The sequence below is a fragment of the Virgibacillus salarius genome (genome assembly GCF_039521925.1).
GTDB classification, from domain to species: domain Bacteria; phylum Bacillota; class Bacilli; order Bacillales; family Amphibacillaceae; genus Virgibacillus; species Virgibacillus salarius.
Window position 1 is genome coordinate 1 of record NZ_BAAACY010000174.1, and the last position, 45,319, is coordinate 45,319.

The 45,319-nt window shown below is 36.8% G+C and carries 40 protein-coding genes; 39 read left to right on the plus strand and 1 reads right to left on the minus strand.

All coding sequences use genetic code 11. The annotated features are described in order from the left end of the window. The first annotated feature begins 276 nt into the window (after positions 1 to 276). The 39 genes from dpaA (at position 277) to ABDZ84_RS21190 (ending at position 44,108) form a co-directional block, all read left to right on the plus strand. Positions 277 to 1,152 (plus strand): dipicolinic acid synthetase subunit A, encoded by an 876-nt coding sequence (gene dpaA, locus ABDZ84_RS21000; protein WP_026680943.1) that lies wholly within the window; start codon positions 277 to 279, stop codon positions 1,150 to 1,152. Positions 1,153 to 1,179: 27 nt separating this feature from the next. Further along, positions 1,180 to 1,770, plus strand: a complete 591-nt coding sequence (gene dpaB, locus ABDZ84_RS21005; RefSeq protein ID WP_205388596.1) for a dipicolinate synthase subunit B — start codon at positions 1,180 to 1,182, stop codon at positions 1,768 to 1,770. 64 nt (positions 1,771 to 1,834) lie between these two features. Then, positions 1,835 to 2,887: an aspartate-semialdehyde dehydrogenase gene (asd, locus tag ABDZ84_RS21010; RefSeq protein WP_026680945.1), complete on the plus strand. Its 1,053-nt coding sequence runs from the start codon at positions 1,835 to 1,837 to the stop codon at positions 2,885 to 2,887. A gap of 10 nt (positions 2,888 to 2,897) precedes the next feature. After that, positions 2,898 to 4,121 (plus strand): aspartate kinase, encoded by a 1,224-nt coding sequence (dapG, locus tag ABDZ84_RS21015; RefSeq protein WP_121605213.1) that lies wholly within the window; start codon positions 2,898 to 2,900, stop codon positions 4,119 to 4,121. A gap of 22 nt (positions 4,122 to 4,143) precedes the next feature. Continuing rightward, on the plus strand, positions 4,144 to 5,016 hold the full coding sequence (gene dapA / locus ABDZ84_RS21020; protein WP_026680947.1) for a 4-hydroxy-tetrahydrodipicolinate synthase: 873 nt from the start codon (positions 4,144 to 4,146) through the stop codon (positions 5,014 to 5,016). Positions 5,017 to 5,238: 222 nt separating this feature from the next. After that, complete coding sequence (locus ABDZ84_RS21025) at positions 5,239 to 5,967, plus strand: ClpP family protease (protein WP_026680948.1); 729 nt, start codon at positions 5,239 to 5,241, stop codon at positions 5,965 to 5,967. Further along, positions 5,964 to 6,191, plus strand: a complete 228-nt coding sequence (locus tag ABDZ84_RS21030) for a YlzJ-like family protein (RefSeq protein WP_026680949.1) — start codon at positions 5,964 to 5,966, stop codon at positions 6,189 to 6,191. The genes ABDZ84_RS21025 and ABDZ84_RS21030 overlap by 4 nt, the downstream gene beginning before the upstream one ends. 168 nt (positions 6,192 to 6,359) lie before the next feature. Further along, entirely contained in the window at positions 6,360 to 8,639 is a 2,280-nt protein-coding gene (locus tag ABDZ84_RS21035; protein ID WP_121605212.1) for an FtsK/SpoIIIE family DNA translocase, read from the plus strand. A 238-nt stretch (positions 8,640 to 8,877) separates the two neighbouring features. Further along, complete coding sequence (locus ABDZ84_RS21040; protein ID WP_121605211.1) at positions 8,878 to 9,603, plus strand: GntR family transcriptional regulator; 726 nt, start codon at positions 8,878 to 8,880, stop codon at positions 9,601 to 9,603. 189 nt (positions 9,604 to 9,792) lie between these two features. Next, positions 9,793 to 10,884, plus strand: a complete 1,092-nt coding sequence (locus ABDZ84_RS21045) for a BMP family lipoprotein (RefSeq protein ID WP_026680952.1) — start codon at positions 9,793 to 9,795, stop codon at positions 10,882 to 10,884. A gap of 153 nt (positions 10,885 to 11,037) precedes the next feature. After that, the gene (locus ABDZ84_RS21050; protein ID WP_026680953.1) at positions 11,038 to 12,567 is read left to right on the plus strand and encodes an ABC transporter ATP-binding protein; all 1,530 of its coding nucleotides are present in this window, start codon (positions 11,038 to 11,040) and stop codon (positions 12,565 to 12,567) included. Next, on the plus strand, positions 12,564 to 13,610 hold the full coding sequence (locus ABDZ84_RS21055) for an ABC transporter permease (RefSeq protein WP_121605210.1): 1,047 nt from the start codon (positions 12,564 to 12,566) through the stop codon (positions 13,608 to 13,610). The genes ABDZ84_RS21050 and ABDZ84_RS21055 overlap by 4 nt, the downstream gene beginning before the upstream one ends. Continuing rightward, complete coding sequence (locus tag ABDZ84_RS21060) at positions 13,611 to 14,570, plus strand: ABC transporter permease (protein WP_026680955.1); 960 nt, start codon at positions 13,611 to 13,613, stop codon at positions 14,568 to 14,570. A gap of 127 nt (positions 14,571 to 14,697) precedes the next feature. Continuing rightward, positions 14,698 to 15,999 (plus strand): EF-P 5-aminopentanol modification-associated protein YfmF, encoded by a 1,302-nt coding sequence (yfmF, locus tag ABDZ84_RS21065; RefSeq protein ID WP_121605209.1) that lies wholly within the window; start codon positions 14,698 to 14,700, stop codon positions 15,997 to 15,999. Next, complete coding sequence (gene yfmH, locus ABDZ84_RS21070) at positions 15,992 to 17,275, plus strand: EF-P 5-aminopentanol modification-associated protein YfmH (protein WP_205388594.1); 1,284 nt, start codon at positions 15,992 to 15,994, stop codon at positions 17,273 to 17,275. The genes yfmF and yfmH overlap by 8 nt, the downstream gene beginning before the upstream one ends. Before the next feature lie 5 nt (positions 17,276 to 17,280). After that, positions 17,281 to 17,994, plus strand: a complete 714-nt coding sequence (gene ymfI, locus ABDZ84_RS21075; RefSeq protein WP_121605207.1) for an elongation factor P 5-aminopentanone reductase — start codon at positions 17,281 to 17,283, stop codon at positions 17,992 to 17,994. Positions 17,995 to 18,099: 105 nt separating this feature from the next. After that, a complete protein-coding gene (locus tag ABDZ84_RS21080) occupies positions 18,100 to 18,360 on the plus strand; it encodes a DUF3243 domain-containing protein (RefSeq protein WP_026680959.1) in 261 nt (86 codons plus the stop codon). 174 nt (positions 18,361 to 18,534) lie between these two features. Further along, positions 18,535 to 19,326, plus strand: a complete 792-nt coding sequence (locus ABDZ84_RS21085; RefSeq protein WP_026680960.1) for a YmfK family protein — start codon at positions 18,535 to 18,537, stop codon at positions 19,324 to 19,326. Between the two features lie 17 nt (positions 19,327 to 19,343). Next, positions 19,344 to 20,243: a helix-turn-helix domain-containing protein gene (locus ABDZ84_RS21090; protein ID WP_121605205.1), complete on the plus strand. Its 900-nt coding sequence runs from the start codon at positions 19,344 to 19,346 to the stop codon at positions 20,241 to 20,243. A gap of 73 nt (positions 20,244 to 20,316) precedes the next feature. Continuing rightward, entirely contained in the window at positions 20,317 to 20,895 is a 579-nt protein-coding gene (gene pgsA, locus ABDZ84_RS21095) for a CDP-diacylglycerol--glycerol-3-phosphate 3-phosphatidyltransferase (protein WP_026680962.1), read from the plus strand. Then, positions 20,892 to 22,139, plus strand: coding sequence for a competence/damage-inducible protein A (locus ABDZ84_RS21100; protein ID WP_121605204.1), 1,248 nt, complete (start codon positions 20,892 to 20,894; stop codon positions 22,137 to 22,139). Before pgsA ends, ABDZ84_RS21100 begins: the two co-directional genes overlap by 4 nt. Before the next feature lie 175 nt (positions 22,140 to 22,314). Next, a complete protein-coding gene (recA, locus tag ABDZ84_RS21105) occupies positions 22,315 to 23,352 on the plus strand; it encodes a recombinase RecA (RefSeq protein ID WP_121605203.1) in 1,038 nt (345 codons plus the stop codon). A 462-nt stretch (positions 23,353 to 23,814) separates the two neighbouring features. Then, complete coding sequence (gene rny / locus ABDZ84_RS21110; RefSeq protein WP_026680965.1) at positions 23,815 to 25,377, plus strand: ribonuclease Y; 1,563 nt, start codon at positions 23,815 to 23,817, stop codon at positions 25,375 to 25,377. A gap of 141 nt (positions 25,378 to 25,518) precedes the next feature. Next, positions 25,519 to 26,316 carry a TIGR00282 family metallophosphoesterase gene (locus ABDZ84_RS21115; protein WP_121605202.1) on the plus strand — a complete coding sequence of 266 codons (798 nt, stop codon included), beginning with the start codon at positions 25,519 to 25,521 and terminating at the stop codon, positions 26,314 to 26,316. Between the two features lie 106 nt (positions 26,317 to 26,422). Then, positions 26,423 to 26,683, plus strand: a complete 261-nt coding sequence (locus ABDZ84_RS21120; RefSeq protein WP_021291504.1) for a stage V sporulation protein S — start codon at positions 26,423 to 26,425, stop codon at positions 26,681 to 26,683. A 727-nt stretch (positions 26,684 to 27,410) separates the two neighbouring features. Next, positions 27,411 to 28,979 (plus strand): tRNA (N6-isopentenyl adenosine(37)-C2)-methylthiotransferase MiaB, encoded by a 1,569-nt coding sequence (gene miaB / locus ABDZ84_RS21125; RefSeq protein WP_281949071.1) that lies wholly within the window; start codon positions 27,411 to 27,413, stop codon positions 28,977 to 28,979. 1 nt (position 28,980) lies between these two features. Continuing rightward, complete coding sequence (locus ABDZ84_RS21130) at positions 28,981 to 29,409, plus strand: YlbF/YmcA family competence regulator (protein ID WP_026680967.1); 429 nt, start codon at positions 28,981 to 28,983, stop codon at positions 29,407 to 29,409. Positions 29,410 to 29,554: 145 nt separating this feature from the next. Then, positions 29,555 to 30,121 (plus strand): outer spore coat protein CotE, encoded by a 567-nt coding sequence (locus ABDZ84_RS21135; RefSeq protein ID WP_026680968.1) that lies wholly within the window; start codon positions 29,555 to 29,557, stop codon positions 30,119 to 30,121. Between the two features lie 149 nt (positions 30,122 to 30,270). Continuing rightward, on the plus strand, positions 30,271 to 32,862 hold the full coding sequence (gene mutS, locus ABDZ84_RS21140) for a DNA mismatch repair protein MutS (RefSeq protein WP_026680969.1): 2,592 nt from the start codon (positions 30,271 to 30,273) through the stop codon (positions 32,860 to 32,862). Positions 32,863 to 32,881: 19 nt separating this feature from the next. Continuing rightward, complete coding sequence (gene mutL / locus ABDZ84_RS21145) at positions 32,882 to 34,741, plus strand: DNA mismatch repair endonuclease MutL (protein WP_026680970.1); 1,860 nt, start codon at positions 32,882 to 32,884, stop codon at positions 34,739 to 34,741. Positions 34,742 to 34,801: 60 nt separating this feature from the next. Continuing rightward, entirely contained in the window at positions 34,802 to 35,251 is a 450-nt protein-coding gene (locus ABDZ84_RS21150; RefSeq protein WP_026680971.1) for a Dps family protein, read from the plus strand. Between the two features lie 24 nt (positions 35,252 to 35,275). Continuing rightward, positions 35,276 to 36,211, plus strand: a complete 936-nt coding sequence (gene miaA / locus ABDZ84_RS21155) for a tRNA (adenosine(37)-N6)-dimethylallyltransferase MiaA (RefSeq protein WP_026680972.1) — start codon at positions 35,276 to 35,278, stop codon at positions 36,209 to 36,211. A gap of 38 nt (positions 36,212 to 36,249) precedes the next feature. Further along, the gene (gene hfq / locus ABDZ84_RS21160; RefSeq protein WP_026680973.1) at positions 36,250 to 36,474 is read left to right on the plus strand and encodes an RNA chaperone Hfq; all 225 of its coding nucleotides are present in this window, start codon (positions 36,250 to 36,252) and stop codon (positions 36,472 to 36,474) included. 532 nt (positions 36,475 to 37,006) lie between these two features. Further along, complete coding sequence (locus tag ABDZ84_RS21165) at positions 37,007 to 37,930, plus strand: AAA family ATPase (protein WP_026680974.1); 924 nt, start codon at positions 37,007 to 37,009, stop codon at positions 37,928 to 37,930. A gap of 92 nt (positions 37,931 to 38,022) precedes the next feature. Continuing rightward, entirely contained in the window at positions 38,023 to 39,258 is a 1,236-nt protein-coding gene (gene hflX, locus ABDZ84_RS21170; protein WP_026680975.1) for a GTPase HflX, read from the plus strand. 9 nt (positions 39,259 to 39,267) lie between these two features. Further along, positions 39,268 to 40,512 (plus strand): methionine gamma-lyase family protein, encoded by a 1,245-nt coding sequence (locus tag ABDZ84_RS21175; protein WP_026680976.1) that lies wholly within the window; start codon positions 39,268 to 39,270, stop codon positions 40,510 to 40,512. 151 nt (positions 40,513 to 40,663) lie between these two features. Continuing rightward, entirely contained in the window at positions 40,664 to 41,041 is a 378-nt protein-coding gene (locus ABDZ84_RS21180) for a MerR family transcriptional regulator (RefSeq protein ID WP_121605904.1), read from the plus strand. Between the two features lie 86 nt (positions 41,042 to 41,127). Beyond that, the gene (glnA, locus tag ABDZ84_RS21185; protein WP_026680978.1) at positions 41,128 to 42,465 is read left to right on the plus strand and encodes a type I glutamate--ammonia ligase; all 1,338 of its coding nucleotides are present in this window, start codon (positions 41,128 to 41,130) and stop codon (positions 42,463 to 42,465) included. 1,190 nt (positions 42,466 to 43,655) lie between these two features. Continuing rightward, positions 43,656 to 44,108, plus strand: a complete 453-nt coding sequence (locus ABDZ84_RS21190) for a hypothetical protein (RefSeq protein WP_034678906.1) — start codon at positions 43,656 to 43,658, stop codon at positions 44,106 to 44,108. Positions 44,109 to 44,400: 292 nt separating this feature from the next. Here ABDZ84_RS21190 and ABDZ84_RS21195 read toward each other — a convergent pair whose 3' ends face one another. Next, positions 44,401 to 45,087, minus strand: a complete 687-nt coding sequence (locus ABDZ84_RS21195; RefSeq protein ID WP_281949066.1) for a DUF4386 domain-containing protein — start codon at positions 45,085 to 45,087, stop codon at positions 44,401 to 44,403. Between the last annotated feature and the right edge of the window lie 232 nt (positions 45,088 to 45,319).

Genomic DNA, 45,319 nt, shown 5'->3' on the forward strand with positions numbered 1-45,319 from the left:
GGAGTGGTGGTCAAGCAAGCAGTAGCTATTATTCCATAATAGCTACTAGAGGAAGCGTAAATCGGAGCATGTAGTGATAAGGACTGAGCGAATTTTGCTCCGTTTTTCTTACTCACGATACAAAATCAAATAACTTTTTTATAGGCTGGTGTCTCGGGTGAGATATCAGCCTTTTTTCCTGTCCTTTTTGCTAACTCCCAATCACTAACACGCTCGAGGCACATAAGCTATAAAGGAATACTAAACAAATTGTACGTTTGGAGGGAGTCAACAAGAATGAGTCAAACAATTGCAGTTATCGGTGGAGATGCCCGTTATCTGGAATTAATTCGGCAGCTTCAATCCTTGACTGATACTACCATTGTCCTTGTTGGATTTGACAAATTAGAGCAAGGATTTACGGGTTTAAAACAATTAGATGTACATGAATTAATCCCAGGTCAATTAGATGCTGTTATATTACCTATAACGGGCATAGATAACGAAGGCCGTGTCGAAGCGGTATTTTCGGAAAAACCGATTTATCTAACAGCAGAATGGTTTAAAGAGCTTCCCAGCTCCTCAATCGTATTTACTGGAATTACAAACGATTATTTAAGAGATGTTATAAAGCAAGCAAATATAAAACTTGTACCATTATTAGATAGAGATGATGTAGCAATTTATAATTCCATTCCTACTGCAGAAGGCACCATTATGATGGCAATTGAACATACGGACTTTACCATTCATTCCTCTCGAGTCATGGTAGTAGGTTTTGGAAGGGTTGGCAATACAGTAGCTAATAAGTTCTCATCACTTGGTGCAAAGGTCTCTGTAAGCGCAACAAGAATTAAAGACTTAGCACGAATAACAGAAATGGGGTTATCTGCTGTTCCTCTTGAAGAATTGTCTACGAAGATGCATAACTGTGACTTACTAATAAACACAATACCTGCTCCCGTAATCGAAAAAGAGGCAATTAAACATTTACCTTCACATGCAGTGATTATTGACTTAGCCTCCAAGCCAGGAGGTACTGATTTTAAATATGCAGAACAGCGTGGAATCAAGGCAATACTTGCTCGGAGTTTGCCAGGAATTGTAGCGCCTAAAACTGCTGGGAAAATTTTGGCAGATGTGGTGAAGCAATTCGTTCAAAAAACGAAATAAGTATTAATTTACTGGGAGGTTATACAAATGGATTTATCGGGTAAAAGAATAGGGTTTGGCTTGACGGGTTCGCATTGCACATATGATCAAGTATTCCCTCAAATAGAACGATTAATTGAATTAAATGCTGATGTAATACCGATCGTAACTTATACAGTAAGGACAACTGATACAAAGTTTGGGAAAGCGGAGGACCATATTGGAAAAATAGAATCCATAACAGGAAAGCAAGTTATTTCTACGATGCCAGAGGCAGAACCATTAGGACCGAAAATGCCTCTGGATTGTATGGTCATTGCACCGTTAACTGGTAATTCCTTAAGTAAGCTGGCAAACGCATTAACGGATTCTCCAGTTTTAATGGCAGCAAAAGCAACCATGCGAAACCAGCAACCAGTTGTATTAGGTGTTTCAACAAATGATGCGCTAGGTTTAAATGGCGTAAATTTGATGCGCTTGATGGCGAGTAAATTTATCTATTTCATTCCTTATGGACAGGATGATCCATATAAAAAACCAAATTCACTTGTGGCTAAGATGGACCTATTGCCCGAAACGATAGAATCTGCATTAGAATTTAAGCAACTTCAGCCGGTTATTGTTCCTCATAACAGCTGAACTATGATAAAATGATAAGCTAGAAGTCTATTAAACTTGTTTTATGAAGGGAGCAATAGGAAAAATGCCACAAAAAACAGCATATGATGTAGCTGTCGTAGGAGCAACAGGTGCAGTTGGGCAAAAAATAATCCAATTACTAGAAGAAAAGGATTTTCCAATAAATGAGTTAAAGCTGTTGTCTTCCAAAAGATCAGCGGGATCGAAACAACGATTTAAAGAAAAAGAATTAACAGTAGAAGAAGCAACTCCCGAAAGTTTTTCTGGGGTCGATATTGCTTTGTTTTCCGCTGGAGGTTCCGTTTCTAAAGCATTGGCTCCAGAAGCAGTAAAACGAGGAGCTGTTGTTGTTGATAATACGAGTGCTTTTCGTATGGATGAAAATGTACCGCTGGTAGTACCAGAAGTAAATAAAGCTGATCTACAGAATCATGAAGGTATTATCGCTAATCCGAACTGTTCAACTATTCAGATGGTAGCAGCTCTAAAACCACTTAAAGATGCTTTTGGCTTAGAGAGAGTTATTGTTTCAACATATCAAGCAGTTTCAGGCGCAGGTAATCAAGCTAATATGGAATTGGAACAGCAATCGAAGGATTATTTGGATAATAAAGAAATGGAAGCAAGTCTTCTTCCGGTAAAAGGAGATAAGAAGCACTTCCCAATTGCTTTTAATGCACTGCCTCAAATAGATGTATTTCAGGATAATGGGTATACGTTTGAGGAAATGAAAATGATCAATGAAACGAAAAAAATTATGCATGCACCGGAATTGTCAGTAGCGGCTACTTGTGTCCGTTTGCCTTTCTTTACATCACATGCAGAAAGTGTATATATCGAGGTTAATAAAGAAGGGGTAACGGTAGCGGATTTATGGAATGAATTAAAGCATGCAGAAGGTGTTATCTTAGAAGATGATCCATCTGCACAGCTATATCCAACTCCATTGAGTGCGTCCAATAAAGAAGCGGTGTTTGTTGGTCGAGTAAGAAAAGATCCGGATAAAGAGAATGGTTTTCATCTTTGGGTTGTATCCGACAACCTAATGAAGGGTGCTGCATGGAATACAGTACAAATAGCACAATCATTAATAGAAAATAACTGGCTGCAGCGATAGAGGTGTTACCATGAATATACTCGTTCAAAAATTTGGCGGTACTTCTGTACAGTCTGAAGAAAACAGGGAACATGTAATTAAACATATAAAAGATGCATTAGTGCAAGACTATAAACTGGTCGTTGTTGTTTCGGCATTGGGAAGAAAACCAGATCCATATGCAACGGATACGCTACTAGGTTTAGTTGATTTTCCAGCGAACAAGAATTCTTCTCGCGAATTAGATATGCTTATGTCATGTGGGGAAATTATCTCCTCCGTTGTATTATCAAATGAACTACAGAAGCATCATATTACTGCTACAGCGTTAACAGGTGCACATGCGGGCTTTGTAACATCTGATGATTTTACTCAAGCAAAAATCAAGGAAGTACAACCTGAGCGAATTTTACAGGAATTAAAAACCTATGATGTTGTAGTAGTAGCAGGCTTTCAAGGAATAACTCCTAGTGGAGATATAACTACAATTGGAAGAGGTGGAAGCGATACGACTGCTGCTGCTTTAGGAGTTGCATTAAATGCTGAGCGAATAGAGATATTTACTGATGTAAATGGAATCATGACTGCTGATCCACGTGTAGTTGAAAAAGCCAGGCCACTAGACGTTGTTACGTATTCAGAGATCTGTAATTTAGCATATCAAGGTGCAAAGGTGATTCATCCTAGAGCTGTAGAAATAGCAATGCAGGCTAAAATTCCTATGAGAGTAAGGTCGACATATTCACAAGAAGGAGGAACACTTGTTACTTCTTCAAGAGTGGAAGGAATGGATGTAGCTGATAGATTGATTACTGGTATTGCTCATATTGCCAACATTACACAAATACGTGTTCAAACAAAAGAAGAAGCTTATCGAATGCAGTCTGATGTATTTAAGGCTATGGCTGAGGCAGGAATTTCTGTAGATTTTATTACAATATCACCAACTGGAGTTATTTACACTGTACCAAATGCTTTTGCAGACAAAGCAGTTCATATATTAGAAACATTAGGTTTTCATCCGGAAATTACGGGGAACTGTGCAAAGGTATCAGCAGTAGGTGCAGGTATGACTGGTGTGCCAGGAGTAGCAGCAAAAATAGTGCAGGCATTAACTGATGCAGATGTGCAAATTCTACAGTCTGCTGATAGTCATACAACCATATGGGTGCTTGTGCATGACAGAGATTTAAAAACTGCAGTCAATGCGCTGCACGATGTGTTTGAATTAAGCGATGCAGGCAGTCCTGCTTAATCAACAGAAAAAGGTGATAAGAATGAATTTTGGTCAGGTACTAACAGCAATGGTTACGCCATTCGATGCCAAAGGGAATATTGATTTTAATCAGACAGAAATACTCATTGAGTATTTACTTGATAATGGCACGGATGGTTTAGTAGTTGCAGGTACAACAGGAGAATCCCCAACTTTAACAACCGAAGAAAAAATTAGCCTGTTTAACCATGTCGTAAAAACAGTTAATAATCGTGTACCTGTTATTGCCGGGACTGGAAGTAATAATACGCAGGCTTCTATTGCGTTAACAAAAGAGGCTGAACGTTGTGGTGTAGATGCTATAATGCTTGTAGCACCGTACTATAATAAACCGAATCAACAAGGTTTATATGAACATTTTAAAACAATTGCTATGGAAACATCCTTACCTGTAATGCTTTACAATATTCCAGGTCGGTCTATTGTAAATATAACTGCAGAAACAACAATTGCGTTAAGTAAAATAGACAACATTGTTTCAATAAAAGAAGCTAGTGGAGATTTAGATCAAGTATCAGAAATAATTGAAGCTACTAACGATACGTTTAGTGTTTACAGTGGAGATGATAGTATGACATTACCGTTACTTTCTATCGGAGGGGCGGGGGTTATTTCTGTTGCTTCTCATATAATTGGTCAAGAAATGCAGCAAATGGTTAATTTATACAATCAAGGTGATACGAAAGGAGCTGCAAAGCTACATCGTAAACTTTTACCTGTTATGAAGGGACTATTTACAGCTCCATCGCCATCCCCTGTAAAAGCAGCATTACGTATGAAAGGAATAGATTCTGGAGCATTACGATTACCACTTGTCAGTATTTCAGAAACAGAAGAACGAAACCTTAAAAATATTATAGAGCGTATTAATTAAAGCCTGTAGGCTGTCGAGAAAAGTCTCGACAGCCTTTATTAATGGCTTAGAAAACCCCTGGCTATGCTGGGGGCTAGAGAGTTTATAGCATGGTAAATAAAAAAAACTCATTTCATAGTAGGATATAGTTGGTTTGGATTGAAGTTTCACTTTATTCTTATGCATGAGGAAATCATTTACGTTCATACTAAGAGAAGTTATAACAATAAGGAGTGTACGTAAATGAATAAAGAACCGGAAAAGAAAGATGATCAGAATCAAGAGGCTAATCCATCTGCATTGGTTCAAAAAATTCAGCAGTTAGGTCAATCAAATGTACCACAAGCTCCAGATTCTAATATTCATGTACTATCAATCATTGGACAAGTAGAAGGTCATGTGCAATTACCGCCGCAGAATAAGACGACAAAGTATGAACATTTGCTTCCGCAATTAATAGCTATAGAACAAAATCCTAAAATAGAAGGTGTAATTCTTTTACTTAATACAGTTGGTGGCGATGTAGAGGCAGGGCTTGCCCTCTCTGAAATGATTGCATCCTTGTCGAAGCCGACTGTTTCGATTGTACTTGGGGGTGGACATTCAATTGGTGTACCGATTGCTGTAGCAACTAATTACTCATTTATTGCTCCCACTGCAACAATGACGATTCATCCAGTTCGCTTAACCGGACTTGTCATTGGTGTACCACAAACATTTGAATACCTTGATGAAATGCAGAATCGCGTTGTTAATTTCGTTGTTCATCACTCAAATATAAAAGAGGAGAAGTTTAAAGATCTTATGTTCGCTAAAGGAAACCTAACAAGGGATATTGGTACGAATGTTGTAGGGAAAGATGCAGTAGACTATGGACTAATTGATGATGTTGGTGGTGTGAAAGAGGCGATGGAGAAAGTCACTGAGCTGATTAAGAATAGACAGAATGCGGAAAATCAGGTGATACAATGATTTTATATACGCCGCTTTCAAAAGAAGATATCTTTCCTCCATCCCCATCTGAGCATACGAATAGACATATGATCTCGTTCGAAGGTAGATACATGTATTGTCAACAAAAAACAGATGGTTCTTTGGAAGTCTTACAGTTACTTTCCTCAGATCCGCAAGATTTTTTAAATGAAAACTATGCACCTGGAACCATCTTGCCTAATACAAACATCAAAGACAATTAATTCCTCGTTGCTTTTTTTCATTAAATTTGCATCGATTCGTTACTGTTATTATTAAATTGGTGTTTTATGGTATAATTGAAATAAATGCATCGTGAAAAAACCCTTGTCATTTTTTCGACAGGGGTTTATTCTTCATGTATACTTGCCAAGATCGATTGGGGTGAAATAATGGCAAAGAAACGAAAAAAACGAAAGAGTAAGTTTAAAAAACAACTCAAATTTGAGTTACTCGGTCTCTTGTTTATATTTTTAGGGATATTTGGTAGTGGTGCAAGTGCTATTAGTGACGGAGCTATTCCGGGAGGATTAGAGCACTTATTTCGCTTCTTTTTAGGTATATGGTACTTTGCTGCGTCTGTATTGTTGTTAATTACAGGAATGATTTTAGTAGCAAAGCGAAGATTTCCGGATTTTGCAAACAAAAAACTTGTAGGGTTTTATATTGTTTTTTGCGGCATATTGTTACTCACACACATTCAGATGTTCGATCAGGTAATAGCTTCAGATAGTCAGCTTTCTATTATTGGTACAACATGGGAAAATTACGCTGCATATCTTGAAAATCAATTGTCATCTGGCTATTTGGGTGGTGGAATGGCAGGTGCTCTATTACTCACCTTCACGTACTATTTATTCTCCTTAGCAGGTGCTAAAATCGTTGCTGTTTTTTCCATTGTTATTGGGATCATATTTATGACGGAATTGTCAATAGGTGATATCTTTTCAAAGCTTTGGAAGAAAGTTGGCGGTTCTTTTGCTAGATATAAAGCCGCTTGGAAGGAAAAGCGTGCAAATAAGCAACTTCCAGAAGTGAACCATCCAGTTGATACAGATGCTGATGAACCTGAAGTTGATGAGGTGGTATATCATACGGAGGAAGAGCCAGTCATTCAAGACTTTACAGATGTTGCATATACCCCTCATACTCCGCAAGCTGATCAAGGCAAAAAAACTGTACAGCCAGAAGCAGACAACGGGGAAGAGGATACACTTGAAAATATGCCAATGACTGAAACGGAAAACTATGAATATGTATTACCTTCCATGCAACTATTAGCAGAGCCAGCACATAATTCCCAACAACAGGAAAAGTCACAGATTCAAGCTACTGTTCGAAAATTAGAGCGTACGTTTAATAGTTTTGGGGTGAAGGCTAGGGTAACAAAGGTTCATGTTGGACCAGCAGTAACGAAATATGAAGTATATCCAGAAGCAGGCGTGAAAGTAAGTAAGATTGTTAGTTTGCATGATGATCTGGCCCTGGCATTGGCTGCAAAGGATATTCGAATCGAAGCACCAATTCCAGGTAAATCCGCCGTAGGTATTGAAGTACCCAATCAGGAAGTAGCCATGGTATCTTTACGAGAGGTACTAGATAGTATGGTTAATAAACAAGCTTCTAAACTGCTTTTTGCTTTAGGTAGAGATATATCTGGAGACGCCGTAGTTTCAGAGTTAAATAAGATGCCACATTTACTAATAGCAGGTGCAACAGGAAGTGGTAAAAGTGTCTGCGTGAACGGAATCATTACTACGATCTTGATGCGAACCAAACCACATGAAGTGAAAATGATGATGATTGACCCGAAGAAAGTGGAATTAAATGTGTATAATGGCATCCCACATTTGCTAGCTCCAGTTGTGACTGATCCGAAAAAGGCTTCTAGAGCATTGAAAAAGGTTGTATCCGAAATGGAACGACGCTATGAACTATTCTCTGATACAGGAACTAGAAATATTGAAGGATATAATGAATACATAAGGAAGCATAATCTACATGCTGATGAAACACAGCCGAACCTTCCTTATATAGTAGTTTTAGTAGATGAATTAGCCGATTTAATGATGGTTGCTTCAAATGATGTGGAAGATTCCATTACGCGCTTAGCGCAAATGGCTAGAGCAGCAGGTATTCATTTAATTATTGCCACACAAAGACCTTCTGTTGATGTTATAACAGGTGTTATCAAAGCGAATATCCCTTCTCGTATTGCCTTTAGTGTTTCTTCTACAACTGATTCAAGAACAATTCTGGATTCAGGGGGAGCAGAAAAGCTACTTGGCAGAGGGGATATGTTGTTCTTACCAGTAGGAGCATCAAAGCCGACACGTGTACAAGGTGCATTTTTATCTGATGAAGAAGTAGAACGAATTGTTGATCATTGTATTGATCAGCAAAAGGCTTCATACCAAGAGGAAATGATTCCAGAAGAAACGAATGAAGTTGTAGATGAAGTGGACGATGAACTATATGATGATGCCGTTCAACTCATAACGGAAATGCAAAGCGCAAGTGTTTCGATGCTACAGCGAAGATTTAGAATTGGCTATACAAGAGCGGCAAGATTGATTGATGCTATGGAGCAACGTGGAATTGTTGGGCCTTATGAAGGGAGTAAACCGCGAACTGTATTAATCAGTCAATCAGCAGAGGAGCAATCTTCATAGGTTTTATTGAACCGTATAAAGTCTGTGCAAACAGCTTTATACGGTTTTTTGTAATGAGCAAAACAATCAGTGGAAAAATGTCTATTAATGTCGAAATAGGAAGATTATTTTTAAGAAATATGTCCTATAGCTATTTATTTATCTTAAGATTAATGGTATGATTTATGACGAACAAACGAGTCATACGTCAGATGTCGGATTTCTTGATGTTTGTAAATATTGGATGGGGGGATATAGCTTGTCGATTAAAACCGATGCAAGACATTTGTATTTACAAGTAATTGATGAAATTAAACGAGATATTGAAAAGGGGAAATATAAGGAAAAGGAGAAGCTACCTTCGGAATTTCAATTATCTAAGCTTCTTGGTGTTTCTCGTGCGACACTTAGAGAAGCATTGCGCATCCTTGAAGAAGATAATATCGTAACGCGAAGACATGGTGTAGGTACATTTGTTAACCCTAAACCTATTTTTTCATCAGGTATCGAACAATTAACAAGTGTGACATCAATGATCGAGAAATCTGGAAAGATTGCGGGTTCGCAATACTTATCTACAGATGTGCAAGATGCTACAGACGATGAAAAGAGTAGATTTGCTCCGAAATCAGTAAAGCGTTTAGCGAAGATTGAACGGGTTCGAACAGCGGATTGTAAACCTGTCGTTTTCTGTATCGATAAGATTCCAGAAGATTTAATACCACTTAATCGTGTACATAAAGAAGATTCCATCTTTAAACTTATGGAGGAATACGCGAATAAACGAGTAGCTTATGCAGTGACTTATATTGAACCGATTGGATATCATGATCGAATTTATAACATTTTAGACTGTCATCCAGAACAAACCTTATTACTCCTAAAACAAATGCACTATACAGAAGAGGATGAGGCAGTATTATATTCAGCAAACTATTTTCGATCTGATATGTTCAGCTTTCACGTGTTAAGAAAGCGTTTGTAAAATGTAGTTGAATGAATGTATGAAAGTAGTACATGATAAAAAATGAAGCGTATCCATTTGTGAAACGGCTTTCATTTTTTATGCTGAATTTTCCCGCTTTTGTGAATTATATCGAGGGGGTGGTTATAGCGTAGTTATTGAAGTAGGAAGTACTTATGATGTTTATAAAAATAATAGGGGGTTTAATCAATGAAGAAGCGTAAGTTTTTATTATTCTTTGCTGTTATTGCTAGTTTTAGTATGGTGTTAGCAGCTTGTGGAACTTCAAATGATAAGGAAGCAGACAAGGGAAGTGAAAAAGGCGAGTCAACGGATTATTCAGCAGCTATTGTTACCGATGAGGGTGGAGTAGATGATAAATCCTTTAACCAATCTTCATGGGAAGGGTTAAAGGCTTGGGGAGAGGAGCATGGACTTTCAAAAGGAAATGGGTTCGACTATGCGCAATCCTCAGATGAATCTGATTATCTTCCAAACTTAACAAGAATGACAAAAGAAGGCTATGATTTAATCTTTGGAGTTGGCTTTTTGCTTCAAGATTCGATAACTAAAGTGGCAAAACAAAATCCTGAAACGAATTATGCGATCGTTGACACAGTTGTTGAAGCACCCAATGTTGCTAGTTTAACCTTTGCCGAACACGAGGGATCATTCTTGGCTGGCGTTGCAGCAGCTATGAAAACAAAAACAAATAAATTAGGATTTATTGGTGGCGTTGATTCTGATTTAATTAATAAATTTGAAGCTGGATTTGTAGCTGGTGCTAAATCAGTAAATCCAGCAATCGAAATTGACATTCAATACGTAGGGAATTTCAGTTCTGCTGCAGACGGAAAGCTGATTGCTACGCGTATGTATAATGATGATGCCGACATTATTTATCATGCTGCTGGTGCTGCAGGAAATGGTGTATTTGCTCAAGCTAAAGATATTAAACAAAATGATCCAGAACGTGATATTTGGGTTATTGGTGTGGATCGCGATCAACACGAAGAGGGGAAAATTGGCGATCATAATGTAACATTTACATCAATGGTCAAGCGTGTAGATTTATCCGTACAAAAAGTAAGTAACATGGGACTAGAAGGAGATTTCCCAGGTGGAAAAATTCTTGAATTTGGGTTATCTGATGATGGCGTATTCTTAGCTAAAACAAATGAAGATGCAATAACAGACGAAATCGTTTCAGCTGTGGACGACTGGAAAGAAAAAATTATTAAGGGCGATGTAGATGTTCCACAAACAAGAGATGAACTGAAGACATTCGAGGAATCTTTATAGAACAATAATGAAGAGGCTGGTTGAACAGCCTCTTTGCATGTAATGTAAGCTGGAAGAAAGGTTAGCAACGGAAGCGAAATTCCAGCCCTCTTCCGTTGCTAGTTTTTCTGATAGCATGTAATGATTACTTGAATATTAAAGGAGTGAAGTCCCATGGATTATGTAATAGAAATGCTGAATATTCGGAAAGAATTCCCGGGGATAGTGGCTAATGATGACATTACTGTTCAACTTAAAAAGGGAGAAATACATGCTCTGCTAGGAGAAAATGGTGCTGGAAAGTCAACGTTAATGAATGTACTGTTCGGATTGTATCAGCCTGAGCTAGGTGAAATACGTGTCAAAGGAAAAAAGGTAAATATTGCAGATCCAAATGTTGCCAATCAATTAGGTATCGGTATGGTTCATCAACATTTTATGCTAGTAGAACCGTTTACGGTAACGCAAAATATTATTCTCGGTAGTGAGCCTACGAAGCACGGTAAGATTAATATAAAAAAAGCAGAACGAGAAGTTCAGGAGTTATCTGATCGTTATGGCTTACAGGTTGATGCTACAGCAAAGATAAGCGATATTTCGGTAGGTATGCAGCAACGGGTAGAAATCTTAAAGACACTATATCGTGGTGCTGATGTTTTAATCTTTGATGAACCAACTGCTGTACTTACTCCTCAAGAAATTAAAGAGTTGATGGAGATAATGAAAGCATTAATAGCAGAAGGCAAATCTATCATTCTAATAACACATAAACTAAAAGAGATTATGCAAATTTGTGACCGTTGTACAGTTATTCGTAAAGGAAAAGGAATTGGTACTGTAAATGTAGCGGAAACAAATGTAACCGAATTGGCCGCGCTTATGGTTGGAAGAGATGTCTCTTTTAAAACGGAAAAGAAAACCGCTGAACCTACTAATACAGTCTTAGAAATTAAAGATTTATTCGTAAAAGATTCAAGAAAGGTAAACATGGTTAAGGGCTTGAATCTAGACGTACGTGCCGGAGAAATTGTAGGGATAGCAGGGGTAGATGGCAATGGACAGTCAGAATTGATTGAAGCAATCACTGGATTAAAAAAAACAAACGCTGGAAGTATTCGGTTAAATGAAAAGGAAATTTCTAATTTATCCCCACGTAAAGTAACAGAAAGTGGAGTTGGTCATATACCTCAGGACCGACACAAGTTTGGGCTAGTATTGGATTTTCCTATTGGCGAAAATATTGTGTTACAGACTTATTACAAAAACCCCTATTCTAAATATAAGATTCTTAATTATAAAGAAATCTATCAAAAGGCAGAAAGTCTAATTTCCGAATATGATGTTCGAACTCCTAGTGCTTATACAAAAGCAAGGGCGCTGTCTGGTGGAAATCAGCAAAAGGCGATTATTGCAAGGGAAGTTGACCGTTCTCCAGCTTTGTTAATTGCTGCACAGCCAACTAGAGGACTTGATGTAGGAGCGATAGAGTTTATTCATCGCAAACTGATTGAAGAACGTGATAAAGGAAAGGCAATCTTACTCGTATCTTTCGAATTAGATGAGATATTAGATGTCAGTGATCGAATCGCCGTCATTTTTGATGGGAAAATTGTAGCAAATGTGTCACCAGAAAATACGAATGAACAGGAATTAGGGTTATTAATGGCTGGCAGTAACCAAGAAAAGGCAGGTGATAATCAATGAATTCGAACAAGTGGTTCAATATTCTAGTTCCTATTATTTCTGTTTTTATTGGTATACTTGCAGGAGCAATCATTATGCTTGGATTCGGGTATAATCCGATTCAAGGTTATGTCGCCCTGTTTAATGGAGCATTTGGAGACCCTTATTTCTTTGGTGAAACAATTCGACAGACAACTCCTTATATATTAACTGGACTCGCTATCGCATTTGCTTTTAGGACGGGGTTATTCAATATAGGAGCAGAGGGCCAGGTTATTGTTGGATGGCTAGCTGCTGTGTGGATAGGTACAACGGTAGAGGCACCTATGATCATTCATATACCATTAGCGCTTATCGTCGCTGCATTAGCTGGAGCTATTTGGGGGTTTATTCCTGGGGTATTAAAGGCGAGGCTTGGTGTTCATGAAGTAATTGTTACCATCATGATGAATTATATTGCCCTTTATAGTGCAAATGCAATTATCCGTAACGTACTAACTAATAATGCTGATAAAACAGAGATGATCGCACCAAGTGCATCTTTAGCTTCTGAATGGTTAGAAGGATTAACGTATTTTTCAAGGATGCATTATGGGATTTTAATTGCTCTATTTGCTGCAATGATCATGTGGTTTATCATTGAGCGAACGAATATTGGTTATGAGCTTAAATCGGTAGGTTATAATCAACATGCATCGAAATATGCCGGAATGAGCGTTAAACGCAACATCGTTTTGGCAATGGTTATTTCTGGAGCCTTTGCAGGACTAGCTGGTTCTATGGAAGGACTAGGAACCTATGGGAATATGACCGTTAGCTCTGGATTTTCGAATATTGGTTTTGATGGCATAGCAGTTGCGTTGTTGGGAGCTAATAGTGCAATTGGAGTAGTTCTTGCAGCATTTTTATTTGGTGCATTAAAGGTAGGGGCGCTAAATATGCCGACACAGGCGGGCGTTCCAAATGAACTTGTTGATATTATTATTGCATTAATCATTTTCTTTGTTGCATCTAGCTATATTATTCGTTGGATTATACTTCGCTTCAAAAAGGAGGGCAAATAAATGGGGTTTATTGAATTATTACAATCGATCATCCCAACTGCATTATTTTATTCAGCGCCTTTAATATTTACGGCATTGGGCGGAGTGTTTAGTGAGCGATCCGGCGTTGTTAATATTGGTTTGGAAGGGCTTATGGTAATGGGAGCTTTTGTTGGAATTGTCTTCAACTTAACCTTCGCTGATGTCTTCGGTGCATGGACACCATGGTTATCTATCGTCGTCGCAATGGTGATTTCTGCATTATTTTCGGTTATTCATGCAGTTGCTTCCGTATCATTTCGCGCTGACCAAGTTGTTAGTGGGGTTGCAATTAATTTTTTAGCGTTAGGGTTAGGTGTTTTCTTAACGAAGCAGTGGTATGATAAAGGGCAAACAGATATGGTTAGTCAGCCATTCTATACGACAGATGTTCCATTATTAGCGGATATACCTATCATCGGTCCAATTTTCTTTCAAGGGATTTATATTACTTCATATGTAGCTATCGTATTAGCGCTTATTGCATGGTACATTCTATATAAAACACCATTTGGTTTACGACTTCGCGCAGTCGGAGAACATCCGATGGCTGCAGATACAAATGGGATTAATGTATATAAATTACGTTATGTAGCAGTAATTATATCTGGGGCCATGGGTGGATTAGGTGGAGCTGTTTTTGCATTAACTATCGCGCTTAATTTCTCGCATGCTACAATTGTTGGGCAAGGGTTTATGGCTTTGGCAGCAGTTATTTTTGGGAAATGGCATCCACTTGGTGCGATGGGTGCGGCATTATTCTTCGGTTTTGCCCAGAGTCTCAGTGTAATTGGTGCAGGTATTCCTTTCTTGGCTGATGTACCACAGGTATTCCTGTTAATTGCACCATATGTATTAACGATTCTCGCTTTAGCAGGGTTTATTGGTAGAGCTGAAGCTCCAAGAGCAAACGGAGATCCATATATAAAAGGTAGCAGATAGATAACTATTTCAATCGGATTGCGTCTTATAGTCGCAACCCGGTTTTTTTTGTTTTATAATGGATGACAAATGGAAAATATGTGAAGAATAAAGTTGATAAATCTTAGAGAAATTCAGGAGGATGTTTATGCGCGAAATTTTAGAAACAACGAAAGATGTAAACGGACTACATCTTCATTTTATTCCAAATAAAAAATATAAGACAATTACATTGGTATTGAAATTAAAAGCTCCTTTAAGCAGGGACACGATAACAAAAAGAGCTTTAATTCCTTACATTTTAAAGCAAGGAACCAAAAAGTACCCTTCTAAGCAAAAGCTACAAATGAAATTAGATGATCTCTATGGTGCTTCTATTTCCATCGATGGTGCTAAAAAAGGAGAAAATCATATTATTAGTCTACGTCTTGAAATAGCGAATCAGAAATTTCTCGAGGATACAACGACGATTCTTGATGAAGGAATTAATTTATTGCACGAAATATTATTTGATCCGAATGTAACAAATCAACAATTTGAACAAGCCATTTTTAACAGAGAAAAAGAAACATTAAGACAAAAAATCAATGCATTAAAAGATGACAAAATGAGTTATGCTAATATGCGGTTAATTGATGAAATGTGTAATGGCGAACCATATCAATTACATGTACATGGTTACGAGGAAGATCTTAATAAACTTAATGAACAGAATTTATTTACTTACTATCAACAGATGCTTAAGGAAGATAGTATTGATCTCTATATACAAGGTGATTTGGACGAAGCGGTTATGGAGAGAAAATTATCCGCTGTATTTCATCGAGACGATCTTGAAGCAGAAAGAATGCAAATTACCAAAAACCCGAAGCCGGCTTCTGTTGAGAAAACCAAGCCTAGAGAAGTTATTGAAACAGATAAAATTCAACAGGCTAAACTGCATATCGGTTATCGAACAAATATTACATTTCAAGATGATGCCTATTATGCATTACATGTATTTAATGGCTTATTCGGAGGTTTTCCTAGCTCTAAATTATTTATAAATGTCAGAGAAAAAAATAGTTTAGCTTACTATGCTGCATCTAGAATGGAAAGTCATAAAGGTCTATTACTCGTATTTAGTGGTATTGCACCAGATGATTTTGAAAAAGCAAGAGATATCATAAGAGAGCAGATGACTGCAATGAAGCAGGGTGACTTTACAGAAAATGAATTAGATGAAACAAAAGCGTTAATATCCAATCAGTTACTAGAAACATTAGATCACCCTCAAGGAACCATAGAATTTTTGTATCAGCAAGTTTTATCTAATAAAAAAGTTGAACCTCTAGCGTTTATTGAACAGATTAAGCGCGTAACGAAAGAGGAAGTCGTTGCTGTTGCGAACAAGCTTGAAGAAGATACTCTCTATTTATTAACAGCAGAGAAAGGAGATTCTAATGAATAAGCATACGTATGAAGAGATCGGTGAAACGATTTACACAAAAAAATTGGAAAATGGCTTGGATGTTATCTTGTTGCCGAAAACAGAAATGGCAAAGACTCATGGATTATTTACGACAAATTATGGTTCGATTGATTTAGAATTTGTTCCTATCGGTAAGGACGAACTCGTAACTGTTCCAGAAGGAGTTGCCCACTTTTTAGAACATAAACTATTCGAAAGTGAGAAGGGTGATGTATTTGCTGACTTCTCCAAACAAGGTGCATCCGCCAATGCTTATACATCGTTTACGAAAACTGCCTATTTATTTACAGCCACCGATCAAATTGAGAAGAATGTAGAAACATTGATCGACTTTGTTCAAGATCCATATTTTACAGAACAATCAGTGGAAAAGGAAAAGGGAATTATTGCACAAGAAATAAACATGTATGATGACCAGCCCGATTGGCAATCTTTTATGGGTACAATAAAAGCAATGTTTAAGCACCATCCAGTTAACGTGGATATTGCAGGTACGGTGGAATCGATTAATAAGATTACAAAAGATGATCTATATACATGCTATAACACGTTTTATCATCCGGAGAATATGACGTTGTTTATTACTGGAAATTTTGATCCCAATCAAATGATGCAGCTAGTTGAACGAAATCAAAACCGCAAAGATTTTAAGGAAATGAAAGAGTTACGTAGGAATTTCCCAGTAGAACCTCAAGAAGTTGCGACAAAAGAGAAAAAAATAACAATGCCTGTTTCCATTACTAAATGTACAGTTGGTATCAAAGAAGCAAACCTAGACATTTCAAATGAAGCATTTCTGAAAAAGGATCTGCTACAAGGCATGATATTGGACCATTATTTTTCTAAGGGTGGCGAATTTTATCAGCTATTATATGAAGAGCAGTTAATTGATGATAGCTTCTTTTTTGAGACGAATTTAGATCGCAACTTTGGTTATACTTTAATAGGTAGTAATAGTGAGCGGCCTACTGAATTTGCTGATACATTAAAAGAAATGTTACTTCGGATAACGAACGCAAAGCTTACTAGCGAAACATTCGAACGGATAAAAAGAAAAAAAATTGGAAAGTTGCTCCGGAGTATGAATAACTTAGAGACAATGGCTAATTTATATACACATTACCATATTTTGGATTTGGACTTTTTCTCCATATTATCAACAGTGAGAGCTTTAACATTCGAAGATGCTCAGCAATTTATGCAGAACTGGATTAGTGAAGAGCGTTTATCTGTTTGTACAATCGCTGCGGAGTAAATACAATGGGGAAGAATGTTTTAATTGTTGGTGCGAGTGGCGATATTGGTGTGGCAATTGCTAAACAATTGGCAGAGCAAAATTATCAGCTTATTCTTCATTACAATCATAACAAACAGGCACTTGAAGCTTTCCGTAAAAGTATCGAACCGGAAAAAATTCTTTCTATGCTACAAGCAGATTTAAGTAATGCAACTGCTTGCAAGGCCTTTGTTAAGCAGCTCGTTTTCCCTATTGATGCAGTTGTTTTTGCAAGTGGCAAAGCACACTTTGGTTTGTTTCAAGATACACCCGAAGATGTAATGGATGAGATGCTCCAGCTTCACATAAAATCGCCTTGGATGATCGTAAAAGAATTATTACCGTCCATGATTCATACAGGCGGGCAAGTTATTTTTATTACATCTATTTGGGGTGAACAAGGTGCCAGTAATGAAGTCATTTATTCATCTGTAAAAGGTGCACAAAATAGCTTTGTAAAGGCCTTAGCTAAAGAAGTGGGACCGTCGGGCGTTTCGGTAAATGCAATTAGTCCGGGCTATATCGAAACCAAAATGAACCAACATCTTTTAGATGAAGAGAAAGCAGAAATTATAGCTGATATTCCGCTAAATCGAGCTGGGAAGCCAGAAGAAATTGCACATATGACTAGTTTTTTACTTTCCGGGAATAGTAGCTATATTCAAGGAGAAATAATCAATGTTACCGGTGGCTGGTAATCTAGCCAACAGTTTTGATATGTTCACTTTTGTTCCTTCATGCATGTATAAACAAGGAAATAATTCAAATACTATGCATGTAAAAATATTGAAGGAGGAGAAAGTATGTCAGTTCTTGATAACTTTGATTCGTGGAAAAGTTTCCTTGCAAATAAGCTTAATCAAGCACAAGAGCAAGGGATGAGTGAACAAACGATACAAAATATGGCACAAGAGGTCGGCGACTATCTTGCACAAAATGTCGACGCAAAGAATAATGAAGAGGCAATTTTACGTGATTTATGGAATGCCGCTTCAGAGGATGAGCAACAAGCTATTGCAAATACAATGGTGAAATTTGTGCAAAATCAAGGCAATACAAAATAGGGACTATTTTGTATTCATTTACGAAGTTGTTTATTTTTAAATAAACAGCTTCTTTTTTTTATTTCTTATGATAATCTCTTTTCACTTGGAGTAAAATCCTTTATTATATAGTTATATCGTTAAAATTAAATTGAAGAAGGTCTGTAAAAAAGTTGTCACTTAAAGGAGCTTTTTATGGAGAAGACAGAATGGTATCTTGAATATGAAATTCAAATTAACCGACCTGGTTTACTTGGTGATATTTCGTCGTTATTAGGTATGTTATCCATAAATATTATTACAATTAATGGTGTGGAAAATGCACGTAGAGGTATGCTATTATTGTCGCAATTTGATGAAAATATAACACGCCTAAAATCAATTTTAGAAACAATGGACATGATCAACGTTACTAAACTTCGAAAGCCTAAACTCAGAGATAAAATGGCAGTGCGACATGGAAGATATATACATAGAGATGTTGACGATCGTAAGACCATTCGATTTGTCCGTGATGACCTAGGGCTATTGGTTGATTTTATGGCGGAGTTATATAAAAAAGAAGGTCATAAATTAATTGGGATTCGCGGAATGCCAAGAGTTGGCAAGACGGAGTCAGTTGTAGCAGCTAGTGTTTGTGCAAATAAGCGATGGCTGTTTGTATCCAGTACGTTATTGAAGCAGACAGTTCGTAGTCAATTAATCGAGGGAGAATACAACCCAGATAACATTTATATCATTGATGGAATGGTTTCGACAAGACGTGCTAATGAAAAGCACTGGCAGCTAATTCGAGAGGTTATGCAGCTACCTGCTATAAAGGTAGTTGAACATCCGGATATATTTGTACAATCAACAGAGTATAAAATGGATGACTTTGATTACATTATTGAACTAAGAAGTTATGAGAATGAAGAAATTACGTATGAACCTATTGAAAGACAACAATTTAGTCAAGAAGATGGATTCTCTACGTTCGATTTTTAAAATGGATGGTGTTTGAAATGGAAATTGGAGCAAGGCTAAAGGAAGCAAGGGAGGCAAAGAACCTCTCATTAGAAAGTTTGCAGGAAACAACAAAGATTCAAAAAAGGTATTTACTTGCCATAGAAGAAGGTAATTTACATATTCTACCAGGAAAATTCTATGCAAGAGCATTTATTAAGGAATATGCAAATGCAGTAGGACTTGATCCGGATGAATTGATGGAAGAATTTAAAGAAGAAGTACCGAAAACGGAAGAACCTGATGGAGAGCAGCTAAGTAGGATTCAACGGACTCGTAAGGAGACGAATGCCGAAAAGACTCCTTCAAGCTTTTCGATCTTCCCTACGATCATCGTCGTGTTACTAATTATTGGTATTATCGTAGTTGCCTTGATCTTTATTAATCAAAATATGTCGGGAAATGCTAATAATGAAGAAGTGAAAGAAGACGATAGTGTTGTGATTAATGATGATAAACGTTCAAAACAACCAGCAGAAGAAGATACAAAGAGTGATGAAGAAAATAAAACTGATGAAAGTGATGAAGCTCAGAACGATAAAAATGATGAATCAGAAGCAGCTTTTTCTGTCATAGAGAAAGGTGAAGGAAGTACTCCGGAATCGATTGTTGCCTTCAATTATTCTGGTGAGGAAGTGGAGGCAACTCTTGAAGCTGAAGGGGATACATGGCTTGGTGTTAAAACGGAAGATGGGGAAACGTTCTTTGAAGAGGCTATGTTTAATGAGGAAAAATCACCTTTAGAACTGAAGCTTACAGGGAAAGATCGTGTGTTCTTCAAAATCGGTAATGCATCTGTACTTACGATTACCATTAATGGAGTGGAAATGGAATATCCAGTTGACCCACAAACCGTAAGACAAAATATATGGATAGAATTAAATCAAGAAGCTGAATAACTGATAAGCCCTTCCTTTCAACTTGTTGGGAAGGGTTTTAATTTATAGATGCTTACACGAGGAGGATGTATAAATGAATGTACCAAATAAAATAACGTTATCTCGAATACTTTTAATACCAGTTTTTATTATTTTAATGAGTGTGCCATTTGATTGGGGATCGTGGGACATTGGTGAAGCTCAATTACCTCTGACTCATTTTGTTGCTGGATTATTATTTATTGTCGCCGCCGCTACTGATTGGATTGACGGCCACTATGCAAGAAAATACAATTTGGTAACAAATTTAGGTAAGTTTTTAGATCCGCTTGCAGATAAGTTACTTGTTTCAGCAGCATTAATCATACTGGTAGAAATGGGGGTAGCTCCAGCATGGGTAGTTATCATTATTATCAGTAGAGAATTTGCAGTCACAGGTCTTAGACTTGTTGCTGCTGGTGAAGGAATTGTTTTAGCAGCTGGGAGTATGGGTAAATTGAAAACGGCAACGCAGATGATTGCTATAGCAGTATTACTACTGCATAATTTTCCGTTTGCCTATATAGGATTTCCATTTGGACAATGGATGCTGTATATTAGCCTGTTCTTTACTATTTTATCTGGGGTTGATTATTTCATGAAAAACTGGCATGTAATGAGGGATTCAAAATGACCAAAAAAGTGAAAGCTGAGATTATTGCTGTAGGAACAGAATTACTGCTCGGTCAGATTGCAAATACGAATGCGCAATGGCTATCGCAGCAACTTGCTCAGTATGGAGTTAACATATATAACCATGTTGTCGTCGGTGATAACCTACGCCGCGTCGAAGAGGCATTTAGACAAGCACATCTGCGATCCGATATTATTTTAGTAACTGGTGGGTTAGGGCCAACAGAAGATGACTTAACAAGAGAGGCTTTTCAAGCATTATCGAATTTATCGATGGTGGAACACAAGCCTTCCATGGATAAAATACAAGCATATTTTCATAAGCAAGACGTTGAGATGACCCCGAATAATCGAAAGCAGGCTCGTGTTTTTGAAACAGCAGATGTTTGGAAAAACAGTGTAGGGATGGCTCCAGGGATGATGGTAACATTTGAAGGTCGGAAATGGATATTTTTACCTGGTGTTCCCAGGGAAATGAAATCACTTGCTATCGAGCATGTATTCCCAACGATTCAGCAAATGGTTAGTCAGCATGAAATCATAAAATCTGTCGTATTAAAATTTATAGGAATAGGTGAGTCCAAGCTAGAACATGAACTGCGGGACATGATTCAAGCCCAGACAAATCCGACTATTGCACCGTTAGCCCAGGATGATGGGATCGTGATTCGGTTAACAGCTAATGGAGAATCAGAGCAACAAGTAGATGAATTACTAGATAAAACCAAATCAAAAATTTTAAATTTAGTAGGTCACTATTTTTATGGAGTCAATCAAGCCACGCTAGAAGGGGAAATTGTAGAACTGCTAAGGAAAGATAGCAAACAACTAGCAACTGCTGAAAGTCTAACAGGAGGACTATTCTCCGGAAAGCTTTCATCTGTTCCTGGTGTTTCTGACGTGTTTCGTGGAGGCATTGTTTCATATAATAACGAGGTAAAACAAAATGTTTTAGGCGTACCACCTCAGGTGATTGAGGAATATGGTGCTATTAGTAAGGAATGTGCTTTAGCAATGGCAAAAAACGCAGCAACGAAACTCAATGCATCCATCGGTATTGGGTTTACTGGAGTTGCTGGACCTTCAGAAACAGAAGGAAAGTCTGTTGGTACAGTATATATTGCTATATATGATCAAGCTGGACATACGATAAGAGAGAAATGTCAATTTCAAGGAGATCGAGATACGATAAGAAGAAGAACTGTTCAGAAAGGTTTAGAGCTTTTGTACAATCATTTAAAATGATAAAGTTAGCAGAATAATTGAATGGATAATTACATAGTTACGCGGAAATCTATTCTATAATTCTTTTTCCTTTTGTTATTCCCCTCTAAAAAAGGGAACATTTATTCGTTTTTTGCTTGGCAAAAGGTCGAAAACCATGTATGATGTAAGTAGATTATTAAAGGAGGACGACGCTTTGAGTGATAGAAAACAAGCTTTAGATATGGCGTTAAGACAAATAGAGAAACAATTCGGTAAAGGTTCCATTATGAAACTTGGAGAACAAGCTGAACAAAAAATTGCTACCATACCGAGTGGTTCACTAGCATTAGATGTTGCCTTAGGTATTGGAGGTTATCCGAGAGGGAGAGTAGTTGAAATTTATGGTCCAGAATCCTCTGGTAAAACAACTGTAGCTTTGCATGCTATTGCCGAAGCACAGCGTCAAGGTGGACAAGCTGCGTTTATCGATGCAGAACACGCATTAGACCCTACTTATGCCCGTGCTTTAGGAGTGAATATTGAAGAATTACTCCTTTCACAGCCTGATACAGGAGAGCAAGCATTAGAAATCGCCGAAGCGTTAGTTCGTAGTGGTGCCGTTGATATTATTGTAGTCGATTCTGTTGCAGCGTTAGTTCCTAAAGCCGAAATAGAAGGTGAAATGGGAGACTCTCATGTTGGTCTTCAGGCTCGTTTAATGTCACAGGCTTTAAGGAAGCTTTCTGGTGCAATTAATAAATCAAAAACAACAGCCATTTTTATTAACCAAATCCGTGAAAAGGTCGGCGTCATGTTTGGTAATCCTGAAACAACACCTGGTGGAAGAGCACTTAAATTCTACTCCTCTGTTAGATTAGAAGTACGTCGTGCAGAGTCATTAAAACAAGGCAATGATATGGTAGGAAATAAGGCAAGAATTAAGGTAGTGAAAAATAAAGTAGCACCGCCATTTAAACAAGCCGAAGTAGATATTATGTATGGAGAAGGTATATCCAAAGAAGGAGAAATATTGGATATTGGATCAGATTTGGATATTGTCCTTAAGAGCGGTGCTTGGTATTCTTATAATGAAGAAAGACTTGGTCAAGGTCGAGAGAATGCGAAGCAGTTCCTAAAAGAAAATACGAATGTGATGACGGAAATTCATGAGGCTATTCGCAGTCATTATAATCTTGATGATCAGCCAAAGGAAGAAGTAGAAGAAGCCGGTCAGGAAAGTTTAGATGTCTAGTCAATAATTAAAAAGTCTGGGATAAAAGTAAATAAGAAACAATCAAAACGAGCTATAATTAGTTAAAGTTGATTATAGTTCGTTTTTTTGATTAGAATTAATAATTTAGCACCTAAAATAAGCGAGACTCCCGCGGAAACGGATATATTTCAGGTTGCGATGATTATATTCCCATAGTGATAAAATAATTGTTTGTATTTTGAGTGAGAAGTTATGTTTGTCTAAAGCACTTATTAACAAAAATATTACTATCTCTTAACTAAAGTAAGTATATTTCCATTATTTACACAAGTAATCGCGACAACTTGTGACGTTTCCTTGACATTCGCATTCTACACAATTAAAATTAATACTGTATAGATTTATCATTTCAATGATATATTTTATTGTTTATCGCATTGAAAATGCTACATGCCGACAATAATTTAATTGTACAACTTTATAGCAATAGGAGGTGAAATCATGGACAGTCTTTTACTCATCTCCATTTTGCTTGGAATCCTAATCGTCGGTATTGTTGTTGGTTATCTGATTCGTAAATCTATTGCTGAAGCTAAAATTTCTAGTGCTGAAACATTAGCTAAACAAATCGTTGATGAGGCACATCGGAATGCAGATGCCTCCAAAAAAGAGGCGCTTCTTGAAGCGAAGGATGAAAATCATAAACTTCGCCAACAGACCGAAGATGAACTTCGTGAACGACGTAACGAAGTACAAAAGCAAGAAAATCGTCTGATGCAAAAAGAAGAAAATCTGGACAGAAAAAGTGAAACACTAGACAAGCGTGAGCTTATGTTAGAGAGGAAAGAACAGTCGTTAACAGAAAAACAACAACAAATTGAAGAAATGGAAAGCAAAGTGGAAGCTACATTACAAGAGCAGCAAACCGAGCTTGAACGCATTTCAGGATATACAACAGACCAGGCTAGACAAATTATTCTTGAAAGAATCGAACAAGAAGTTGCGCATGAATCAGCATTATTAATAAAAGAGGCTGAGAATCGCGCAAAAGAAGAAGCAGATAAAAAAGCCAAAAGCATCCTATCGTTAGCTTTACAACGCTGTGCTGCTGACCACGTTGCTGAAACAACCGTCTCAGTTGTTAACCTTCCTAATGATGAAATGAAAGGACGAATTATTGGTCGTGAAGGGCGGAATATTCGTACGCTAGAAACGCTGACAGGTATTGATTTAATTATTGATGATACTCCAGAAGCAGTAATTTTATCTGGATTTGATCCGATTAGAAGAGAAACAGCTCGCCTCGCTTTAGAAAAACTCGTACAAGATGGAAGAATCCATCCAGCACGAATAGAGGAAATGGTAGATAAGGCGAGACGCGACGTAGATGAATATATACGTGAGATTGGTGAAGAAACAACGTTTGAAGTAGGTGTGCATGGCTTACATCCAGACTTAATAAAGATTCTTGGTAGATTAAAATATCGTACAAGCTATGGACAAAATGTATTGAAGCATTCAACTGAGGTTGCATACCTTTCTGGATTGCTTGCTGCTGAACTAGGTGAAGATGAAACATTGGCAAGAAGAGCGGGACTACTCCATGATATTGGTAAAGCAATAGATCATGAAGTGGAAGGAAGTCACGTCGAAATTGGTAAAGAACTTGCAATGAAATATAAGGAACATGAGGTTGTCATTAATTCGATAGCTTCTCACCATGGCGATGAAGAGCCTACTTCCATTATCTCAGTATTGGTTGCTGCAGCGGACGCGCTATCTGCAGCAAGACCTGGTGCTAGAAGTGAAACGTTGGAAAATTATATTAAGCGATTAGAGAAATTAGAAGAGATTTCTGAATCGTTCACTGGAGTGGAAAAATCATTTGCTATTCAGGCGGGAAGAGAAATTCGCATTATGGTAAAGCCTGATGAAATCGATGATGTAGAATCCGTTCGAATCGCACGGGACATCCGCAAGCGAATTGAAGGAGAACTTGATTACCCAGGTCATATTAAAGTAACGGTAATCAGGGAAACGAGAGCTGTTGAATATGCAAAATAAAAAGTGGTCATAGACCGCTTTTTATTTTGCGTATTTTAAGGATGACTGCATATTTTTCCTTACATAATGACTAGAAATTTTGACAAGATAAACACGGTATGAAAGACTTAAAGTAATCAAAAGGATAGGATGATAAGATTAATGAAAATTTTATTTATTGGAGATATCGTTGGCTCTCCAGGTAGAAATATGGTACAGGAATATTTGCCTAAGTTAAAAGAGAAATATCGACCAAATCTTACTATTGTTAATGGGGAAAATGCTGCATCAGGTAAAGGAATAACTGAAAAAATTTATAAACAATTTCTGGAGTGGGGAGCCCAAGTTGTTACAATGGGAAACCATACATGGGATAAGCGGGAAATATATGATTTTATAGACGATGCTAAGAATATGATCCGTCCAGCAAACTTTCCGGAAAATAATCCTGGAAAAGGAATTATTTATGTAAATATTAATGGAATTGAAGTCGCTGTTATGAATTTACAAGGAAGGACATTCCTTCCACCTAGTGATGATCCGTTTACTAAAGCAGATCAATTAATAGAGGAAGCTAAAAAACGAACAAATATAATTTTTATAGATTTTCATGGCGAAGCAACTAGTGAAAAACAGGCATTAGGATGGTATGTAGACGGTCGTGCTAGTGCAGTCGTTGGTACTCATACGCATACACAAACCGCTGATGAACGCATATTGCCTGGTGGTACTGCATATATATCCGATGTAGGGATGACGGGCCCGTATGATGGAATATTAGGCGTAGAGAAAGAAGCGGTGATCCAACGGTTTTTAACTTCCATGCCTGTACGTTTTGAAATTACAAAAAAGGGAAGAAGTCAGTTAAATGGTTTTTTCGTTACGATTGATGATAAAAGTGGGAAAGCAACAAAGGTGGAGCGCATTCTAATAAATGATGATCATCCGTTTATTTATTGATTATTTGAATGTTTCGAATTATTAATGCATAATAGGGTAATAAGCTAACATCTCCAGGAATATAGTAGCAATAGAACTATAATAGTTAATGAAGGAGGTACTAGTAATGGAAGTATTAAAGGTGTCAGCAAAATCAAATCCCAATTCAGTAGCAGGTGCACTTGCGAATGTTTTAAGAGAACGCGGCTCAGCAGAAATTCAAGCGATAGGCGCTGGTGCATTAAATCAAGCTGTAAAGGCAGTAGCAATTGCTAGAGGATTTGTTGCACCAAGTGGAGTTGACCTCATCTGTATTCCGGCATTTACTGATATTTTAATTGATGATGAAGAACGTACAGCAATTAAATTAATCGTAGAACCTCGTTAGCATGATAAGCTGAATTACGAAGATTAGAGTGTTACGTAAAGCGTAGCACTTTTTTATTGTCTAGAAAATTATAGGAAATTATAAAGTTTGCCCATGTGGATAACTATGAGAATGTTGAGCTCCAGCGCCCAGAAACGAGGCTACTTCACGAATCGTCCTAATCTAAGTCATCATCGACTTGCAAATTCAATCGTGATTCTTTTATCTCCGTCGGCTCGCTCCAGCCGCTACGCTTCTAATCGGGTGCTTTCACTTTTGTTCTGTTTTACTTTTTCTTTCAAGAAGATTAGATAGAACGAGAGAAGGGTACCAACTGTGTCCCATTAATAGCAAGCAGATCATTTCTGCTTGGCATGATGAAATTTGATTCATGTGATTTCATATTTAGCTCATATATAACTGGCAGTAATATCCTACTTCAAAGAATAAAGTGAAACCATTATGTAAGTGGGGGACCGTTTGCCAGTAAATGTCCGATTGGTTCAAAGTCCTTAAGGTCATACCCCTGTGGTACTAAGTGATGAACAAATCACCTCCACTGATTGAAGTTTCATTTTATTTGTTTTGACTATGCTATAAAAGAGTGACATATTTCGTAATCTTTCACTGTCAGAAAGAAGTTTTTAGTGGCGGGAAACGGATAGATATTGTTAAAATAAGTGCGAAGCATTATACTATAATAATTGGACTTATTTGCGATGATTGAATGATAGAGAGGAGCATAAAGATGAACGAAGAACAGCGTAAACAACAAGCGCAAATTAAACAGCTGGATGCCGCGGACAGAAAATCCGGACAGGATAAACCGTTAAGTGAAAAAACAAGTGCTGATTTTGCAAAATACTTTGAAACTACCTATGAACCACCTAACCTAAATAAGGCACGAAAACGTGGCCGGGACAAGATTAATGTTCATTATGATTTTGCTATCCCAGAAGACATGGAGAAAATTGGTGAAGGAAAGAAGTTTTTAATACGTACATACGGTTGTCAAATGAATGAACATGATACAGAAGTGATGGCTGGAATTTTAACGGAAATGGGGTATGAATCCACTTCGGATACAAATAAAGCGGATATTATACTTCTTAACACTTGCGCAATAAGAGAAAATGCAGAAAACAAAGTGTTCGGTGAAATCGGTCATTTGAAGCCATTAAAATTAGAAAAGCCAGATCTCATACTTGGAGTATGTGGTTGTATGTCTCAAGAGGAGTCAGTGGTAAACCGAATTTTAAAGAAACACCAGCACGTAGACTTAATATTTGGTACGCATAATATTCATCGCCTACCACACCTTGTGAAAGAAGCCATGTTTGGCAAAGAAAAGATTGTAGAAGTATGGTCTAAAGAAGGAGATGTTATTGAAAATCTTCCGAAGGCCAGAAAAGGTAAAATTAAAGCGTGGGTTAACATTATGTATGGCTGTGACAAGTTTTGTACGTATTGTATTGTTCCAATGACACGCGGAAAGGAGCGAAGTCGAAGGCCTGAGGATATTATTCAAGAGGTTCGTCATTTGGCTGCTCAAGGATATCAAGAAGTTACGTTATTAGGTCAAAATGTAAATGCCTATGGAAAGGATTTTGATGATATTACTTATGGGCTTGGAGACTTAATGGATGATCTTCATCGTATTGACATACCGAGAGTTCGATTTACGACATCACACCCTAGAGATTTTGATGATCGATTAATCGAAGTACTTGCTCAAGGTGGAAATCTGCTTGATCATATTCATCTGCCTGTTCAATCAGGAAGCAGTGAAATATTGAAAAAAATGAATCGAAAATACACAAGAGAATCTTACTTGGAGCTTGTTCGTAAGATTCGAGAAGCAATGCCAAATGCTACATTAACAACTGATATCATAGTTGGCTTCCCAAATGAGACAGAGGAACAATTTGAAGAAACGATGAGTTTAGTGGAAGAGGTTGGCTTTGAAGCTGCCTACACATTTATTTATTCACCAAGAGAGGGCACACCTGCAGCACGTAAAAAAGATGATGTACCTGAGGAAGTGAAAAAACAACGTTTATATCGCTTAAATGAGCTTGTTAACAAACAATCTGCTGCTTCAATGAAAACATACCAAGATAGGGTTGTTAAGGTTCTTGTTGAAGGTGAGAGTAAGAAAGATCCAAATGTTCTCGCTGGCTATACAGAGAAAAACAAGCTAGTGAACTTTAAAGGACCGAAATCTGCAATTGGTAAGATAGTTGAAGTAAAAGTAACAGAAGCGAAAACGTGGTCATTAAATGGTATAATGGTAGAAAAAATGGTTGAGGTGGAATAGCATGGCAGAATATACTCGTAAACAAGTACTTGAGGAAGCAAAAAAATTAGCAAGTATGCTTGCAAATACAGCAGAAATAGATCGCTTTAAACAAGTAGAAGCTAAAATAAATGAGAATAAGAAAGTGCAGCAGCTTATTACAAAAATAAAGGCACTACAGAAGCAAGCTGTCAACTTACAGGCTTATGATAAAAAGGAAGCATTAAAGAAAGTTGAAGAGCAAATCGATATCTTTCAAGCTGAAATCGATGCGATACCAGTTGTTCAAGAATTCAAAGAAACACAAGTGGTCGTGAACGATGTATTACAACTCGTAACTGGAACCATCGCCAGAGAAGTTACGAATAATGTTATTCAGTCAACTGGTGGCGATATTTTGGCAGGAGAAACAGGGTCGAAATTGAAAAACAAATCTGGCTGTAGTCATTAATGACAATCAGACAGGGAAATGATTTCCTGTCTGATTTCGTATGTAAAATTCCTACATAACTTTCCTCCTTTTCATAAATAGCTATGCACTTTAGGTATTTGTCTTGCATAAAATGACTATGAAAAAAGAGGAGGTAAAGGTAATTATGACTTTTCTAGATAAAGAATATAGAGAGATCATTACGAAAGCGGTATGTGGAAAAGGTCGCAAATTCACGCAAGCATCACATTCCATTTCGCCATCACATAGACCTTCTAGTATTTTGGGGTGCTGGGTAATTAACCACCTGTACAATGCTAAGAAAAAGTCAGAAGACACTGTTGAAGTTAATGGTAGCTATGACATTAATATTTGGTATTCGTATAATGATAATACGAAAACAGAAGCAATAACAGAAAGAGTAACGTATTGCGATATTATTCCTCTTTCCGTAAAGGATGATCATTGCCTAAACGATGACTTTGATGTTATTGCTAAGGTCGTACAGCAACCAAATTGTTTAGAGTGTAATATTGCGAATAAAGGGCATAAAATTGTGGTGGAAATTGAAAGGGAATTTATTGTGCAGGTAATTGGTGATACCAAAATTGCTGTAAGAGTTGATCCAAAGCGTGAAAAATTTGATGATGATGACAGTGATAGTTGGGATTTTGAATTAACAGATGATGAATTAGATAGTGTAGAGCCAGATTTTCTTGATAAGAAGGATTAAAAAAATTACGGGGGATTATATTCCTCGTAATTTTTTTTGTAAAATAGCTAAATTAGGCATGAATGTAAATACAAATAGATTTATCGTATCGCAAACCTATTGTATGCTATAATGACAAAAGAATAATTGTGCTTTTTGGGGGATAAAACATGGCAAAGCAAACACCAATGATGGAACAATATTTAAGAATTAAAGCAGAACATAAAGATGCATTTCTCTTCTTTCGACTCGGTGATTTTTATGAGATGTTTTTTGACGATGCTGTATTAGCGGCAAGAGAGCTAGAGATTACACTAACCAAAAGAGATTCGAATAGTGATGATCCAATTCCGATGTGCGGCGTGCCATACCACTCAGCAGAAAATTACATAAAAATTCTAGTAGAAAAGGGATATAAGGTTGCAATATGTGAACAAGTAGAAGATCCGAAAGTTGCTAAAGGAGTTGTAAAGCGAGAAGTAATTCAATTAATAACTCCCGGAACAGTCATGGAGAAAAACATGCTAAATGAAAAGGAAAATAATTTCATTGCTAGTCTTTCTCATTTTGAAAATAGCTATGTTGTTGTTTATAGTGATCTATCAACTGGAGAGAATCGGATTGCACTGTTTGAAACGGATTGGAGTGGAGTCATACATGAATTGTATAACCAGCCAATTCGAGAAATTGTAGTTTCCTCTAAATTAGATGAGGATTTACAAACTCAATTGCGTGAAAGGTTAAAGGTGACGCTATCCTATCAAGATGAAGTAACCTTTAATGCGGAATATCGTGATTTATGTAATAACCTTCATGATGAACGGCTTTTAAATGCTTTTAGCAGATTGTTAAATTATATTCAACACACGCAAAAGCGTTCGCTTGATCACATGCAGCAAGCAGAACTTATTGAATTAGATAACTATCTCTCATTGGATATGTACTCAAAGCGCAACCTAGAGCTTACGGAAACAATGATGAAAAAAGAAAAGCGTGGTAGCTTACTCTGGGTATTGGATAAGACAGTAACAGCAATGGGCTCTCGGATGGTAAAAAAATGGCTGGAAAGGCCGTTATTGAATCGAACGCTTATTGAAGAACGTTTAGAGATCGTAGATGGTTTGTATCAGCAATTTATGGAAAGAGATGATTTGCGAGAAATACTGAAATCCGTATACGATTTAGAACGACTCGCTGGAAGAATAGCATTCGGTAATGTGAACGCAAGAGATCTTATTCAATTACGAGAATCATTGAAAAAAATACCACATCTTAAAGCTCTTTTGGAGCAATTTTCACAGCCTGAGATTCAAAGGCTTGCACAAAACTTTTATTATCCTACACATATTGTTGATTTATTAGATAAAAGTTTAGTAGATGATCCACCGATTTCTGTAAAAGAAGGAGGGATCATTAAGGATGGTTATCACCAACAATTAGATACGTATAAGGATGCTTCTAGAAATGGCAAGCAATGGATTGCGGCATTAGAGCAAAAGGAGAAACAGGAAACAAATATTAAGTCATTGAAAATTGGTTATAATCGTGTATTTGGATATTATATTGAAGTTACAAAAGCAAATTTACATTTACTGCCTGAAGGTAGATATCATAGAAAACAAACATTAACAAATGCAGAACGATTTATAACCCCTGAATTAAAGGAAAAAGAGCAGCTAATCCTGGAAGCAGAAGAAAAAAGTGTAGAACTGGAATATCAGCTATTTATAGAGATTCGTGATCAGATGAAAGCATATATACCGGAATTACAGCGCTTGGCTGATGCCATCAGTCATATTGACGTCCTTCAAGGATTTGCTACGGTAAGCGAAGCAAATAACTATGTGAGGCCTACATTTGCAATGAACCACCAATTGCAGATTAGACAAAGTAGACATCCCGTGATCGAGCAGGTCATGAAGGAAGGCTCGTTTGTTCCGAATAATATTGATCTTGATGAGGAAAATAATATCTTATTAATAACGGGACCGAATATGTCAGGGAAGAGTACGTATATGCGGCAGCTGGCATTAACCGTAATTATGGGGCAGATCGGTTGTTTTGTACCGTGTGAATCTGCTGAATTGACATTATTTGATCAAATATTTACTAGAATTGGCGCTGCTGATGATCTCGTAGCAGGGCAAAGTACATTTATGGTAGAAATGCTTGAAGCAAATCATGCAATCGCAAATGCTACGGATAAAAGTTTAATTTTACTTGATGAAATTGGTCGTGGGACAAGCACGTATGATGGTATGGCACTTGCACAAGCGATTATCGAATACATTCATAACCATATTCATGCAAAAACCCTATTTTCTACGCACTATCACGAACTGACTGCATTAGAGAACACGTTAGCAAATTTGAAAAATATTCACGTACGTGCTGAGGAATACGAAGGAAATGTTGTCTTTCTGCATCAGATTAAACAAGGTGCCGCAGATGAAAGCTATGGTATTCATGTTGCTAAATTAGCAGATTTACCAAACCCGTTAATTGAACGGGCAAGTGAAATATTAAACGAATTAGAAGGTAAAGGGGCAAAGCCTACTTCGTTGCCCTCCGCACAAGAAACAAATTCTACTGGACAGCTATCACTATTTACTGAAGCGGAAGCACCAAATAAAGCCAGTAGTTCGAAGGCAAAAGTGGAAAGTCCGGTTATAGAGGAATTAAAAGCAATCGATTTGTTTGACATGACACCGATGGATGCAATGAATGAATTATATCGCTTACAGAAAATGATTAAAAAATAATGTAGAAAGGATTGTTTGCATGAAGATCATACAAATGCCAGAGGCACTTGCAAATAAGATAGCTGCTGGCGAAGTTGTGGAACGACCTGCTTCTGTAGTGAAAGAACTGGTTGAGAACAGTATTGATGCAAACAGTACATGGATTAAAATTGAGATTATGGAGGCAGGGCTTCAAGAAATAAAAGTAACGGATAATGGTGAAGGGATGACTGAAGCCGATTGTGAAAGAGCATTTCTTCGTCATGCAACGAGTAAAATAAAAAATGAAACAGATCTATTCCACGTGAAAACATTGGGGTTCCGCGGGGAGGCTCTTGCTAGTATTGCTTCTGTTAGTAAACTAACCGTTCAAACTTCCACAGGAGATGAAGCGGGTACTTTGTTAGTTTTAGATGGTGGGAAGGTAGCGGAGAAAAAGAAAACAGCGGCGAGAAAGGGTTCAGAAATAACAGTAAGTGATTTATTTTTTAATACTCCAGCTAGATTAAAATATATGAAGACGATTCACACAGAGTTAGGGCATATAACGGATTTGCTTAACCGCTTGGCATTATCCCACCCGGAGGTTCGCTTTGAAGTAACACATAATGGAAAGGGTTTGTTTAAGACAGCAGGTACAGGAGACTTGTTACAGGTAATATCCCAAGTTTATGGTATGAATGTAGCGAAGCAAATGCTCTATGTAAATCATAAAACATTAGATTTCTCTATTGAAGGATATATAGCTAAACCTGAAGTAACAAGGGCATCTCGAAATTATATGTCCACCATCATTAATGGTAGGTATATCAGAAGCATTCCGTTAAATCAGGCTATTCTTAGAGCTTATCATACGTTATTGCCGATTGGCAGATCACCAATTGTTGTCCTAACCATTCAAATGGACCCTATATTAGTCGATGTAAACGTACACCCGACAAAATTGGAGGTTCGCTTTAGTAAGGACAAAGAATTATTTACTGCCATTGAAAACACGATAAAAAGTAAGTTTAAAGATATTACCTTAATTCCTGAAATCCAACAAAAGCCGATCGTACGAGAAAAAACAGTACAGGATTCTTTATCGTTTAATGACCAAATTGAAAAGCCGCGTAAGCAAGCTTGGAGTAATGAAAAAATTTACGAAGGTCAGCAACCTATTCATCAAGTATCTACTCCTGAAGCGGAACAAGAAACGGAAGACTTGCAACCTGATTTGCAAATAGAACAGGTTACATCGAAAGCGGAGAATAGTGCAGAGAAGTCGCCAACAGTTCCAGAAGTAGAAGACAGGCTTGAAGCTACTCAACATATTCGACGTGTACCAGTTATGTATCCGATTGGCCAGCTACAAGGCACATATATCTTAGCCCAAAATGAAAATGGATTGTACATGGTCGATCAGCATGCAGCGCAAGAGAGAGTAAAGTATGAGTTTTTTAAACGCAAGCTTGGAAAGCCGATAAACGAATCTCAAGAGCTTCTGATACCATTAACCTTTGATTTTTCGAAGGAAGAGTCGATTTGGATTGAACAATATAAGGAAGAATTAAAACAAGCAGGGCTGTTTTTTGAGTCTTTTGGTCATCAAACATATATTATTCGTTCACATCCAGTTTGGTTTCCGAATGGGTTTGAAGAAGAAGTTATTCGTGAAATGGTTGATCAAATAATGAATGAAGAAAAAGTAAATGTCGAAAAGATACGGGAAGATGCTGCTATTTTAATGTCGTGCAAGCGTTCCATAAAAGCTAATCACTATCTAAATCAAGATGAGATGTATCATTTGCTTGAGGATTTACGTAATACGGAGGATCCGTTTACATGTCCACATGGAAGACCTATTATCGTACATTTTTCCACCTATGAATTAGAAAAAATGTTCAAACGTGTCATGTAATATGTATAAAGATAACCACACCTCGCTCATACTAAAAAAAATAAGAGAGGTGTGTGTATTATGGAAAATCAAAAGCTCATACAGTTTCTTAATCAATTGCTTTCTAATTATTTTGTTTTATATGTAAAATTACATCGATACCATTGGTTTGTTCAAGGAAGGCATTTCTTTCAACTACATGCACAGTTTGAAGAAATGTATGAGGATGTTGCGCAAGATTTAGATAAGATAGCAGAGCGAATTCTTATGATTGAAGGAAAGCCCTTAGCAACAATGATGAAGTATGTGAAGGAAGCGACGCTAGAAGAGGCGAATGCAGACGACAAAGAAAATGAAATGATGGAGCAGTTGATTCATGATTTTCAGCAATTGATAGCTGAAATTCGCAAAGAGGGGTTAATAGAGGCTAGAGATCACGAGGATGCACCAACAGAGGATCTGTTGATTTCAATACAAGCCAAATTAGAAAAATACATTTGGATGTCAAAAGCTTACATAGCTTATGAATAAAGATATACAATTAGGGGAATACTAATGAAAAAAAAGGTTATTGCAATTGTTGGACCTACAGCAGTAGGTAAAACAAAATTAAGTATTTCAATTGCAAAAGAATATCACGGGGCAATCATCAGCGGTGACTCCATGCAGGTTTATCAAGGGATGGATATTGGGACGGCAAAAATAACGGCGGAAGAGATGCAAGGGATTCCGCATTATATGATTGATATAAAAAATCCAGATGAAGCATTTTCAGCCGCTGACTTTAAGAAACATGTTAACATGTATATTGAAACGATCACAGCGGATGGTATGCTGCCAATTATAGTTGGTGGGAGCGGCTTATATATTCAAGCAGCATTGTATAACTATAACTTTCCATCACATAAAAAAGATGAAACAGTTACGAAAAGGCTGGAAAACGAATTACATACGAAGGGAATTGACCCTTTATATGCACGTTTAAAGAAAATCGATCCAAAACAAGCAGCCAAAATTCATCCCAATAATCATCGACGCGTGATACGTGCACTTGAAATCTATGAAACAACAGGAACTACAATGTCTGAATATCAAGAACTACAGGAGTTAGACTCACCTTATGATATAAAGTTAATTGGACTGGAAATGGAAAGAGAAACGCTGTATACCCGTATTAATCAACGTGTTGATTCAATGATAGAACAAGGGTTACTAGAAGAAGTTAATCGCTTATATATACAGGGCTATGGAGATACACAAGCCATGCGGGCGATCGGTTATAAAGAATTTATTCCTTATCTCCGCGGAGAACAATCATTGGAAGATGCTATTTGTTTATTGAAACGAAATTCTCGAAGATATGCGAAACGGCAATATACATGGTTTAGAAATAAAATGAATGTTACATGGTATTCGTTATCTTCTGACACAATTAATGAAAAATTTAGAAATATTTTAGATGATCTTGCAGGATTCTTAAAAGATAGGTAGAAAATATTATATATAGACAGAAATGAGGAGGAAGTATTATGGCGCAAACCGTGAATATTCAAGACCAATATTTAAATCAGCTGAGGAAAAATCATATTTCGGTTACTGTATTTTTGACAAATGGTTTTCAATTGCGAGGAATCATAAAAGCGTTTGATAATTTTACAGTTTTAATGGAAACAGACGGTAAGCAGCAATTAATTTTCAAACACGCTATTTCTACCTTTTCCCCAGTTAAAAATGTTGAATTGGACAAGGAATAACAATACAAACTGGGATGTCACATAAGGTACATTAAAATACAACGACTGGAATTTATAAGGGGCTACTGAAGGAAGAGTGTTCGTTTGAAACCTGCATGGAGTAGGCTTGCTCGTGTGTGGTAGGTAGTCGTGAATGGCGTATTTTCTAGTTGTATAGATAGGGAGCTATCTCTTGGGATAGCTCCCTATCGTTTATTGATGAGACATAGTGGTAAGAGCTGGGGAAAAGAATATCGGTATCGATGCAATTGCTACATTTTTAAAGACAATCTGAGAAAGTTGAAATACGAATCGTTAACATGAGAAATATAAACAAATCAGTTTTTCTTAAAACTTTCCAACTCAAGGATTTGGTTCAAAGTTTACTAAATTTACTCTTATATTCATAAATGCTACTATAATCAAAACAATCCTTTTTTCCAACATTTTCTATTGGTTGAATATTTTATTCGATTAAAAGCAGTCCTTTTTATGGGCAAATGTCACACCTTTTTCATATGTGCGTATACTAGAATGACTGAGGGGTGATGACATGGAAACACAAATGATTAGGAATAAAAACGGGCAAGTAAATATCATTTTACAAGAAAGAAAGTCTGCAGTATCAACGAAACGTAATTTAGAAAAAGGATTCAAAAACAATCCTTTTAAACATATTGATCAGGCATTTTCATCATTTGTGGGTATGAATGAATTAAAAGAACGAATCAAAGAAATCTATGCCACTGTTGTTATCAATGAAAAGAGAAGGGAGCTTGGCTTACAAGATACAAAGCAAGTTCTGCATATGCTATTTAAAGGAAACCCCGGTACAGGAAAAACAACCGTAGCTAGAAAGCTAGCTAAGTTGTATTTTGAAATGAATTTATTAACAAAAGGACATTGTATAGAGGCTGAAAGAGCGGATCTAGTAGGGGAATATATTGGGCAAACTGCACAAAAAACGCGATCCATTATCCAAAAAGCGCAAGGCGGAGTTTTGTTTATTGATGAGGCGTATTCGCTGGCAAGAGGTGGGGAGAAGGATTTCGGAAAGGAAGCAATTGATACATTAGTAAAACACATGGAGGATAATCAGCATGATTTTGTCTTGATATTAGCAGGTTACCCATATGAGATGGAGCGTTTTCTAACTCTAAATCCTGGCTTACAATCAAGGTTTCCCTTTATTTTAGATTTTAAGAATTATGAAGCAGGTCAGTTGCTGTCTATTGCGAAGCGTATGGCTGTTGAACGAGATTACCAATTGACAAGGGAAGCTGAATTAGAATTAAAGGCTCATTTATATATGAAAACGAAAGAATACAATAGAAACTTTGCCAATGCTAGATATGTTCGAAATGTGATTGAAAATTCGATTCGGATGCATGCAATGCGGTTATTGGCAAATGAACACTTTACAGCCGATGATTTGATTCATTTAACTGCTAAAGATTTACAAATTAACGCCATGTAATTTTGTTATTATAGAATTGTTTGGTAAGATAGAAAAGGTGAACAGCCACTAAAATATCTAACAAAGAAGCTGAAAGGAAAGAGGTTCTGTTTGTGGCAGATGAAAAAATCGTAGTAATTGCTGTAAAAAAGCCAAATCAAGATGAAGAGCGGTTCGCCTCTTCGCTTCAAGAACTCACATCTTTAAGCCATACTGCTGGTGGAGATGTAAAACAAATTATGACGCAAAAGCGGGATCGAATCCACCCTGCTACATATATTGGATCTGGAAAGATAAAGGAAATTCGTTCGATAATTGATGAACTAGATATCGATTTAGTTATATCAAATGATGAGCTGTCTGCTGGCCAATTAAGAAATTTGGCGAGCTTATTAGGTGTTCGAATTATCGATCGAAGCCAATTAATTTTGGACATTTTTGCTATGCGAGCAAGAACAAAAGAAGGGAAACTGCAGGTAGAGCTTGCACAGCTAGAATATGCGCTACCGAGACTCCGAGGTCAAGGAGTTGAAATGTCTAGACTAGGTGCAGGTATTGGAACTAGAGGTCCTGGTGAAACAAAATTAGAGACGGATCAGCGCCATATACGCCAGCGGATTTATGATATTAAAAAGCGTTTAGAAACGGTCGTAAAGCAGCGTGAACAATATCGGAAGCGGAGGAAAACTAAGGATGTCTTTCAAATAGCCATTGTTGGTTATACAAACGCTGGAAAATCCACTTTGTTTAATCGATTAACACATAGTAATTCTTTAGAAGAAGATCAATTGTTTGCAACGTTAGATCCGCTAACGCGGAAAATCCAATTACCTGCAGGGCTACAAGTGCTTATAACGGATACCGTCGGCTTTCTACAAGATTTGCCAACAGCTTTAATTGCAGCATTCAAATCTACGCTAGAGGAAGTAACTGAAGCGGACTTCTTATTACATGTTGTAGATGGCTCTCATCCGGATCAGGATCAACAACAGGATACCGTTATGCAATTGCTTAAAGAATTAAATGCACAATCGATTCCAATGCTAACGGTTTATAATAAAAAGGATTTACTTAAGCAGGATGTTATTCCAATCAATCAGCCGCATCTTGTTATAAGTGCATATGAGTCATCAGATGTCGTTCGATTAGTATCAACTATCGAACGTTTATTGAAGGAAGCGTGGCAGCGGTATAACGTAAAGTTAGATCCTGATCAAGGTAAGCTTATCCATCAATTAGAAAAAGAAACCATTGTAGAACATAAAATATTCGATGAAATGACAAATATATTTCAAGTTTATGGATATATGCGTCATGATCATCCATTAAATCGTATATTAGAGGAGTAAAGACAGCAAATGATTGAACAGTTAATTAAACAGGCAGAATTTGACTGTGCAGAGCAGCATAGAAATGTTAGTCATATCGTAGAAACGAATCAAAAAAGAGTTTTAGATGCATTTAGAAAATATCGAGTAAGTGATTCACATTTTAATTCAACCAGCGGTTATGGATATGATGATTTAGGTAGGGAAGTTTTAGAGCGGATCTATGCTGATGTTTTTGGTGGAGAAGATGCACTCGTCAGACCACAAATTGTATCAGGGACCCATGCCATTACGACTACACTATTTGGGATGCTGCGACCAGGCGATGAAATATTATACATAACTGGGAAGCCATATGATACGTTAGAAGAAGTAATTGGTATAAGAGGTACAAATACTGGTTCTCTCCGTGATTTTCATATTTCCTATAATAAAGTGGATCTAATGAGTAACGGTAGTATTGACTTTGTTGGGGTAAGGGAGGCTATGATTTCAAATCCAAAAGTAATTGGCATTCAACGATCAAAAGGCTATGATGATCGCCCGTCCTTTACCCTTACTCAGATTAGTGAGATGATTCATTTTATAAAAGAAATTGATTCGGATGCTATCGTATTTGTGGACAACTGTTATGGGGAATTTGTTGAAGAGAAAGAACCACTTCATGTTGGTGCAGATATTATTGCCGGCTCACTTATTAAAAATCCTGGAGGTGGTTTAGCTAGAGCAGGGGGATATATTGCTGGTAGAAGTGATCTAATCCAGCAATGCGCTAATCGTTTAACCGCACCAGGGTTAGGTAAAGAAACAGGAGCTACATTGGATACATTACATGAAATGTATCAAGGTTTTTTCCTTGCGCCACATGTTGTTGGTGAAGCATTAAAGGGGGCTATTTTTACTTCACGGATCATGGAGCTTGCTGGATATAATACATCACCAAGCTTCCAAGCGAAACGAACAGATTTAATTCAATCGGTTACCTTTCAGGATAGAGAGCAAATGATTACCTTCTGTCAGGCAATTCAAGAAAATTCGCCGGTTAATTCCTATGTAAAGCCTTACCCAAGTGAAATGCCAGGCTATGAAGATGAGGTCATTATGGCAGCCGGAACATTTATACAGGGAGCCAGTATTGAATTATCAGCGGATGGACCACTACGCCCACCTTATATTGCATTTGTGCAGGGTGGTTTAACCTATGCACACGTTAAAATAGCACTCGTTGAATCGTTAAAAAAATTAAAAAGTGATGATTATAATCCTATAAAGTAGGGTATATCCATGGCAAAGGGCGTTATGTTTTAAACGCCTTTTTTATGTTAGAAAACCTAACATATTATTGACATGTTATTTTACATAACATATAATAAAATAGTATTAATGATGAGGGGGTCATGAATTGAATGATCAGGATCGTCGTTCCATGCCCTTATTTGGAATTGGCATTGTTATTAAATTGACAGAATTAACAGCAAGACAAATAAGATATTATGAAGAACATGAATTAATTCACCCAGAAAGAACAAGTGGTAATCAGCGATTATTTTCTTTTCATGATGTAGATAGGTTATTAGAAATAAAAGATTTATTGGATAAAGGCTTAAATATCGCTGGTATCAAGCTGCTATTGAGTGAAGGACAAGAAAAGAAAGAAGTAGGCAAAAAATCGTCTGAATCATCAGATTTAAGCGAGAAAGATCTCCGCAGAATTTTAAGAAACGAGTTAAAAGAACCTGGCAGACACGGAAAAGCAAATTTACGGCAAGGAGAGCTGTCACGATTTTTTACCAATCATCCATAAGGTTTAGGAAAACAAGTGTGTTAACAGTATGTTATAGAACTGTTTTTCTATTCAAATAAAAAATATAGTTCATAGGAGGAGAAAGAATGGGAAAAAGCTTTACTAGGGAAGAGATTCTAAAGCAAATTAAAGAGGAAAACGTTCGTTTTATTCGTTTACAATTTACGGATATGCTTGGAACAATTAAAAATGTGGAAATCCCACTAAGTCAGCTAGACAAGGCACTTGATAATAAAATGATGTTTGACGGGTCTTCAATTGAGGGATTTGTTCGAATTGAAGAGTCAGATATGTATTTATATCCGGACTTAGATACATTTGTTGTGTTCCCGTGGACTTCTGAAAAAGGGAAAGTAGCACGTTTTATTTGTGATATTTATAAGACAGATGGTACTCCTTTTGAAGGCGATCCAAGATATAATCTAAAGAGAAACCTGAAGAAAATGGAAGAACTTGGATTTGATGCATTTAATATCGGTACGGAACCGGAATTCTTCTTATTCAAATTGGATGAAAAAGGCGAACCTTCTCTAGAATTAAATGACCATGGTGGATATTTTGATTTGGCACCTACTGATTTAGGTGAAAATTGTCGAAGAGATATCGTGCTTGAGTTAGAAGAGATGGGCTTTGAGATTGAAGCTTCCCACCATGAAGTTGCCCCCGGCCAACACGAAATAGATTTCAAATATTCTGATGCTGTAAAACATGCAGATGATATTCAAACATTTAAGTTAGTGGTGAAAACCATTGCTAGAAAGCATAATCTACATGCGACATTCATGCCTAAACCGTTATTCGGTGTAAACGGATCCGGAATGCATGTAAATATGTCACTTTTCAAAAATGGTGAAAATGCATTCTATGACAAAAATGGCGATATGGAGTTAAGTGAGACTGCATATCAATTTATTGCAGGTGTTATTAAGCATGCTAATAGCTTTACGGCTGTTACCAATCCAACAGTAAACTCTTATAAACGACTAGTTCCTGGCTATGAAGCTCCTAGCTATATTGCTTGGTCTGGCTCTAATCGAAGCTGTCTAATGCGTATTCCAAACTCTCGAGGAATTAGCACACGTGTTGAAGCTCGCAGTGTAGATCCATCTGCAAATCCTTATCTAGCTCTATCTTCTTTATTGGCAGCTGGATTAGATGGTATTGAAAAATCAATGACACCACCTGCAGCAGTAGATCGTAATATTTATGTTATGACGAAGGAAGAGCGTGAAGAAAATGGAATTCAAGATTTACCAAGCACACTTGCAGGTGCTTTAGAAGAATTGAAGAAAAACCAAGTAATTGTTAACTCTCTAGGTGAACATCTTTTCGAACATTTTGTAGAAGCAAAAGAAATCGAATGGGATATGTTCAAAACACAAGTGCATCCTTGGGAACGTGAACAATACTTGAGCACGTATTAAGATTGATTAACTCCTTAGCACATAATGTGTTGAGGAGTTTTTTAAAACGGTTTTTAATCGTTCATATTTTACCTTACTCACAAACGCCCCACTTTTATTTTGAAAATTATGTATTGATTTCATTGAAATAAGACTCATATTGATTGTTCATCTAGCTTTTTGGAAATATGAGAAGAGACATCTGCAGTAATTTGATAGCTGCCATTGCCTAGTCTTTCTAGCTTCCATAAGTAAAACAATGTGCGTGTATCTGAGAGAATGAATAGGAAAATTAAGCGATCTAGCTTGGCTTAATATTTTTCTGAAAGCATGAAAGAGTGAATTCACAGGCATATGATTACCATTATTTCTGGAAAGCACTAAATGCAAGTTTCTGATGTAGAAATAATTTGATGTTCGATATTGTCAATGTCAGTTCCTGTCCGGGTAAATTATCAAACCAGTTTATAAATTCGGATTTTGTTGTTTTATATAGATACCAATTTTGCTTGTTATCTCCAAAATAGTCTTCCCTAGCTTTACTGGCTGCTTCTAATAAATAGCTCGCTTTCGTTCATCTATAAGACGAATTGCAAGTACAAAATTCCCGAATTCTGATTGATCATATATAAAGCTAAATATCCTATTTTCATTTTCAACTTTTATAACCAATCCTTTGGGTGATTCAGATAAAGAAATTTTATCTAAGAATTCTCCATGTTCATATACCTTTGGATGCCAAATATTAATTAGTTATCACCTCTCTATGGGTAACGGAATTTGCTTTTACAAAAATTTACTGTCGGTTCTTTACCACTACAGCTTTTATAGTAGCTTACTGCCCTTTTATGATTAAATTATATTTCTATAAAAGTTCTCAAATTCCTGCCAATCTATTTAAAGAATAAAATTTTTAAAGAATATAACGTCATATCAAACAAACTAAACCACCCCTCACAGCAGGAGCTTTTACATTATATACATAAAGGTATTAGTGTGCAAAAACTAAGGATCAGCGAGGATTTTCATTTTCTAGTCTTTTTAACTGATCCACGAAACCATCCTTCAATTCAAAATTCGTTTCATAATTTACTTCTCCATAACAATCTTAGTCATTTCTCTTTCATTTTTTATATTTAGTCAATGCATAAATTGGTGCAAGTATATGCATTCTATATATCAAACATTTAGAAAAGGATGTAGTTTTACTAATGATTCAAATCACTTTTTGGGCTGTTTTTATTTTGCCATTCATATCTTTATTTTTTTTAGATCGGTCTGTTATTCGAAGATATATATCAGTCGCGCTTTTTGTAACAGTCATAAATGTTATTTTGTATGAGATTGCCTGGAAACAAAACTGGTGGAAATACGATAAATCCCTTTTTTCTTGGGATAAAATAACACCTGCTCCTTTAGTGTTCAGCGCATATTGGGTTGCAACCATATGGATCTTTCATTTTACTTTTCGGAAGTTTTGGGTATATGTTGTAACTAATTTAATTTTGGATGGGGTGTTTGTATATGCTTTAGTTCCATGGATGAGGAAAGTTGAAATTGTTACAGGGAACTTGTCAGGAATCCTAATGTTATTAATAATGACAATAGTTGCCAACGTCATTTATGTTTATCAAATGTGGTATGAAAAGCAGGAAGGAAACTAATGGTTTGGAAAAATTTAAACATACATAAAAACATCTTCTTATAATTACTGTCGAGAGAAGTTAAAAGAAGGTGGCATTATATTGAAATAAAACACATTAAAGTAGCCGGACCATATTTACTTATAAAAAGCATTATTGATGTGCGGATAGATTAAAGGAACAACACTAAGTTCTCTAGGAAATTTTGAGTAAGTCTGTTCATCCTTCTAATTAATCATATGCACTTGCTGTTTTTTTAAAAATTTTCTGATTGAATCATTTTAGTTACACTTCTTTGTCTAGAGCCTTTATATTAATTTGATACTGAATCCTGTACCGTTGGGTTGAATCCTTTAACAATTAACCATATAGCCAAAACCAGTTGATGAAAGGCTATTGGAATGTTTAGTATCATGTAGGTTGCATCCAAACCGATGAAGTAAATCATAAATAATAAGCTTGCCAATATGGACAATGTAGATCCAATAATACCCCAAACTGACAACCAACGTGGAACAAGTTTTGTTTGGCAAAATATGCAGTTAAATAAGAGCATAGCCAAAGCAAAAGCCAGGGTCGTTGCCACATGGTTCACCAAATCACGTCCTGTCTGTAACAATTCACCTAAGGACTGAAAATACGATATATCCATTGCTCCAACTTTTGTAAATTCATGGCTTAATGTCAATAGTAACAGAAGAATGAATACACCAATTATAATGAACACACCCGCAATAATGCCAAAGGCTACAGACCCAAGAGCCAAACCTTTATTATGCTTACTTAGTATCGGATACATTAAAATAGGAATACCAACGTATGCAACAATCATTAACAACTGGAAAAACGCTCCTATTAGTACTTGGTTTTTATATGTAAAAGCATTGACAATGTAGTTTGCTTCATCTATAACAGGAACAACACTAAATATACCTACAACCATCCCGGCTATTAATAACACTCCAGTAATTAGCGCAGAACTTGTACTCTTACTCAACATTTAACCTCCCAATACCTACTTTTTATAAAAATTTAACAGAATAGGGGTTAGATAAAGCAAATAATTTGGTTAGGCCACTGTCAAGAAAGCGGACAATCAAAAATATTAAGCCCCTCCTTAGAATAATTCGTTCCCTATAGTAAAAAAACTCCATGTATTTATGAGGCCACTGAAAAAGTCCAAAAAAGATATGATTTCCATTTTATTATGGGATTCATATCTTTTTTTAGTT

Coding starts and splice junctions, on each gene's coding strand:
- ABDZ84_RS21165 (WP_026680974.1), top strand. CDS start 37,007: ATGGAAACACAAATGATTAGGAATAAAAACGGGCAAGTAAATATCATT.
- ABDZ84_RS21060 (WP_026680955.1), top strand. CDS start 13,611: ATGGGGTTTATTGAATTATTACAATCGATCATCCCAACTGCATTATTT.
- ABDZ84_RS21025 (WP_026680948.1), top strand. CDS start 5,239: ATGAATAAAGAACCGGAAAAGAAAGATGATCAGAATCAAGAGGCTAAT.
- asd (WP_026680945.1), top strand. CDS start 1,835: ATGCCACAAAAAACAGCATATGATGTAGCTGTCGTAGGAGCAACAGGT.
- miaA (WP_026680972.1), top strand. CDS start 35,276: ATGAAAAAAAAGGTTATTGCAATTGTTGGACCTACAGCAGTAGGTAAA.
- ABDZ84_RS21035 (WP_121605212.1), top strand. CDS start 6,360: ATGGCAAAGAAACGAAAAAAACGAAAGAGTAAGTTTAAAAAACAACTC.
- ABDZ84_RS21090 (WP_121605205.1), top strand. CDS start 19,344: ATGGAAATTGGAGCAAGGCTAAAGGAAGCAAGGGAGGCAAAGAACCTC.
- dpaB (WP_205388596.1), top strand. CDS start 1,180: ATGGATTTATCGGGTAAAAGAATAGGGTTTGGCTTGACGGGTTCGCAT.
- ABDZ84_RS21115 (WP_121605202.1), top strand. CDS start 25,519: ATGAAAATTTTATTTATTGGAGATATCGTTGGCTCTCCAGGTAGAAAT.
- yfmF (WP_121605209.1), top strand. CDS start 14,698: ATGCGCGAAATTTTAGAAACAACGAAAGATGTAAACGGACTACATCTT.
- ABDZ84_RS21055 (WP_121605210.1), top strand. CDS start 12,564: ATGAATTCGAACAAGTGGTTCAATATTCTAGTTCCTATTATTTCTGTT.
- ABDZ84_RS21130 (WP_026680967.1), top strand. CDS start 28,981: ATGGCAGAATATACTCGTAAACAAGTACTTGAGGAAGCAAAAAAATTA.
- ABDZ84_RS21085 (WP_026680960.1), top strand. CDS start 18,535: ATGGAGAAGACAGAATGGTATCTTGAATATGAAATTCAAATTAACCGA.
- ABDZ84_RS21030 (WP_026680949.1), top strand. CDS start 5,964: ATGATTTTATATACGCCGCTTTCAAAAGAAGATATCTTTCCTCCATCC.
- rny (WP_026680965.1), top strand. CDS start 23,815: ATGGACAGTCTTTTACTCATCTCCATTTTGCTTGGAATCCTAATCGTC.
- pgsA (WP_026680962.1), top strand. CDS start 20,317: ATGAATGTACCAAATAAAATAACGTTATCTCGAATACTTTTAATACCA.
- ABDZ84_RS21150 (WP_026680971.1), top strand. CDS start 34,802: ATGGAAAATCAAAAGCTCATACAGTTTCTTAATCAATTGCTTTCTAAT.
- hfq (WP_026680973.1), top strand. CDS start 36,250: ATGGCGCAAACCGTGAATATTCAAGACCAATATTTAAATCAGCTGAGG.
- ABDZ84_RS21045 (WP_026680952.1), top strand. CDS start 9,793: ATGAAGAAGCGTAAGTTTTTATTATTCTTTGCTGTTATTGCTAGTTTT.
- ABDZ84_RS21050 (WP_026680953.1), top strand. CDS start 11,038: ATGGATTATGTAATAGAAATGCTGAATATTCGGAAAGAATTCCCGGGG.
- ABDZ84_RS21135 (WP_026680968.1), top strand. CDS start 29,555: ATGACTTTTCTAGATAAAGAATATAGAGAGATCATTACGAAAGCGGTA.
- miaB (WP_281949071.1), top strand. CDS start 27,411: ATGAACGAAGAACAGCGTAAACAACAAGCGCAAATTAAACAGCTGGAT.
- ymfI (WP_121605207.1), top strand. CDS start 17,281: ATGGGGAAGAATGTTTTAATTGTTGGTGCGAGTGGCGATATTGGTGTG.
- ABDZ84_RS21190 (WP_034678906.1), top strand. CDS start 43,656: ATGATTCAAATCACTTTTTGGGCTGTTTTTATTTTGCCATTCATATCT.
- mutL (WP_026680970.1), top strand. CDS start 32,882: ATGAAGATCATACAAATGCCAGAGGCACTTGCAAATAAGATAGCTGCT.
- ABDZ84_RS21120 (WP_021291504.1), top strand. CDS start 26,423: ATGGAAGTATTAAAGGTGTCAGCAAAATCAAATCCCAATTCAGTAGCA.
- yfmH (WP_205388594.1), top strand. CDS start 15,992: ATGAATAAGCATACGTATGAAGAGATCGGTGAAACGATTTACACAAAA.
- ABDZ84_RS21195 (WP_281949066.1), bottom strand. CDS start 45,087: ATGTTGAGTAAGAGTACAAGTTCTGCGCTAATTACTGGAGTGTTATTA.
- ABDZ84_RS21100 (WP_121605204.1), top strand. CDS start 20,892: ATGACCAAAAAAGTGAAAGCTGAGATTATTGCTGTAGGAACAGAATTA.
- ABDZ84_RS21175 (WP_026680976.1), top strand. CDS start 39,268: ATGATTGAACAGTTAATTAAACAGGCAGAATTTGACTGTGCAGAGCAG.
- dpaA (WP_026680943.1), top strand. CDS start 277: ATGAGTCAAACAATTGCAGTTATCGGTGGAGATGCCCGTTATCTGGAA.
- mutS (WP_026680969.1), top strand. CDS start 30,271: ATGGCAAAGCAAACACCAATGATGGAACAATATTTAAGAATTAAAGCA.
- dapA (WP_026680947.1), top strand. CDS start 4,144: ATGAATTTTGGTCAGGTACTAACAGCAATGGTTACGCCATTCGATGCC.
- ABDZ84_RS21080 (WP_026680959.1), top strand. CDS start 18,100: ATGTCAGTTCTTGATAACTTTGATTCGTGGAAAAGTTTCCTTGCAAAT.
- ABDZ84_RS21180 (WP_121605904.1), top strand. CDS start 40,664: ATGCCCTTATTTGGAATTGGCATTGTTATTAAATTGACAGAATTAACA.
- glnA (WP_026680978.1), top strand. CDS start 41,128: ATGGGAAAAAGCTTTACTAGGGAAGAGATTCTAAAGCAAATTAAAGAG.
- dapG (WP_121605213.1), top strand. CDS start 2,898: ATGAATATACTCGTTCAAAAATTTGGCGGTACTTCTGTACAGTCTGAA.